This is a genomic window from Cupriavidus sp. H19C3 (genome assembly GCF_049393815.1).
GTDB lineage: Bacteria > Pseudomonadota > Gammaproteobacteria > Burkholderiales > Burkholderiaceae > Cupriavidus.
Map to the genome: position 1 here is coordinate 1,603,845 of NZ_CP184985.1, position 56,162 is coordinate 1,660,006.

The 56,162-nt window shown below is 65.9% G+C and carries 55 protein-coding genes (2 of these 55 cut by a window edge); 26 read left to right on the forward strand and 29 right to left on the reverse strand.

Annotation, left to right across the window (positions count from 1 at the left end; translation table 11 throughout):
• From DFLDMN_RS07290 to DFLDMN_RS07335, 10 genes are all read right to left on the reverse strand, one after another.
• On the reverse strand, positions 1-924 hold the 5' portion of the coding sequence (locus DFLDMN_RS07290; RefSeq protein ID WP_423198349.1) for a high-affinity branched-chain amino acid ABC transporter permease LivM. 324 nt of this gene lie to the left of the window's left edge; only the first 924 of its 1,248 coding nucleotides appear in the window; its start codon is at positions 922-924; the stop codon falls past the left edge of the window.
• A 37-nt stretch (positions 925-961) separates the two neighbouring features.
• The gene (gene livH, locus DFLDMN_RS07295; RefSeq protein WP_423197796.1) at positions 962-1,888 is read right to left on the reverse strand and encodes a high-affinity branched-chain amino acid ABC transporter permease LivH; all 927 of its coding nucleotides are present in this window, start codon (positions 1,886-1,888) and stop codon (positions 962-964) included.
• A gap of 208 nt (positions 1,889-2,096) precedes the next feature.
• Positions 2,097-3,224: a branched-chain amino acid ABC transporter substrate-binding protein gene (locus DFLDMN_RS07300; RefSeq protein WP_423197797.1), complete on the reverse strand. Its 1,128-nt coding sequence runs from the start codon at positions 3,222-3,224 to the stop codon at positions 2,097-2,099.
• Positions 3,225-3,792: 568 nt separating this feature from the next.
• On the reverse strand, positions 3,793-5,094 hold the full coding sequence (gene gltA / locus DFLDMN_RS07305) for a citrate synthase (RefSeq protein WP_423197798.1): 1,302 nt from the start codon (positions 5,092-5,094) through the stop codon (positions 3,793-3,795).
• A gap of 41 nt (positions 5,095-5,135) precedes the next feature.
• Positions 5,136-5,417: a succinate dehydrogenase assembly factor 2 gene (locus tag DFLDMN_RS07310; RefSeq protein WP_423197799.1), complete on the reverse strand. Its 282-nt coding sequence runs from the start codon at positions 5,415-5,417 to the stop codon at positions 5,136-5,138.
• A gap of 190 nt (positions 5,418-5,607) precedes the next feature.
• A complete protein-coding gene (locus DFLDMN_RS07315; protein ID WP_423197800.1) occupies positions 5,608-6,309 on the reverse strand; it encodes a succinate dehydrogenase iron-sulfur subunit in 702 nt (233 codons plus the stop codon).
• Between the two features lie 34 nt (positions 6,310-6,343).
• Complete coding sequence (gene sdhA / locus DFLDMN_RS07320; protein WP_423197801.1) at positions 6,344-8,122, reverse strand: succinate dehydrogenase flavoprotein subunit; 1,779 nt, start codon at positions 8,120-8,122, stop codon at positions 6,344-6,346.
• Positions 8,123-8,125: 3 nt separating this feature from the next.
• Positions 8,126-8,491, reverse strand: coding sequence for a succinate dehydrogenase, hydrophobic membrane anchor protein (sdhD, locus tag DFLDMN_RS07325; RefSeq protein WP_423197802.1), 366 nt, complete (start codon positions 8,489-8,491; stop codon positions 8,126-8,128).
• Between the two features lie 11 nt (positions 8,492-8,502).
• A complete protein-coding gene (gene sdhC, locus DFLDMN_RS07330; protein WP_423198350.1) occupies positions 8,503-8,913 on the reverse strand; it encodes a succinate dehydrogenase, cytochrome b556 subunit in 411 nt (136 codons plus the stop codon).
• 390 nt (positions 8,914-9,303) lie between these two features.
• Positions 9,304-10,146: a GntR family transcriptional regulator gene (locus DFLDMN_RS07335; protein ID WP_423197803.1), complete on the reverse strand. Its 843-nt coding sequence runs from the start codon at positions 10,144-10,146 to the stop codon at positions 9,304-9,306.
• Between the two features lie 433 nt (positions 10,147-10,579).
• Between DFLDMN_RS07335 and DFLDMN_RS07340 the strand changes: the two genes are divergently transcribed.
• The 6 genes from DFLDMN_RS07340 (at position 10,580) to DFLDMN_RS07365 (ending at position 18,018) form a co-directional block, all read left to right on the forward strand.
• Positions 10,580-11,563, forward strand: coding sequence for a malate dehydrogenase (locus tag DFLDMN_RS07340; protein ID WP_423197804.1), 984 nt, complete (start codon positions 10,580-10,582; stop codon positions 11,561-11,563).
• 143 nt (positions 11,564-11,706) lie between these two features.
• Positions 11,707-12,687 (forward strand): HpcH/HpaI aldolase/citrate lyase family protein, encoded by a 981-nt coding sequence (locus tag DFLDMN_RS07345; RefSeq protein WP_423197805.1) that lies wholly within the window; start codon positions 11,707-11,709, stop codon positions 12,685-12,687.
• 217 nt (positions 12,688-12,904) lie between these two features.
• Positions 12,905-13,483, forward strand: a complete 579-nt coding sequence (locus DFLDMN_RS07350) for a hypothetical protein (protein WP_423197806.1) — start codon at positions 12,905-12,907, stop codon at positions 13,481-13,483.
• Positions 13,484-13,648: 165 nt separating this feature from the next.
• Positions 13,649-16,354, forward strand: a complete 2,706-nt coding sequence (gene acnA / locus DFLDMN_RS07355) for an aconitate hydratase AcnA (RefSeq protein WP_423197807.1) — start codon at positions 13,649-13,651, stop codon at positions 16,352-16,354.
• A 201-nt stretch (positions 16,355-16,555) separates the two neighbouring features.
• Positions 16,556-16,690, forward strand: a complete 135-nt coding sequence (locus tag DFLDMN_RS07360) for a hypothetical protein (RefSeq protein ID WP_423197808.1) — start codon at positions 16,556-16,558, stop codon at positions 16,688-16,690.
• 125 nt (positions 16,691-16,815) lie between these two features.
• A complete protein-coding gene (locus tag DFLDMN_RS07365; protein ID WP_423197809.1) occupies positions 16,816-18,018 on the forward strand; it encodes a DUF2863 family protein in 1,203 nt (400 codons plus the stop codon).
• A 70-nt stretch (positions 18,019-18,088) separates the two neighbouring features.
• On the opposite strand, the gene trmB is transcribed toward DFLDMN_RS07365, so the two are convergent.
• Positions 18,089-18,790, reverse strand: a complete 702-nt coding sequence (trmB, locus tag DFLDMN_RS07370; protein ID WP_423197810.1) for a tRNA (guanine(46)-N(7))-methyltransferase TrmB — start codon at positions 18,788-18,790, stop codon at positions 18,089-18,091.
• An 84-nt stretch (positions 18,791-18,874) separates the two neighbouring features.
• On the opposite strand from trmB, the gene DFLDMN_RS07375 reads away from it, so the two are divergent.
• Positions 18,875-20,512, forward strand: coding sequence for an ABC transporter substrate-binding protein (locus DFLDMN_RS07375; RefSeq protein ID WP_423197811.1), 1,638 nt, complete (start codon positions 18,875-18,877; stop codon positions 20,510-20,512).
• Between the two features lie 111 nt (positions 20,513-20,623).
• On the opposite strand, the gene DFLDMN_RS07380 is transcribed toward DFLDMN_RS07375, so the two are convergent.
• On the reverse strand, positions 20,624-21,496 hold the full coding sequence (locus DFLDMN_RS07380) for a spermidine synthase (RefSeq protein ID WP_423197812.1): 873 nt from the start codon (positions 21,494-21,496) through the stop codon (positions 20,624-20,626).
• 32 nt (positions 21,497-21,528) lie between these two features.
• The gene (locus DFLDMN_RS07385) at positions 21,529-22,287 is read right to left on the reverse strand and encodes a tetratricopeptide repeat protein (RefSeq protein ID WP_423197813.1); all 759 of its coding nucleotides are present in this window, start codon (positions 22,285-22,287) and stop codon (positions 21,529-21,531) included.
• A 130-nt stretch (positions 22,288-22,417) separates the two neighbouring features.
• Between DFLDMN_RS07385 and DFLDMN_RS07390 the strand changes: the two genes are divergently transcribed.
• The 3 genes from DFLDMN_RS07390 (at position 22,418) to DFLDMN_RS07400 (ending at position 24,984) form a co-directional block, all read left to right on the forward strand.
• Complete coding sequence (locus DFLDMN_RS07390) at positions 22,418-22,978, forward strand: hypothetical protein (protein WP_423197814.1); 561 nt, start codon at positions 22,418-22,420, stop codon at positions 22,976-22,978.
• A gap of 323 nt (positions 22,979-23,301) precedes the next feature.
• Entirely contained in the window at positions 23,302-23,586 is a 285-nt protein-coding gene (locus tag DFLDMN_RS07395; protein ID WP_423197815.1) for a hypothetical protein, read from the forward strand.
• Positions 23,587-23,703: 117 nt separating this feature from the next.
• Complete coding sequence (locus DFLDMN_RS07400; RefSeq protein WP_423197816.1) at positions 23,704-24,984, forward strand: MFS transporter; 1,281 nt, start codon at positions 23,704-23,706, stop codon at positions 24,982-24,984.
• Here the strand turns inward: DFLDMN_RS07400 and DFLDMN_RS07405 are convergent.
• From DFLDMN_RS07405 to DFLDMN_RS07420, 4 genes are all read right to left on the reverse strand, one after another.
• Complete coding sequence (locus DFLDMN_RS07405; protein ID WP_423197817.1) at positions 24,965-25,276, reverse strand: hypothetical protein; 312 nt, start codon at positions 25,274-25,276, stop codon at positions 24,965-24,967. The two genes, DFLDMN_RS07400 and DFLDMN_RS07405, sit on opposite strands and share 20 nt — an antisense overlap.
• 159 nt (positions 25,277-25,435) lie before the next feature.
• A complete protein-coding gene (locus tag DFLDMN_RS07410) occupies positions 25,436-25,930 on the reverse strand; it encodes a DNA-deoxyinosine glycosylase (protein WP_423198351.1) in 495 nt (164 codons plus the stop codon).
• A gap of 122 nt (positions 25,931-26,052) precedes the next feature.
• Positions 26,053-27,963 (reverse strand): molecular chaperone HtpG, encoded by a 1,911-nt coding sequence (htpG, locus tag DFLDMN_RS07415; RefSeq protein WP_423197818.1) that lies wholly within the window; start codon positions 27,961-27,963, stop codon positions 26,053-26,055.
• Between the two features lie 194 nt (positions 27,964-28,157).
• Positions 28,158-29,699, reverse strand: a complete 1,542-nt coding sequence (locus tag DFLDMN_RS07420; RefSeq protein WP_423197819.1) for a PLP-dependent aminotransferase family protein — start codon at positions 29,697-29,699, stop codon at positions 28,158-28,160.
• Between the two features lie 84 nt (positions 29,700-29,783).
• On the opposite strand from DFLDMN_RS07420, the gene DFLDMN_RS07425 reads away from it, so the two are divergent.
• From DFLDMN_RS07425 to DFLDMN_RS07465, 9 genes are all read left to right on the forward strand, one after another.
• Entirely contained in the window at positions 29,784-30,458 is a 675-nt protein-coding gene (locus DFLDMN_RS07425; protein WP_423197820.1) for a VOC family protein, read from the forward strand.
• Between the two features lie 34 nt (positions 30,459-30,492).
• Positions 30,493-31,209, forward strand: a complete 717-nt coding sequence (locus DFLDMN_RS07430; RefSeq protein ID WP_423197821.1) for an alanyl-tRNA editing protein — start codon at positions 30,493-30,495, stop codon at positions 31,207-31,209.
• Between the two features lie 7 nt (positions 31,210-31,216).
• Positions 31,217-31,855, forward strand: a complete 639-nt coding sequence (locus DFLDMN_RS07435; protein WP_423197822.1) for a LysE family translocator — start codon at positions 31,217-31,219, stop codon at positions 31,853-31,855.
• Positions 31,856-31,949: 94 nt separating this feature from the next.
• The gene (locus DFLDMN_RS07440) at positions 31,950-32,933 is read left to right on the forward strand and encodes a DMT family transporter (RefSeq protein WP_423198352.1); all 984 of its coding nucleotides are present in this window, start codon (positions 31,950-31,952) and stop codon (positions 32,931-32,933) included.
• A gap of 11 nt (positions 32,934-32,944) precedes the next feature.
• Positions 32,945-33,400 carry a RidA family protein gene (locus DFLDMN_RS07445; RefSeq protein ID WP_423197823.1) on the forward strand — a complete coding sequence of 152 codons (456 nt, stop codon included), beginning with the start codon at positions 32,945-32,947 and terminating at the stop codon, positions 33,398-33,400.
• Between the two features lie 72 nt (positions 33,401-33,472).
• Positions 33,473-34,660 (forward strand): PLP-dependent aminotransferase family protein, encoded by a 1,188-nt coding sequence (locus DFLDMN_RS07450; protein ID WP_423197824.1) that lies wholly within the window; start codon positions 33,473-33,475, stop codon positions 34,658-34,660.
• A 30-nt stretch (positions 34,661-34,690) separates the two neighbouring features.
• Positions 34,691-35,335 (forward strand): glutathione S-transferase family protein, encoded by a 645-nt coding sequence (locus DFLDMN_RS07455; RefSeq protein WP_423198353.1) that lies wholly within the window; start codon positions 34,691-34,693, stop codon positions 35,333-35,335.
• A 477-nt stretch (positions 35,336-35,812) separates the two neighbouring features.
• A complete protein-coding gene (locus DFLDMN_RS07460; RefSeq protein WP_423197825.1) occupies positions 35,813-37,489 on the forward strand; it encodes an L-lactate permease in 1,677 nt (558 codons plus the stop codon).
• 440 nt (positions 37,490-37,929) lie between these two features.
• A complete protein-coding gene (locus DFLDMN_RS07465; protein WP_423197826.1) occupies positions 37,930-38,610 on the forward strand; it encodes a DUF1120 domain-containing protein in 681 nt (226 codons plus the stop codon).
• 34 nt (positions 38,611-38,644) lie between these two features.
• Here DFLDMN_RS07465 and DFLDMN_RS07470 read toward each other — a convergent pair whose 3' ends face one another.
• The 5 genes from DFLDMN_RS07470 to DFLDMN_RS07490 form a co-directional block, all read right to left on the reverse strand.
• Positions 38,645-39,175 carry a chromate transporter gene (locus tag DFLDMN_RS07470; protein WP_423197827.1) on the reverse strand — a complete coding sequence of 177 codons (531 nt, stop codon included), beginning with the start codon at positions 39,173-39,175 and terminating at the stop codon, positions 38,645-38,647.
• Positions 39,172-39,801 (reverse strand): chromate transporter, encoded by a 630-nt coding sequence (locus DFLDMN_RS07475; RefSeq protein ID WP_423197828.1) that lies wholly within the window; start codon positions 39,799-39,801, stop codon positions 39,172-39,174. Before DFLDMN_RS07475 ends, DFLDMN_RS07470 begins: the two co-directional genes overlap by 4 nt.
• A gap of 218 nt (positions 39,802-40,019) precedes the next feature.
• Positions 40,020-42,356 carry a DNA topoisomerase IV subunit A gene (gene parC, locus DFLDMN_RS07480; RefSeq protein WP_423197829.1) on the reverse strand — a complete coding sequence of 779 codons (2,337 nt, stop codon included), beginning with the start codon at positions 42,354-42,356 and terminating at the stop codon, positions 40,020-40,022.
• Positions 42,357-42,490: 134 nt separating this feature from the next.
• Positions 42,491-43,324 carry a lytic transglycosylase domain-containing protein gene (locus DFLDMN_RS07485; protein WP_423197830.1) on the reverse strand — a complete coding sequence of 278 codons (834 nt, stop codon included), beginning with the start codon at positions 43,322-43,324 and terminating at the stop codon, positions 42,491-42,493.
• Between the two features lie 38 nt (positions 43,325-43,362).
• The gene (locus DFLDMN_RS07490; protein ID WP_423197831.1) at positions 43,363-45,354 is read right to left on the reverse strand and encodes a DNA topoisomerase IV subunit B; all 1,992 of its coding nucleotides are present in this window, start codon (positions 45,352-45,354) and stop codon (positions 43,363-43,365) included.
• A 272-nt stretch (positions 45,355-45,626) separates the two neighbouring features.
• On the opposite strand from DFLDMN_RS07490, the gene DFLDMN_RS07495 reads away from it, so the two are divergent.
• Positions 45,627-46,838, forward strand: a complete 1,212-nt coding sequence (locus DFLDMN_RS07495; protein WP_423197832.1) for an MFS transporter — start codon at positions 45,627-45,629, stop codon at positions 46,836-46,838.
• Between the two features lie 2 nt (positions 46,839-46,840).
• A complete protein-coding gene (locus DFLDMN_RS07500; RefSeq protein WP_423197833.1) occupies positions 46,841-46,981 on the forward strand; it encodes a hypothetical protein in 141 nt (46 codons plus the stop codon).
• Between the two features lie 43 nt (positions 46,982-47,024).
• Here the strand turns inward: DFLDMN_RS07500 and DFLDMN_RS07505 are convergent, their stop codons facing one another.
• Both DFLDMN_RS07505 and DFLDMN_RS07510 read right to left on the reverse strand, forming a co-directional pair.
• On the reverse strand, positions 47,025-48,953 hold the full coding sequence (locus DFLDMN_RS07505) for an ATP-binding cassette domain-containing protein (protein ID WP_423197834.1): 1,929 nt from the start codon (positions 48,951-48,953) through the stop codon (positions 47,025-47,027).
• Positions 48,954-49,160: 207 nt separating this feature from the next.
• A complete protein-coding gene (locus DFLDMN_RS07510; protein ID WP_423197835.1) occupies positions 49,161-49,520 on the reverse strand; it encodes a hypothetical protein in 360 nt (119 codons plus the stop codon).
• 64 nt (positions 49,521-49,584) lie between these two features.
• Here DFLDMN_RS07510 and DFLDMN_RS07515 point away from each other — a divergent pair, with 64 nt between their 5' ends.
• On the forward strand, positions 49,585-50,505 hold the full coding sequence (locus DFLDMN_RS07515; RefSeq protein WP_423198354.1) for an amino acid ABC transporter substrate-binding protein: 921 nt from the start codon (positions 49,585-49,587) through the stop codon (positions 50,503-50,505).
• A gap of 308 nt (positions 50,506-50,813) precedes the next feature.
• Positions 50,814-51,824 carry an amino acid ABC transporter substrate-binding protein gene (locus tag DFLDMN_RS07520; RefSeq protein WP_423197836.1) on the forward strand — a complete coding sequence of 337 codons (1,011 nt, stop codon included), beginning with the start codon at positions 50,814-50,816 and terminating at the stop codon, positions 51,822-51,824.
• 81 nt (positions 51,825-51,905) lie between these two features.
• On the opposite strand, the gene DFLDMN_RS07525 is transcribed toward DFLDMN_RS07520, so the two are convergent.
• On the reverse strand, positions 51,906-52,445 hold the full coding sequence (locus DFLDMN_RS07525; RefSeq protein ID WP_423197837.1) for a hypothetical protein: 540 nt from the start codon (positions 52,443-52,445) through the stop codon (positions 51,906-51,908).
• A gap of 397 nt (positions 52,446-52,842) precedes the next feature.
• On the opposite strand from DFLDMN_RS07525, the gene DFLDMN_RS07530 reads away from it, so the two are divergent.
• A complete protein-coding gene (locus tag DFLDMN_RS07530) occupies positions 52,843-53,175 on the forward strand; it encodes a DMT family transporter (RefSeq protein WP_423197838.1) in 333 nt (110 codons plus the stop codon).
• Positions 53,176-53,406: 231 nt separating this feature from the next.
• Here DFLDMN_RS07530 and DFLDMN_RS07535 read toward each other — a convergent pair whose 3' ends face one another.
• A complete protein-coding gene (locus DFLDMN_RS07535; RefSeq protein ID WP_423197839.1) occupies positions 53,407-53,682 on the reverse strand; it encodes a hypothetical protein in 276 nt (91 codons plus the stop codon).
• Between the two features lie 34 nt (positions 53,683-53,716).
• Between DFLDMN_RS07535 and DFLDMN_RS07540 the strand changes: the two genes are divergently transcribed.
• Both DFLDMN_RS07540 and DFLDMN_RS07545 read left to right on the forward strand, forming a co-directional pair.
• Positions 53,717-53,977 (forward strand): hypothetical protein, encoded by a 261-nt coding sequence (locus DFLDMN_RS07540; RefSeq protein WP_423197840.1) that lies wholly within the window; start codon positions 53,717-53,719, stop codon positions 53,975-53,977.
• 191 nt (positions 53,978-54,168) lie between these two features.
• Entirely contained in the window at positions 54,169-54,984 is an 816-nt protein-coding gene (locus DFLDMN_RS07545; RefSeq protein ID WP_423197841.1) for a 2OG-Fe(II) oxygenase, read from the forward strand.
• A gap of 217 nt (positions 54,985-55,201) precedes the next feature.
• Here the strand turns inward: DFLDMN_RS07545 and DFLDMN_RS07550 are convergent, their stop codons facing one another.
• The 3 genes in view from DFLDMN_RS07550 to DFLDMN_RS07560 are tightly spaced (each overlapping or abutting the next) and all read right to left on the reverse strand, a layout consistent with a single transcriptional unit that may run on beyond the window.
• Entirely contained in the window at positions 55,202-55,507 is a 306-nt protein-coding gene (locus tag DFLDMN_RS07550; RefSeq protein WP_423197842.1) for a hypothetical protein, read from the reverse strand.
• On the reverse strand, positions 55,504-55,998 hold the full coding sequence (locus tag DFLDMN_RS07555; protein WP_423197843.1) for a hypothetical protein: 495 nt from the start codon (positions 55,996-55,998) through the stop codon (positions 55,504-55,506). The genes DFLDMN_RS07550 and DFLDMN_RS07555 overlap by 4 nt, the downstream gene beginning before the upstream one ends.
• Positions 55,985-56,162, reverse strand: partial view of a hypothetical protein gene (locus DFLDMN_RS07560; RefSeq protein WP_423197844.1) — the 3' portion only. The gene runs 89 nt beyond the window's last position; the window shows 178 of its 267 coding nt (coding positions 90-267); the start codon falls outside the window, past its right edge; the stop codon is at positions 55,985-55,987. The genes DFLDMN_RS07555 and DFLDMN_RS07560 overlap by 14 nt, the downstream gene beginning before the upstream one ends.

Below are 56,162 nucleotides of genomic sequence, written 5' to 3' on the forward strand. Positions count from 1 at the left end.
GCGGGTGGGATTGAGGCCCAGCGAGCGGCACGCGATCTCGTCCTCGCGCAGCGCCTCCCATGCGCGGCCCATCGGCATGCGTACCAGGCGGCTGGTCACGAACAGCGTAAAGCCCACCAGCAGCAGCGCCAGCAGGTACAGGAAGATCACCATGTGCTGGCCGCTGTAGTCGAGACCGATCAGCTCGTGGAACGTCCTGGCGCCCTCGACGCTGGCGCTGCGCGCCATCTCGATGCCGAACACGGTCGGCTTGGGAATACCGGACACCCCGTCGGGGCCGCCGGTCAGGCTGGTCAGGTTGTTCAGCAGCAGGCGAATGATCTCGCCAAAGCCAAGCGTGACGATGGCCAGGTAATCGCCGCGCAGGCGCAGCACCGGAAAGCCGAGCAGGAAGCCGAACGTCGCCGACAGCCCGGCGGCGAGCGGCAGGCATTCCCAGAAGGTCAGGCCGAAGTACTGGTTGAGCAGCGCGTAGGTATAGCCACCCACCGCATAGAAGCCGACGTAGCCCAGGTCGAGCAGGCCGGCGTAGCCCACCACGATATTGAGGCCGAGGCCGAGGATCACGTAGATCAGCGCGAGCGTGGCCACGTCCACCGCGCCGCGCGAGCCGAAGAACGGCCATACCAGCCCGATGGCGAGCAGCACCCACATCACCACGCGCTGCCGGCGCGCGCCAAGCTGCGGCATGGCGGGCAGCTTCACTGCCTGGCCGGCACGGGTGAAGGCGGGGCGGAAGAGCTGGAACAGGAACACCGCGACGACGGCGATCCAGACCGGACGCCAGTGCGGCTCGAGCACGACCTGGTAGCCCTCGAGCCTGAGCTGCAGGCCGAGCACGGGAATGGTCAGGATGGCGGTCATCACCGCGGCGATCACGGCGCCCTTGAGCGTGGCGCCGTACGACGGGGAAGGCCGGTTCATGGAAACGACGGATGGAGCGGATTGCATGGCGGCCTCCTCAAACCTTTTCGACGTCCGGCTTGCCGAGCAGGCCGGTCGGACGGAACAGCAGCACGAGCACCAGCAACCCAAACGCCACCACGTCCTTGTATTCGGCCGGCATGTAGCCCGAGGCAAAGGTTTCGGCCAGCCCCAGCAGCACGCCGCCCAGCATGGCGCCCGGGATGCTGCCGATGCCGCCGAGCACCGCCGCGGTGAACGCCTTGATGCCGGCGATAAAGCCGATAAACGGATTGAGCTTGCCGATGGTCAGGCCGATCAGCACGCCGCCCACGGCGGCAAGCATCGCGCCCAGCACGAACGTGAACGAGATCACGCGGTTGGTATCGATGCCGAGCAGGTTGGCCATGCGCATGTCCTCGGCGCAGGCGCGGCAGGCGCGGCCCATGCGCGAGTGGCCGATAAACAGCGTGAGCGCGATCATCAGCGCCAGCGTGACCAGCACGATCAGCAGGCGCGAATACGGCACCGTGACGGTAAAGTCGCTGCCCATCTGGAATTCGATGGCGCCCGAGATCAGCACCGGCACCGATACGTCGCGCGCGCCCTGCCCGATCTGGACATAGTTCTGCAGGAAGATCGACATGCCGATCGCCGAGATCAGCGGCACCAGGCGCGGTCCGCCGCGCAACGGCCGGTACGCCACGCGCTCGACCGCAAAGCCGTAGAGGCCGGTGACCAGGACCGAGACGATCAGCGCCGCGCCGAGCACCAGTGGCAGCGGATAGCCGGCCTGCGCGCCGATCGCGGTCAACGTGACCAGGCCGACATAGGCGCCGATCATGTAGATCTCGCCATGGGCAAAGTTGATCATGCCGATGATGCCGTAGACCATCGTATAGCCGATGGCGATCAGTGCATAGATCGCGCCCAGCGTCAGGCCATTGACCAGCTGCTGGGTAAATTGTGGGAGGAATTCGTTCATCCTGGGACCTTTTGGATCGGGAGATGCCGATGCCAAGGCACCCCACGGCGCGTGTGGCGCGAGCGGGGTGCGCGTCGTGTGACGGCGGGGGTCGCCGGATCGGCAGGCAGCCGATCCGTGAGCCCCGATCCGTTCTCGCTGATCAGCTCAGGCCGATCAGTTCGCGCCGATCAGTTCGCGCCGATCAGCGCGCCGATCAGCGCGCCGATCAGTTCGCGGCAGTCTTGGTGGCGTCCTTGTGCCACGTGTAGACCACGAACCTGAACGACTTGAGGTCGCCCTTCTCGTCGTACTCGACCTTGCCGATCGGGGTCTGGAACGCGTTCTTGTGCATGTACGCGGCAACCTTGGCCGGATCGGTGCTCCTGGCGCCGGCAATCGCGTCGCCGATGATCTTCACGGCGGCATACGACGGCATCTGGAACGGACCGTTGGCATCGCGCTTCTTGTCGGCAAAGGCTTTCACCAGGCTGGCATTGGCCGGATCGGCGGAGAAGTCAGCCGGCAGCGTGACCAGCATGCCTTCCGAGGCCGGGCCGGCAATCGCGGTCACGTCCTTGTTGCCCACGCCCTCGGGGCCCATGAAGGTCGCCTTGACGCCCTGCTCGCGCGCCTGGCGCAGCAGCAGGCCCATCTCGGGGTGGTAGCCGCCAAAGTAGACAAAGTCCACACCCTGCGACTTGAGCTTGGTGATGACGGCCGAGTAGTCGGAATCGCCGGCGTTGATGCCCTCGAACACCGCCACCGGAATTCTGGCGGCTTCCAGGTCCTTCTTCACCGAGCTGGCGATGCCCTGGCCGTACGACTGCTTGTCGTGCAGGATGGCAACCTTCTTCGGCTTGACGTGGCCGATGATGTACTGCGCGGCGGCGGGGCCCTGCTGGTCGTCGCGGCCAATCGTGCGGAAGATGAACTTGCGCTTCTTGTTCTCGGTGAGCTGCGGCGCGGTAGCCGACGGCGTCACCATCACGATGCCTTCGTTCTCGTAGATATCGGAAGCCGGAATGGTCGAACCCGAGCACACGTGACCGATCACGTAGCGGATGTTCTGGCTGACGATCTTGTTGGCCACGGCCACGGCCTGCTTCGGCTCGCAGGCATCGTCCATCAGCACCGCCTCGAACTTGTTGCCACCGGCGCCGCCCGCCGCGTTGATCTGTTCGATGGCGGTCAGCGCGCCGGCCTTCACCATGTCGCCGTACTGGGCGACCGCGCCGCTCATCGGGCCGGCGATGGCAATCTTGATGGTTTCGGCATTGGCCTGCGTGGCAGCGCAAAGGCCGGCCGTCGCCAGTACAGCGGCGACGGAGATGGACGTGAGACGGGACTTCGTCATCAGGAGCTCCTCGGTTCTGGGTATGTAGGTCATCCGGGCAGCCGGCATGCCTTGCGCATTCGCACGCGCCGCGCATTCGAACCACACACCCGCGAGGAGGGATCAGCGCCCGGAGCGGTAGCCAGGCCTGCGATATGGAGATGGGAAGTGCGGGGCCGGCATGTGCTGGCAGCCCGGAAGGCGGAGCCATCCTGGTGCCATCGTTCGGAAAGACAACGTTGATGCGTTCTCTAATGCGCAAGCGCTTCGCCTGCCCCGCCTGCCGCGCGACAGGACCGGAAGGGTGGCCCGGCTGCCGTCGGCAAAGCAGTCCGGATTATAGGTCGAAGTTGCACCTCGAGGCAGCAATAAACCCTGAACCGGACAAAATTCGCACAATTAATGCTGACAGTTGCAACCCGTCGACGACAGGATCGGGCGCAAAAGCCCGGTTTCACGATACTGGTGCAAGCGATCGAGCAATAAAAAACGCCCCTGAGAACCTCAGGGGCGTCGCAGGGGCGTCGTCGCCCACCGGCCCGGCCATGCACGCGGACGTGCGTGGCCGCGGCGCGAGCGAGCAGCGTGCTCAGCGCTTGGCCATGTCCGGCACTTCGCGGCTTTGCGAGCCGTTGAACAGCTGGCGCGGACGGCCGATCTTGTATTCCGGATCGGTGATCATTTCTTCCCACTGCGAGATCCAGCCCGGCGTACGTGCCAGCGCGAAGATGCAGGTGAACAGCGAGGTCGGAATGCCGAGGGCGCGCTGCACGATACCCGAGTAGAAGTCGACGTTCGGGTACAGCTTGCGGCTCACGAAGTATTCGTCCTCGAGCGCGATCTTCTCGAGCTCCATGGCGAGCTTGAACAGCGGGTCGTTGTGCAGGCCCAGTTCGTTCAGCACTTCGTGGCAGGTCTCGCGCATCAGCTTGGCACGCGGGTCGTAGTTCTTGTACACGCGGTGACCAAAGCCCATCAGGCGCACGCCCGAGTTCTTGTCCTTCACCTGCTTGATGAACTCGTTGATGTTGTCGACGCTGCCGATCTCTTCCAGCATCTTGAGCGCGGCTTCGTTGGCGCCGCCGTGAGCCGGACCCCACAGGCAGGCCACGCCCGCGGCGATGGCGGCAAACGGGTTGGTGCCCGACGAACCGGCCAGGCGCACGGTCGAGGTCGAGGCGTTCTGCTCGTGGTCGGCGTGCAGGATGAAGATGCGGTCGAGCGCACGCTCCAGCACCGGGTTCACGGTGTACGGCGCGCACGGCGTGCCGAACATCATGCGCATGAAGTTGCCCGAGTACGACAGGTCGTTCTGCGGATAGATATACGGCTGGCCGATGTTGTACTTGTACGCCATGGCGACCAGGGTCGGCATCTTGGCGATCAGGCGGATGGCCGAGATCTCGCGCTGCTGCGGATCGTCGATGTCCATCGCGTCGTGGTAGAACGCGCTCATGGCGCCGACCAGGCCCGTCAGCACGGCCATCGGGTGGGCGTCACGGCGGAAGCCGCGCAGGAAGAACTGGAGCTGCTCGTGCACCATGGTGTGGTTCATCACGGTGTTGACGAACTCTTCCTTCTGCTTGGCGTTGGGCAGTTCGCCCTTCAGCAGCAGGTAGCAGGTTTCCAGGTGGTCGCACTTCTGCGCCAGTTGCTCGATGGGGTAGCCGCGATAGAGCAGCTCGCCCTTGTCACCGTCGATGTAGGTGATCTTCGAGTTGCAGGACGCAGTCGACATGAAACCGGGGTCATAGGTGAACTTGCCGGTCTGACCGTACAGTTTGCGAATGTCGATCACGTCCGGGCCAACCGTACCCTTGTAGATCGGCAGCTCAACGCTGGGGGAACCATCGGAAAACGATAGCGTGGCTTTCACATCGGACGGCGTCATGTCGGTTCCTTCTAATGCTGTGAATAATATGTTGACCAAACTCAGACCGAACGCAGCAGGCCCAGGACCTTTTGCATCGGGGGCGTGTCGAGCTCACCGTCAAGTTCCTTGCGCGCAAGGAGGAGGTCCATCAACTCGTTGTCGCTGAGCTCGAACAGCTCGGAGAGTGCGGCCACGTCCTGGTCGGACAGGCTTTCCTCGTAACGGTTGAAGAAACGTTCGACGATGATGTCGTTCTCCAGGAGGCCGCGGCGGGCACGCCAGCGAAGGCGGGCGCGCTTGTGCGGGTCGGCCTGATGGGAGAAAGTGGTGGAAAGACTCATGGTCAGCCTTCAAGCTGCGGTGTGCGCACCCCGGACGATAACCGCCGAGGCTTGCACGCCGCTTACTACTACGCTTACTACCCCTGCCGGGTCCGTTGCGGCCGCCGGCTCGATGCGCGGCGGCATGGCAGGGTCGGGTCGTGGCGAAAAGACAGTGTAGACCGCTTCCGCCACGTCCGCAGGATCGTCGTCAAACCGCGCGGCGAACCATCAACTCCTTGATCTTGCCGATCGCCTTGGTCGGGTTCAGCCCCTTCGGGCAGACGTCGACGCAGTTCATGATGCTGTGGCAACGGAACAGGCGATACGGGTCGTTCAGGTTGTCCAGACGCTCGCCGGTGGCCTGGTCGCGGCTGTCCGCGATAAAGCGGTAAGCCTGCAGCAGACCGGCCGGGCCGACGAACTTGTCCGGATTCCACCAGAACGACGGGCACGACGTCGAGCAGCTCGCGCACAGAATGCACTCGTACAGGCCGTCCAGCTCGTCGCGCTCCTGCGGCGACTGCAGACGCTCCTTCTCGGGCGGCGGCTCGTCGTTGATCAGGAACGGCTTGATCGAGTGGTACTGCTTGAAGAACTGCGTCATGTCGACGATCAGGTCGCGCACCACCGGCAGGCCGGGCAGCGGACGCAGCACGATGCGGTCCGGCAGCTCGCGCAGGTTGGTCAGGCAGGCCAGGCCGTTCTTGCCGTTGATGTTCATCGCGTCCGAGCCGCACACGCCTTCGCGGCACGAACGGCGGAACGAGATGCTCTCGTCCAGCTTCTTCAGCTTGACTAGCGCGTCCAGCAGCATGCGCTCGTGGCCGTCCAGCTCGACCTCGTAGGTCTGCATGCGCGGGGCGGCATCCTTGTCCGGATCGTAGCGGTAGACTTCGAAAATACGCTTCATTTCTGTGGGTCCTGTTTTCTCTACGATACGGTGCTCAGAAGGTACGGGCCTTCGGCGGAACCGATTCCACCGTCAGCGGTTCCATCTTCACCGGCTTGTAGTCGAGGCGGTTGCCTTCGCTGTAGAACAGCGTGTGCTTGAGCCAGTTCTGGTCGTCGCGGTTGGGGAAGTCGCTGTGGGCGTGCGCGCCACGCGATTCCTTGCGGGCCGCGGCCGAGATCATGGTGGCCTTGGCCACTTCCACCAGGTTGGACACTTCGAGGGCTTCCACCAGGGCGGTGTTGAAGACCTTCGACTTGTCCTTCAGGTGAATGTTGTCGGCACGTTCCGCCACTTCCAGGATGCGCTCGACACCTTCGTCCATCAGCTTCTGCGTACGGAACACGCCGGCGTGCGACTGCATGTTGCGGCGGATGTCGTTGGCCACGTCCTGCGTGTACTCGCCCGACGACGACGCCTGCAGCTTGGCCAGGCGCGCCATGGCGCGGTCCGCGGCATCGGCCGGCAGCGGCTTGTGTTCCTTCTGCTTGCTGGCGTTGGCGACGATGTGGTTGCCGGCGGCACGGCCGAACACCACGAGGTCGAGCAGCGAGTTGGTACCCAGGCGGTTGGCGCCGTGCACCGACACGCACGAGCATTCGCCGATCGCGTAGAAACCGTTGATGATCTCGTTGGGGTTGCCGTTCTTCGGCGCCACCACCTGACCATGGAAATTGGTCGGAATACCACCCATCTGGTAGTGGATGGTCGGCACCACGGGAATCGGTTCCTTGATCGCGTCGACGTTGGCGAACTTGAGACCGATCTCGCGGATCGACGGCAGACGCTTCATGATGGTCTCGGCCCCGACGTGGGTCAGGTCGAGCAGCACGTAGTCGCCGTTGGGGCCGCAGCCGCGGCCTTCCTTGATTTCCTGGTCCATCGAGCGGGACACGAAGTCGCGCGGCGCCAGATCCTTCAGCGTCGGCGCGTAGCGTTCCATGAAGCGCTCGCCGTCCTTGTTACGCAGGATACCGCCCTCGCCGCGCACGCCTTCCGTGATCAGCACACCCGCGCCGGCCACGCCGGTCGGGTGGAACTGCCAGAACTCCATGTCTTCGAGCGGAATGCCCGCGCGCGCCGCCATGCCCAGGCCGTCACCGGTATTGATGAAGGCGTTGGTCGATGCGGCGTAGATGCGGCCGGCACCACCGGTGGCGAACAGCGTGGTCTTGGCCTCGAGGATGTAGACCTCGCCGGTTTCCATTTCCAGCGCGGTCACGCCCAGCACGTCGCCGTCCTGATCGCGGATCAGGTCCAGCGCCATCCATTCGACGAAGAAGTGGGTCTTGGCGCGCACGTTGCGCTGGTACAGCGTGTGCAGCAGCGCGTGGCCGGTGCGGTCGGCCGCGGCGCAGGCACGCTGCACGGGCTTCTCGCCGTAGTTGGCCGTGTGACCGCCGAACGGACGCTGATAGATGGTGCCGTCGGCGTTACGGTCGAACGGCATGCCGAAGTGTTCGAGCTCGTAGACGACCTTGGGCGCTTCGCGGCACATGAACTCGATCGCATCCTGGTCGCCGAGCCAGTCGGAACCCTTGATGGTGTCGTAGAAGTGATAGTGCCAGTTGTCCTCGCTCATGTTGCCAAGCGAGGCGCCGATACCGCCCTGCGCCGCCACGGTGTGCGAGCGCGTGGGGAAAACCTTCGACAGCACGGCCACGTTGAGGCCGGCTTCCGCGAGCTGGAGGGATGCGCGCATCCCGGCGCCGCCCGCCCCGACGATGACCACGTCAAATCGACGACGCGGCAATCCAGTCTTGACTGCGACCATTTATTACACCCTCCAGAGAATCTGAGCAGCGTAGCCCGCGCAACCGACGAGCCACAGAATCGTTAGCACTTGCAGCAGAAGGCGCACGGCCATCGGCTTGACGTAGTCCATCCAGATGTCGCGCACGCCAATCCAGGCGTGATACAGCAGCGAGAGGATGGTCAGGAAGGTCAGGATCTTCATCCACTGGTTGGCGAAGAGACCTGCCCAGCCTTCGTAGCTGGGATTGCCGAAGGCGAGAAACGCGATGGCCAGCACCACGGTGAACACCACCATGACGACGGCCGTCACGCGTTGCGCAAGCCAGTCCTTGAGACCGTAGTGCGCGCCGACGACGAGACGCTTGGGACCGATATTGTTATTTGCCACTTGTACTCTCCTCAGAACAGGCCGAAAAGCTTCAGCCCGAAAATCAGGGTAAGCAGCAGGCTGACGACGAGCACGGCGATGGCAGACTTGCCGGAAGCCGGCTTGGACACGCCCACGTGTACATCGAGCAGCAGGAAGCGGATACCCGCGCAGAAATGATGCAGGTAACCCCAGATGAGGGCCAGCACGACCAGCTTGACGAACCCACCGGACATCAGGGCCGAAAACCTGGCGAAACTGATCTCGGAGGTGATGCTCTGCTCAAACAGGTACAGAACGAACGGAAGGAGGAGGAACATCAGCGCACCGCTCACGCGATGCAGGATGGATACCTTGCCGGCCCAGGGCAACCTGTATCGCGCGAGTTGCGCGACATGGATGTTCCGGAACTCCGGCCTGGCTTGTTTGACGGCTTCAGCCATGCGAGACCCCATTTGCGGTAAGAAAAGAACTGCAAAAGAACGAAACTGCCATTGCCCCGGTCGAATCCCGGTCACCGCGTCACGATGACCTGGATTCCCGCGCACCGCACCGGACATACCGGACCTGCCGGACATACCGGACTTAGCGCGCACCGACATGGGTACTGCGGATACCAGCGACATGCGCACCTGCGGTCGCCGGAACATTCATGCGCGGCAGTACTGCATACACAGGAATGCACTGGGGCAAATCCCCATGATTTTAGCGCCTTTGTTGCGCAGCGCACCAATAATTTTCAGCTATCACGCACCAACCCGGCGTGCGCGACAATCGCACGTTACGTGTTTTCGCACCAATACGGAACCGGCAATCCGGGCCGACGGGCCGATTCAACTCAGATCGTTCTGGTAATAATGTCGCGTGGTGACATAAAGCGCCCGCCGCACCTCGACCGGCCGGTCGCCGTAGGTGAAGGACACGCGCTCCACCGACAGCAGCGGCGAGCCGACCGCCACCGACAGCAGCCCGGCCGCGGTCTCGTCGGCCGCGACCGCGCGGATCTTCTCGGTGGCGCGGATCATGCGGGTGCCGAATTCCGCCTCGAAGAGCGCGTACATCGGCCCCTTCCACTCGGTCAGCTTTTCGGCCGTCAGGCCCTTGAAGCTCGCGCCCACCAGCCAGATCTCGTCGAGCACGGTGGCTTCGCCCGAGAACGTCAGCACGCGCCTGATCTGCACCACGCTGTCGCCGGTGCGCAGGTCGAGCAGCCGTGCGATTTCGGCCGGCGCGCGCAGCCGCTTGCATTCGAGCACCCGGCTCGCGCCGTAGTGCGGCTCCCCCTCGTCCGGCACCAGCCGCAGGAAGCGGAACTTGACCACATCCTCGTGATGGGTCGTGACGAAGGTCCCCTTGCCCTGCCGCCGCGCCACCAGGTTGTCGGCGGCCAGCTCGTCGATGGCCTTGCGGACCGTACCCTGGCTGACCTTGAAGCGCGACGCCAGCTCCATCTCGCTCGGGATCATCTCGCCCGGCTTCCATTCGCCGGACTGCAGGCTCTTCATGATGAGGGCCTTGATCTGCTGGTAGAGGGGGCTGAAGGTCGGGGAAGGCGTGGCCGCGGGCGCAGTCGCCGGCGCCGCGGACGATGGCGTGCCGGCACCGGACGGGGCACCGCCAGCGTCCGACGCTCCGTTGGCGGTCGCGGCGGCCAGGGTCGTGGGCAGGGTTGACATAGCCCGGATTTCACCACAAAAGCGAGAAACGCGTCCAGCGAACTATGAAATGTCTTATGTCTTATATAAGACATATCAATTGACAGCATCGTTCGGCGCGACCTACACTCGCGCAGCCCCGCGCCGCCGCAACCGCACGCGCACGTGGACGGAATCGTTTCCGCGCCGATCGCCGGACTATTTCCATCCCCGTGATCGGGTTGGATGCGACGCGCCACATAGCAGTAGTAGACTTACGGCTTGTCGGCGGATGGCCGCCCTGCCCCCTGGCGACACACCGTGGCGACACAGACTGCTCGCGGCAACGCGCTGGCGCGTTGCCGGACGGCTAACCCGGCTTTCCCGGCTCGGCTTGCCCGGCGCTGCTTACCTCAGCGCCCCGGCCGCCGGCTTTGCCGCCTGTTTTCCCTTTTCATCGTTTGGAGACTTTCTCATGGCTAAAGCCCCAATGCGCGTCGCAGTCACCGGCGCCGCTGGCCAGATCGGCTATTCCCTGCTGTTCCGCATCGCCAACGGCGACATGCTCGGCAAAGACCAGCCGGTCATCCTCCAACTGCTCGATCTCCCGCAAGCCCAGGCCGCCGTCAAGGGCGTGGTGATGGAACTGGAAGACTGCGCATTCCCGCTGCTGGCCGGCGTGGTGATCACCGACGATCCCAAGGTGGCATTCAAGGACGCCGACGTCGCCCTGCTGGTGGGTGCCCGTCCGCGTAGCAAGGGCATGGAGCGCAAGGACCTGCTCGAAGCCAACGCGCAGATCTTCACCGTGCAGGGCAAGGCCCTGGACGAAGTGGCCAGCCGCAACGTCAAGGTGCTGGTGGTGGGCAACCCGGCCAACACCAACGCCTACATCGCCATGAAGTCGGCGCCGAACCTGCCGCGCGAGAACTTCACCGCCATGCTGCGCCTGGACCACAACCGTGCCCTGTCGCAGATCGCCGCCAAGACCGGCAAGCCGGTGGCGGCCATCGAGAAGCTGTTCGTCTGGGGCAACCACAGCCCGACCATGTACGCCGACTACCGCTACGCCACCGTGGACGGCCAGAGCGTCAAGGACATGATCAACGACCAGGCCTGGAACAACGACGTGTTCCTGCCGACCGTCGGCAAGCGCGGCGCCGCCATCATCGAGGCGCGCGGCCTGTCGTCGGCAGCCTCGGCCGCCAACGCCGCCATCGACCACGTGCGCGACTGGGTGCTCGGCACCAACGGCAAGTGGGTCACGATGGGCATTCCGTCGAACGGCGACTACGGCATTCCGCAGGACGTGATGTTCGGCTTCCCGGTGACCACCGCCAACGGCAAGTACGAACTGGTCAAGGGCCTCGAGGTCGACGCCTACAGCCGGGAAAAGATCAACATCACGCTCAAGGAACTCGAAGAAGAGCGTGCCGGCGTGCAGCACCTGCTGGGCTGATCGGCAGCTGCCTCCGATGACTGACCGGGGCCCCGCATCGATTCACGAGTTTCACGAATCGGCGCGGGCCCCGGTTTTTTCATGGGCGCGGTTTGTTGCCAGATCGCACTGTTTTTTCCCCCATTCTTCAGACACCGAATAACGTGCATCCATCCGAGGTCTTGTTCCAGGGCGAAGCGATACCGGTCCAGTTGCCGGTATGCGATCACTATGCCGGCAGCGAAAAGCTCATGCGCAAGTCGCTGGCGCTGCAACAGGAGCTGGGTCCCGTGTTCGACATCACGTTCGACTGCGAAGACGGCGCCGCCGTCGGCCAGGAGCGCGAGCACGCGACGCTGTGCGCGCAGTTGATCAACAGTGCCGACAACGTTCATCATCGCGTGGGCGTACGGATCCACGATCCCGCCCATCCGTCGTGGCGCGAGGATATCGACGTGCTGGTCGCGGCCAGCGGCGCCCGGCTCGCCTACGTAGTGGTGCCCAAGGTCACCGACGTGGTCGAGGTGGCCCGCGTGACCGATCATGTCAATCATGTGGCGCGCGCCGCCGGTATTGCCAGGCATATCCCCATTCACGTCCTGATCGAGACCCACGCGGCACTCGAGCAGGTCTTCGACATCGCGGCACTGGTCCAGGTGGAGTGCCTGTCGTTCGGGCTGATGGATTTCGTATCGGCCCACCACGGCGCGATTCCCGGCGATGCCATGCGCTCGCCGCAGCAGTTCGAGCAGCCGCTGATCCGCCGCGCCATGCTTGAGATTGCCGCGGCGTGTCATCGCCACGGCAAGGTGCCGTCGCACAATGTGAGTACCGACGTGCAGGTGCCGCAGCGCGCGGGCGACGACGCCTTGCGCGCGCGCACGGAATTCGGCTACCTGCGCAAATGGAGCATCCACCCGGGTCAGATTGCGCCGATCGTCGCGGCGTTCCGGCCGAGCGATGCGGAGATCGGCGCGGCCAGTCAGATTTTGCTCGCGGCCCACGAAAATAACTGGGCACCGATCCGGCACGATGGCCAACTCCATGACCGCGCGAGCTATCGTTATTACTGGTCGTTGCTGCAGCGCGCGCATGCCACCGGCACGCCGTTGCCGGCCGCGGCGGCGGAGCTTTTCTTTGCATGAGCCGGGCGTGAACACGCTGCCGATGGGCGGTAAGGCACATGGCTTTGACGCATGTGACCCCGATGTGTGCAATTGTGTAACCAATCCATGATGTACTACGCCCGCATGGGCAAATCGTAGAGAATAGCGGCGGCAAGTTGTCGGACAATTCCGCCCCACCGCTAACCGTTCATCGACGCAGCGACCTACTATTTTGATATCCGAAAAGGAAACAGCAATGAAACACCTCGTGCTCGTCGCCTGCCTTGGCGCCATGACCCTGACCGCCGGCACGGCACTGGCTCAGGAACCCGCAAAGAAGCCGGCCGCCACCAAGAAGGCACCGGCCAAGAAGCACGCCGCCAAGAAGGCCACGCCCGTTGCCGAAACGCCCGTGCCGCCGAGCGGCGAAAAGTGGCAATGCGAGCTGGGCCATGCCATGTACATCTCCGGCAACATGCGCCGCGATGAAATCATCACGGTCAACTGGGAAGGCAAGGAATACCGCTTGCCGCGCCAGTCGACGGTGACCGGTGCCGACCGCTATTTCGATGCCCGCAGCGGCCTCGACCTCGTCGTGATCCCGAGCAAGGCGATGCTCTTCAACAAGAACATGGGCCAGCGCCTGGCCGACGAATGCCAGACCGCCGACATGCTGGCCGGCGGATCCGCCCCGACGCAGGCCGGCGCCCTGCGCGCACCGGTGACGACGCCGCTGCTGGCCAGCCCTTCGGCCGCCCCCGCACCCGCGGTGCAGCAGGCGGAAGCGCCGTCGCAGCAGCCGGCTACGGCGGCCCAGATCACGCCCAAGCAGTAAACGTATTCCAGAGGTAACCCCACGCGCGCGGCCTGGCGCCGCGCGTGCGGGGAATGTGCTGTCACGGTGCGTGCCTGGCGACCGGAATCCCTGCGCGCACCGGGGTCTGAAGAACAAGAAGCCCCAGAAGTCGAGTCCCGAGTCATCCTTCATTGGAGTCAGGCAATGCCCCACAATCTCAATAACACGCTGAAGTCATTCAAGATCGGCCGCAACGGCAGCGGCCAGTTCTACTCCCTGCCGCAGCTGGGCAAGGAACTGGGTGTCGCCATCGAGCGACTGCCCGTGTCGATCCGCCTGGTCCTGGAGTCGGTGCTGCGCAACTGCGACGGCAAGAAGGTGACCGAGGAACACGTGCGCCAGCTGGCCAACTGGAAGCCCAACGCCGAACGCGTGGATGAGATTCCGTTCGTGGTGGCACGGGTCGTATTGCAGGATTTCACCGGGGTGCCGCTGCTGGCGGACCTGGCGGCCATGCGCAACGTGGCCGAGAAGATGGGCAAGAACCCCAAGCAGATCGAGCCGCTGGTGCCGGTGGATCTGGTCGTCGACCACTCGGTGCAGATCGACCACTTCCGCGAGAAGAAGGCGCTCGACCTGAACATGCAGCTCGAATTCCAGCGCAACAACGAGCGCTACCAGTTCATGAAGTGGGGCATGCAGGCGTTCGACACGTTCGGCGTGGTGCAGCCCGGCTTCGGCATCGTGCACCAGGTCAATCTCGAATACCTCGCGCGCGGCGTGCACAAGAAGGGTGACGTCTACTATCCGGACACCCTGGTCGGCACCGACTCGCACACCACCATGATCAACGGCATCGGCGTGGTGGGCTGGGGCGTGGGCGGCATCGAGGCGGAGGCCGGCATGCTGGGCCAGCCGGTCTACTTCCTGACCCCGGACGTGGTGGGCGTGGAGCTCAAGGGCCGCCTGCGCGAAGGCGTGACCGCGACCGACCTGGTCCTGACCATTACCGAAATGCTGCGCCGCGAGAAGGTGGTGGGCAAGTTCGTTGAATTCTACGGCGAGGGTACCGCCAACATCGCCGTGCCCGACCGCGCCACCATCGGCAACATGGCGCCCGAATACGGCGCCACCATGGGCTTCTTCCCGGTCGACGAAAAGACCATCGACTACTTCAAGGGCACCGGCCGCACCGACGAGGAAATCGCCGCGTTCGAGGGCTACTTCCGGGCCCAGGAGATGTTCGGCGTGGCCCGCGCCGGCGATATCGACTACAGCGTGAACCTGTCGCTCGACCTCGGCACCGTGGCCCCGTCGCTGGCCGGCCCGAAGCGTCCGCAGGACCGTATCGAGATCGGCCACGTGAAGAGCACCTTCTCGTCGCTGTTCAGCAAGCCGGTGTCGGAGAACGGTTTCAACAAGAAGCCCGACGAGCTGACGCGCGAGTACACCACGTCGGACGGCGTCAAGGTGAAGAACGGCGACGTGCTGATCGCCGCCATTACCTCGTGCACCAACACCTCGAACCCGAGCGTGCTGCTGGCCGCCGGCCTGCTGGCCAAGAAGGCGGTGGAAGCCGGCCTGAACGTGGCCCCGCATATCAAGACCTCGCTCGCCCCGGGCAGCCGCGTGGTGACCGAGTACCTGACCAGGACCGGCCTGCTGCCGTACCTGGAAAAGCTCGGCTTTGGCGTGACGGCCTATGGCTGCACCACCTGCATCGGCAATGCCGGCGACCTGTCGGCGCCGCTCAACGAGGCCATCGTCAAGAACGACCTGGTGGCGGCCGCCGTGCTGTCGGGCAACCGCAACTTCGAGGCCCGCATCCACCCGAACATCCGCGCCAACTTCCTGGCCTCGCCGCCGCTGGTGGTGGCCTACGCCATCGCCGGCACCATGACGCGCGACCTGATGACCGAGCCGGTGGGCAAGGGCAAGGGCGGCAAGGACATCTGGCTGGGCGACATCTGGCCGACCTCGGAGGAAATCCACGCGCTGCTGAAGTTCGCGCTCGACGCCAAGGTCTTCAAGAACAACTACGACAAGGTCAAGGATCCGAGCCCGCTGTGGGCCAGGATCAAGGGCACGACCGGTCAGGTGTACGACTGGCCGACCTCGACCTATATCGCCGAGCCGCCGTTCTTCCAGGACTTCTCGCTCGAGCCCAAGGCCGCCAGCGCCAGCGTGCGCGGCGCGCGCGCCCTGGGCATCTTTGGCGACTCCGTGACCACCGACCACATCTCGCCGGCCGGTTCGATCAAGGACACCTCGCCCGCCGGCAAGTACCTGCTCTCGCACGGCGTGCTCAAGGCGGACTTCAACAGCTACGGCTCGCGCCGCGGCAACCATGAGGTGATGATGCGCGGCACCTTTGCCAACGTGCGCATCAAGAACCTGATGATCCCGCCCAAGGACGACGGCTCGCGCGTGGAAGGCGGCATTACGCTGCACCAGCCGACCGGCGAGGAAATGTCGATCTACGACGCCGCGATGAAGTACGTCACCGAAGGTACGCCGACGGTGGTGTTCGGTGGCGAGGAATACGGCACCGGCTCGTCGCGCGACTGGGCGGCCAAGGGTACCCAGCTGCTCGGCGTGAAGGCCGTGATCGCACGCAGCTTCGAGCGCATCCACCGCTCCAACCTGGTCGGCATGGGCGTGCTGCCGCTGCAGTTCAAGGGCAGCGACAGCGCGCAGTCGCTCGGCATCGTCGGTAACGAGACCTTCGACATCGAAGGTATCGAGGGCGAACTCAAGCCGCAGCAGGACGTGGTGCTTGTGATCCGCCGTGCCAACGGTGACGTGCAGCGCGTGCCGGTGCTGCTGCGCATCGATACGCCGATCGAGGTCGACTACTACAACCACGGCGGCATCCTGCCGTTCGTGCTGCGCCAGCTGCTGGCCGCGTAATCGACACCGGCATCGCGCGGCGCCGCCCTGGCGCCGCGCCGCCCCTCACCGTGCCGCCCGGCGCGGTGAACGGGCGGGCCGGGCACCCGGTCGCGCCCTCCCGCCTCCGTCAGGGATTTCCCCAAGCCGGCACGTAAGTTCCACGCAAGCCCGGACTGCCAGACTGCCTCCTGCCAACCTTACGATTTGCCAGGAGACAACATGGTCAAGATTCTCATCGCTTTTGTCGTCGTCGCGGGCGCCGCGCTCTATCTGCTCACCAAGGGTGGCAGCGACGTCTCCATCGCCGGCGAACAGCACGGTGTCGAAACGCACGCGCCCGCCGAGCAGAAATAGGACGCGCGGCTGACATAGCAGGGTATCGAATGGTGAGGACGGGTGCGGCGCGTGGCACCACCTCATGTTTTTGCCAAGGTAGCGAGTAGAATACCGTTTTACGAAAAAACAGACGGTTTCTACATATGGCAGGTTTTCGTCCCAAGGCTTCCCCCCGACTATCGCCCGATGCCGAGCGGCTCGTGGCCGACGCGCTGGCGCTTGACGCCTCGGGCAGCCGCATGGAGGACGGTTACTGGGAACGCCGTCTTTCGCAGCGCCTCGGCCGTCTGCTGAAGAACGGCAGCCAGACCGCACTCGACGCCGCGCTCGAACACCTGTTCAAGCACAACGCCGATGCCTCCGACGTGCTCGCCGAACAGGCCGAGACGCTGGCCGAATCGGCCACCATCGAGGTCGACGGCACGCGTTACGACGCGCTGCTGGTGGCGGCGCCGATTCTCGCCCACACGCGCTACGCGATTCCTTCCGGGACGCTGAAGCCAGAGCTCGCGCAGACGCTGTCGGTGCATCTCCAGGCACACGTGTTTGCCACCGGCACCAAGGTCGCGCTGTCGCCGTACCTGTACAGCATCGACCAGCTGCCGCGCACGCATAGCGATACCTTTGCGCTGACCCACAAGCTCGCGGCCGCCGCGCTGGCCGGCACGGTACCCAAGGTCGACCTGCGCGACCTGCCCGAGACCGCGCCGATCCTTGCCGATCCGCGTTACCTGCTGGCCGTGGTGGTGGCGCCGCACGAGGGCGCGCTGTTCCGCTGGCAGGAAGACGCCAAGGAACATCACGCCGAGCGCTCGGTCTGCCTCGAGCAGTGGCGCAGCCAGGTCCAGCCCTCGGTGGCGATGATGCTGCCGGGCTGCGAATTCGAGCTGCTGCTACCGGATGCGTTCTTCCTGTCGTGCCGCGAATCGGACAAGAGCATCCGGCCGCTGACCGTGCGCGCCGCCGTCAACTACCTGAGCGGCACGCTCGACATGCCGGCCGGCCAGCTGGCGGCGGTGGTGGCGTCGTTCGGTGAAGAGGTAGTCGAGGAATATCGCGTCGGCTTTACCATCCGCGGCGAGAAGGACGTGATCTATGGCATCGTCTGGCCCGTTTATGGCCGCGAGGCCGGCGAGGTGGATGCCGAGGAAAAGGGCAATCCGCTCGAGCAGATCTGCGAGGAACTGCGCAATGTGGGCGTGGAAGACATCTTCCGCCATGCTGCGCTGTTCGATCCCGAGTACTGCGAGGACTGCGGCACGCCGCTCTATGCGGACCGCTCCGGCGAGATCGTGCATGCGGAGCTGCCCGAGGATGCGCCGACGCAGCAGCCGCTGTTCCACTAAGCCGCCCCTCCCTTCTACCCTCTGTTACCTCTCCCCGCCCGCGGGAGAGGCGCATCCCCACTGGGCGCGGCTATCCGACGCGCTCGGCCCACCGGCTACTGACGCAACGCCATAGCGCATGGCCCGATGCCGCGTACTTGCGCTCGAACGGCGTCATCGCGACTTGCGGCTGCCACGCTTGCGTGGTGGCCGTGCGCCCCACCATCCCTAGCGCGGCGGCAAATTCGTCGATATAGATCTTCCAGTTGCTGCGGCATTCCAGATAGTCGCCGCACGCGGCCAACGCGGGGAACACCGCATGACCATGCCAGCGGCGCCCCAGGTGGCCGATCTTCGGCCATGGATTCGGGTACAGCACGTAATGGCGCGCCACCGGCACGCGCGCGGCCACGAGCAGGCGCCACACATCGACGAGGTCGGCGCGGGCCCAATGGAAGTTGGCGGGCATGGGCTCGTCCTGCCACCAGTCCTTGCCGGCCGCGAGGCGCTTTTCCGACTGATCGACGCCGATCACGAAATGATCGGGGAACGCGGTGGCGAGCCGCAGCGTGCTCTCGCCTACGCCGCAGCCGGCGTCGAGGATCAGCGGCGCGGCGCCCGCGCGCTGCCATGCGTCCAGCGCCGCGTCCATGGCCTGGCGGCTGACGTCGCCCACCGGCTTGCGGAATGAGGCCGCGGGATCGGATGCATCCAGGTGACGCGCCACGCGGGCGGCAAGCTGGTCGTGCATGCCGGTCTGGGCCGAGACAATGGTGCGGGAATTGGCGAACATGGGGCCGGATTCTACCGGCAGTGCACTCGCCACGATGTACATTTGGCGGCACAATGCCAGATCGATGACTTCAGGGAGCCTCCGATGCACACCCGCCACCTGCTCCGTCGCCGTTTCTCGCCCATCGCCTCCAATCCGGTACGTCGCGCACTGCTGCGCGGTGCGGCGGCCCTCGCGCTCGGCACGGTTGCCCTCGGCCTGGTGCCGGCTGGCGCCGCCAGTGCCGCCGACCTGCGCATCGGCCTGGCGGCCGACGTCACGTCGATGGACCCGCAATGGAACAACTCGGGTCCCAACAATGCCATCGCGCTGCATGTGTTCGAGTCGCTGGTGTTCCTGGACAAGAACGCGCGCTATATCCCAGGCCTGGCGCTGTCGTGGAAGCCGCTCAATCCCACCACATGGGAAATCAAGCTGCGCCCGAACGTGAAGTGGCATGACGGCTCCCCGTTCACGAGCGCCGACGTCAAGGCCTCGCTCGAACGGCCCGAAAAGCTCGTCAACAGTCCCGGTACCTTCACCAGCTATACCAAGCCGATCGCGCGCATCGACACGCCCGACGCGCTGACCGTGCGGCTGACCATGAACGTGCCGAACTACGCCAACCTGGCCAACGATCTGAACAGCGTGCCAATCATGCCGAAGGCGGTGGCGGCCACGCTGACGCAGGCCGAGTTCGATGCCGGCAAGCTGATGATCGGCACGGGCCCGTTCAAGTTCGTGCGCTTCGCGCGCGGGCAGGAAATCGTGATGACGCGTAACCCCGACTACTGGGGTCCCAAGCCGGACTGGGATCGCGTGACCTTCCGCATCCTCACCGACAATGGTGCACGCACCGCCGCGCTGCTTTCCGGCGATGTCGATGTGATCGAGAGCGTGCCGGCCGCCGATGTGCCGCGCCTCAAGCAGAACCCCAAGTACCGTATCGAGCAGCAGGTCTCGTGGCGCACCATCTTCTGGCAGATGGACCAGTCGCGCGACAACCCGCCGTTCGTCACCGACAAGGCGGGCAAGCCGCTCGGCAGGAATCCGTTCAAGGATCCGCGGGTACGCACGGCCATCAGCAAGGCGCTGAACCGCGATGCGATCGTGAGCCGCATCATGGAAGGGCTGGCGGTGCCGGCCTCGTCGATCGTCTCGCCGCAGATCTTCGGTCATCCCGGCACCAGGCCGGACGCCTACGATCCGGAGGGCGCCCGGAAGCTGCTGGCCGCGGCCGGTTATCCCGACGGCTTCGGGCTGACGCTGCATGCGACCAACAATCGCTATCTCAACGACCAGGCGGTGGCGCAGGCCACCGCGGCGATGCTGACGCGCATCGGTATCCAGACCAAGGTGGAAACGATGCCCGTGGCGGCGTATTTCTCGCGCGCGCGGCAGGGCGAATTCGCCTTCGAGATGCTGGGCTGGGGCTCGGCCGCGGCCGATGTGGCGTTGCGCTCGATTGTCGGCACGCCCAATCCGCAGACGGGCTATGGCACGTGGAACTGGGGCAAATACAGCAATCCGCAGCTCGACAGGCTGATCGAGAAATCGCTCGGCACCATTACCAGCGATCAGGCCCGCGAGGAGAATGCGCGCGCGGCCGCGAAGTTTGCGCTCGACGACCATGCCATCATCCCTTCGCACAGTCAGCTGGCGATGTGGGCGATGCGCAAGGGCATCAAGTACGAGGCGCGCACGGACGAGTGGTCGCTGGCGCAGTTTTTCCACAAGGAGTGAAACCGGGGCGGCGCCGCAGCGCCGCCCTGACCTGCCTGACTGAGCGCCTGACTGAGCGCCTGACTGGGCGCCTGACGGCGCGCCACCAGGGCGGGAGGATAAGCGCCCGCGTCAGATGACGAGGCGCGCTTCCTGCCGGGCGTTGGCAGCGCGCAGCTTCTTTACCCAATCCTTCGCCGGCAACCCGGTGGCCGCTTCCACCACCGCCGCGCGCGCCTCGAGCGTGTCCCATGACACATCGATACGCGGACCGTTGAAGGCCATGGCGATGATGTTGCCGTCGTGCACTTCCGGAAACACCAGCACGCGATTGTCGAAGGCATCGCAGATGCGCACGATGTTTTTCGGAAAGCTTTCGTGATCGCCGAACAGGTTGATCGTCATCACGCCGGGCGCCTTGAGCACACGTCGGCAGGCGCGGTAGAACGCGGTGGTATCGAGCACCGGGCCACGCGCGGTGGCGTCGTACAGGTCGACCTGCAATGCATCGACGGTCGCCGTGCTGGCGCCATCCATCACATAGTCCCACGCGTCCTGCTCGCGCACCGACAGGCGCGCATCGTCCTCGCGCAGGCCGAACATGCTGCGGCCGGCCACGATGACGGCGGGGTTCAGTTCCACTGCCGTCACGCGCGCGCGGGCGAAATTGCGGTGACAGAACTTGGTCAGCGCGGCCGCGCCCAGGCCCAGCTGCACCACGTGAAAGCCGTCCACCGACGGCGACTGGAACAGCAGCCACGCCATCATCTGCTGTGCGTATTCCAGCTCGATGGCATCGGGCTTGCGCAGGCGCATGGCGCCCTGCACCCACTCGGTGCCGAAATGCAGATAGCGCACGCCATCCATTTCGGAGAACGTCACCGGCGCAAAGCGCGGGGTCATGCGGGTTTCATTGTGGAAGTCGTGGCGTGCCGGGGTACGGCTGCCGCGTGCGGGGCGGCGCGAGGCCACCGCCTCGATCGATTTGCGTTTCAGAAGCGTCATATTGCTGAACAAGGCGCCAAGGGCGCGGGATATCACTGGCCGAGCGCCGCCTGCGCGCGCTGGAGCCATTCGCGATTGTGCTCGCGGGCATGACGCGGCCAGTGGCGCGCGTCGTGAACGATGTCGGCATATAGCGAACGGGCGCGTTCGCGATCGGCCGGGTCCGGCTGGCGCGTCAGCCAGTCGGCAAACAAACAACGCGCTGCGGCGTCGCTAGCGTAAGTCAGTGCTCGCTCGAAAGCGGTGCGCGTACCTTCCGCGCCGGTGGCCGCGAGCGCCTGGGCATAGAGCAGGGTCGGATCCGCCTGCTCGCGTGCCGGCGGGTGGGCGGCATACAGTTTTTCGATGGTGGTACGCGCCGCGGCGTGCTGGCCGTTGGCGACCTGCGCCTGCGCCAGGCCCTGCAGCAGCGCGGGATCGCTGGCGAAGGGGCCGCTCGCCGCGGCCTCGTAGTGCTGAAGCGCCTCGGGCGCCTGCCCGGCGTCGAGCAACGCGGCGCCCAGGCGCATGCGGTGGTCGACGGTCGGCGCGCGGTCGAACGCCTCGCGCGCCTCGCGCACGGCGCGGCCCGGATCGACGATCTGCTTGATGGCGCGGCCGGCGGCGCGTGCCCCGCGCGTCTGCCGCAGGCTCGGCAGATAGATGGCGAAGAAATAGACGATGCTGCCGAGTCCCGGAAAGATGAACAGCAGCAGCAGCCAATACATGTTCTGGTGAGTCCGCACCGCATGCACCGCGAAGAAAATCGCGACGATGACGTGCAGCCCGATGCCGAAATATGGAACTTGCATACCTAACCTGAAATTTCCTGGCCGGAAACGGACCATGGTCGCGATTGTGACAGAATGCGCGGCCCACCCTAAAGTTTTGGCGAAGCATGCCGTCAACCCGGACAGGCACTCCTCAGATTGGACCAGAACAATGTCTAGCCTCTCCGGTATTACGCCCCAGATCCTGACGCCGCGCGACACCATCGCCGCGCAGGCCACCCAGCAGCGGATCGCGGTGGCCGCGGAGGCGAATGCCTCCGCCAACGCCAGCGCCGCGGCGCAAGGCAACCCTGACACCACCACCGCCGCCAACGCCACCAATGGCGGCGCCACCGGCGCCAACCGTTCCGCCGCTGGCGGTTCGGTCGGCAACGGCCGCGACACGGTCAGCGGCCCCGATCTGCGCAGCCTCGGCGCGCAGTCGCAGGACGGCACCCAGGCCACGGACGGCAGCAGCGAATCGGTCGCGGTCAAGACCATCAAGGAGCAGATCGCGCAGATCCAGAAACAGCTGGCGGCGGTCATGCAGCAGATCCAGGCGGTGCAATCGGGCACCATGGACGAGCGCACCAAGGCCAATATGCTGGGCGGCCTGCAGGCCCAGGCGAACACGCTCCAGGGCGCGCTGCAACAGGCCATGGGCAAGCTGGCCGCGGCGATCAAGCAGGAAGGCACCAGCCCCACCGGCAATCTGGTCAACACCACGGCGTAAGTCGCCCTGCGCCGCCGAGCGCCGTCGGGCGCCGTCCGGTTCCGTCACGGAACCGGCATCACGGTAGCCTCAACTCTCGGTGACAAACGGCAACATGCCGATCTGCACGACAGAAAACATCTCCCGCTGGCGATAGAAACAAATTCTTCGCCGCTTGCTTCCGCTTTGCGCCGGGGACTCATATGCTGTCCCTGTCGGCAATCGCACCGCCACGCTGAGGTCGTCGCAATCCGTTGCGACGTTCTCAATGCGATCTCCCTTTCCGTCTTCCAAAGTTTCCGCGCCCCATTACCTTCCTTTCCTTTCCGACAGGAGGACTCGCCATGGGCAACCACGTCCTGAACGCAGAAGTGCTGTGCGATCACGCGACGCCGGAGAAGACATCCGCGTTCCGCATGCATATGGACCTCACCTTCCCGGTAGAAGACCTCGACAAGCTCCACGCCTTGCTGGACGACGATCGCTGGGAAGAATTCTCCGCCTACTTTTCGGCGCTTTATCCGCAGCACAGTCAGTTGATCGAGGCCTGGTGCGCGGGCAGTGCCGCACGTCGCGCCTCGGGGGCCTCGTTCGGACGACGTGACCGACATCGAGCCCTTGCGGCCTGATCACTGACGTTGCGTGACGTCGTCTGTCGCGACCCGACGTGGCCGGCCGTGGCGCATGCGCGCGCCATGACCGGCCGCGTCGTCCAACATACACTTACCCAATCCGTCGTGGTCCAGATGCCCGCCTACGTCACCCTGACCGTGCGCGCCGTCATGGTGACCGTGCTGTTCGAAGCGCTGGCGCCGGTGATGCCGATGATCGCGGACGATCTCGGCGTGACGCCAGCCGGCTTCCAGACGCTGGTCGCGGTCGCGCTGATGACCACCGCATTGGCGCTGCTGGGCGCGCCATGGCTGGTCGACAGTATCCGCCGCCTACGCACTGTCTCGCTGAGCGCGATCCTGGTCTGCCTGCTCGGGCTGGCCAGCACGCAGGCGCGGACCTATGCCGTTTATGCGGCCATCCTGCTGTGCATGTATGTCATCAACGCCCTCGGCTCGGCAGCCAACCGTGCGCTGTTGCGCGACTGTGTGCGGCACGGCGAGTACCGCCGCTTGTTCGCCTATAGCCAGGCGGCACTGGAAGCCGCCAGCATCGTCGCACCGCTGTTGGCCGCAATGATGGCGGCGGCATGGGGCTGGCGCGTGATGTTCGCGGTGCTGTGTCTGCCCCTGCTGGCGCTGCCGCCCTTGCTGAGGCACAGCCTGCGCGGGACAGTGGTGGCTGGACCTGTCCCGGCGCCCGGTCTGCCAACCATAACCCCGCCGACGAAAGCCCTGCCGGCACCAACGCTGCCGGCACCAACCCTGTCGGCGCGACAACTGGCGCAATGCCTGCGGGCAGTGCGGCATCCGTTGCTGCTGCTATGCGCCACGCAGGCCGGATTCAGCGCGCTGCTGGTGGCTGCCCCGTTCCTGCTGACGAGCCGGGGCGGCCTGTCGGTCATCACGGTCGGCATGGTGCTGGCGCTGCAGGCTGGTGTCGGTGTGCTGGGCTTTATCTGCATCGGCGCGCTTGCGCATCGCGTGGCCGAGCACCGCCTGATCTGGTGCGGACTGCTAGTGCAGGCGCTTGCGGCATTGGCGCTCTGGCTGCTTGCCAGCCTCGACCATTTGGCGTTACCACCGCTCATTGCCGCGCCACCGTCCGCCGCGGCGCTCTCCGCCGCATTGCTGTTCGCTTCACTGGCGATGGCGCAGCTTGGCTTCTGCCTGGTGGTGCCGGTCGCCAACGCGTGGGCCATGGACGTCGACACGGGATACCGTTCCGCGGTGGCCGGCACCATGCTCGGTTTGCAGGCGCTGGCGGGCGGGCTTGCCGCGTGCCTGGCAGGGCTGCGCTACGATGGTTCGGCAATGTCAGTGGCAGTCGTCTGCACGAGCGCGGTCATCGCGTCGATGGTGACATCGATCCTGGCGTTGCGGCAGATGCCGCGACTCAGCCAACCACCCGCTTGAAGGTCCACGCCGGCGTATGCAGCCGCAGCGTCGCCGGGTCGCCACACCGCTCCCGCAGGAACGCCAGCACCGAATCGAGCCGGCGCCAGCGGCGCATCTGGCCGCGCACGGTGCTCAGGCCATAGCACCGCCCGGCAATCGTCAGCATGACCACCCAATGGCGGTCCGGCTCATGACAAACGTCGATGTCGTACTCGCACATCAGCAGCGCCGTCAGCCGATGCAGCTCGGCCAGCGTAATCAGCGTGCCGGATGGCGAGGCGACGATGGAAGGAGGCGGCCCGGTCAGCATCGCGAACCTCCGGCGCAAGGCCGTAGATGGGATGCGCCCAACGATCCAACAATCGACTGCGACGGTCTTTGATGTAGATCAGTTTGCGATTGAAGCGGCAGGGATTGCTATGACGCGGATGCGGTTGCGGATGCGGTTGCGGTTGAGACCGCGCCCCGCTCAAGCCAGCCACTCGCGCAATTGCTGCCACGCCTGCAGCTTGTCGGCATAGCGCAGGGTATAGGCCGGACTGCTCGACGGCAGCCGGATGATGCGATGGCGATCCCCGTGCTCGGTCAGCGCCTTGAGACCGATGCGCTCCGCGGTGCCGCCATTGAACGCGATCGCCTCCAGCTTCGGCAGCGAGGCAATCAGTCCCGGCAGATCGTTACCGGCGTGGTCGCGGATATTGCTGTCGAGGCTGCCGTGCCGCGTGGCCTCGGCCACCACGTCCCATAAGCCGATACGGTGCGCAAGCAAGGTCTGCAGGCGCGTGGCGTACGCCATGCCGACCAGGTCCCGGCCGATGAGGTCGCCCACCAGACGCCAGAACTGGTTCTGCTTGTGCGCGTAATACTGGCTCTGCGCGAGCGACGCCTCTCCCGGCAGGCTGCCGAGGATCAGCACGCGGGTGTCGGCGTCAGTGACGGGAGGAAAGCAGCGCTTGAGCGTCATGCAGGCTGTGCGCATGCCCGTTGCCAGGCGCGCCCCCGCCCGCACCTGCGGCGATGAGAGCGGGGGAGCGCCTTGGCAGCCGGTATCCGCAACGTCGGTCCGTCAGTCCGTCAGTCCGTCAATCAGGCCAGCAGCCGGTTGACGCGCTGCACGTACGCGGCCGGATCGTCGAGCATGCCGCCTTCAGCCAGCAGGGCCTGGTCGAACAGCACGCGCACGCGATCGTTGAACGCATCGCCTTCGGGCACGTCGCGCAGCTTCCTGACCAGCGCATGATCCGGGTTCAGTTCCAGGATCGGCTGCGCTTCCGGGGCCTTCTGGCCGGCCTGTTTGAGCAGGCGTTGCAGATAGCCACTCATGTCGCCGTCGTCCGACACCAGGCACGACGCCGATTCGGTCAGGCGCAGCGTCACGCGTACGTCCTTGGCCTTGCCTTCGAGCACGGTCCTGGCACGTTCGACCACGTCCTTCCATTCGGTTTCGGCCTTTTCCTGCTCGGCCTTTTCCGCCTCGTCGGCCAGGTTGCCGAGGTCGAGGTCGCCGCGCGCCACGGACACGAGTTCCTTGCCGTCGAATTCGCGCAGGAACGAGAGCATCCATTCGTCGACGCGCTCGGTCAGCAGCAGGACCTCGATCCCCTTCTTGCGGAACACTTCCAGATGCGGACTCGACTTGGCCGCGGCCCACGTATCGGCGGTCACGTAGTAGATCTTGTCCTGCCCTTCCTTCATGCGGCCCACGTACGCCGCGAGCGAGACGGTCTGCTCGGCGGTGTCCTGGTGCGTCGAGGCAAAGCGCAGCAGCCTGGCGATGCGCTCGGCATTGGCATGGTCCTCGCCCGTGCCTTCCTTGAGCACCTGGCCGAACTGTTCCCAGAACGTCGCGTACTTGGCGCGTTCGGCTTCGTCCTCGCTGTCGGCCAGCGCCTCCAGCATCGACAGCACGCGCTTGGTGCAGCCTTCGCGGATGGCCTTGACGTCGCGGCTCTCCTGCAGCAGTTCGCGCGAGACGTTGAGCGGCAGGTCGGCGGAGTCGACCACGCCCTTGACGAAGCGCAGGTATGCCGGCAGCAGCTGGTCCGCATCGTCCATGATGAAGACGCGCTTGACGTACAGCTTGAGCCCGGCCTTGTGGTTGCGATCCCACAGGTCGAACGGCGCGCGGGCCGGGATATACAGCAGCTGCGTGTATTCGCTGCGGCCTTCCACGCGGTTGTGCGTCCACGTCAGCGGCGCCTGGTTGTCATGCGCGATGTGCTGGTAGAACGCCTCGTACTGCTCGTCGGTGATATCGCCCTTGGCGCGCGTCCACAGCGCGCTGGCCTGGTTCACGCTTTCCCACTCGCCGGTGGCCTTGTGCTGGCTGGCTTCCGCGTCCCACTCTTCCTTGGGCATGCGGATCGGCAGCGAGATATGGTCCGAGTACTTCTGGATGATGTGGCGCAGGCGGTAAGACGAGAGGAAGTCGTCCTCGCCTTCGCGCAGGTGCAGCGTGATGGCGGTGCCGCGCTCGGCGCGGTTGATCTCGTCCACCGTGAATTCGCCGTCGCCGGTGCTTTCCCAGCGCACCGCCTCGGCGGCGGACAGTCCGGCGCGGCGGGTCTCGACCGTGACCTTGTCGGCCACGATAAACGCCGAATAGAAGCCCACGCCAAACTGGCCGATCAGCGCAGCGTCCTTCTGCTGGTCGCCCGACAGCTGCTGGAAGAATTCGCGGGTACCCGAGCGGGCGATGGTGCCGAGGTTGCGGATGGCCTCGTCGCGGCTCATGCCGATGCCGTTGTCGGTGATCTTCAGCGTGCGCGCGGCGGCGTCGGCCTCGATGCGGATTGCCAGGTCGGCGTCGTTCTCGAGCAGGGCCGGATTGGCAATTGCCTCGAAGCGCAGCTTGTCGGTGGCGTCGGAAGCATTCGATACCAGCTCGCGCAGGAAGATTTCCTTGTTGCTGTACAGCGAGTGGATCATCAGGTGCAGCAGCTGCTTCACTTCCGCCTGGAAGCTCATCGTCTCGTGTGGCGCGTGCGGGGCGGTCATGGTTCTCCTCTTGAAAACGAAAACGGACGGAATTCGGAAAGTGCCCCCGCCATGCACATGCGGCGGGGGGTCGATGTGCGGTGAAATAAGGCCGCCGGGGCCGCTTTTCAAGGCCCGCCGCGCAAACCCGGCACCGCGTCGGGCCGGGCTGCCCCGGGGATGACCCCGGGGCGCCCCGCCATGCGGGCGCCGGGTCAGGTGCGGCGCTCCAACTGGTCGGCCAGGAAGCGCAGCATGCCGGGATCGCTACTGCTGGCGGCGTTGAAGCGCATCCAGCCGGACGGCAGCTGCGACGGCGAGAACAGGCTGCCCGGTGCGAACAGGTAACCCTTTTCCAGGCCGGCGGCGGCGATGGCGTTGGTATCGCGCCCGGTATCGGCCCACAGATACATGCCCGCCGACTGGCCCGGGAACAGGCGCAGGCCCAGGTCCTCCAGCGCGCGGCGGGTTTCTTCGCGGGCCCGGTCCAGCCGGTTGCGCACGCGCTCCACGTGCTTGCGGTAGTGACCTTCGGTCAGCACCTTGTACAGCACCCGCTCGTTGATTTCCGGGGTGGCCATGCCGGTCAGCAGCTTGCTGTCGGTCAGCGTCACGGCAAGGTCCGGGCTGGCGGCGATAAAGCCGACGCGCAGGTTGGCGGCCAGCGTCTTGGAAAAACTGCCGAGGTAGACCACCCGCCGCAACTGGTCGAGGCTGGCCAGCCGCGTGGCGGCATGCCCGGGCGGGCACAGGTCGCAATAGATATCGTCCTCGACGATCAGGAAGTCGTACTGCTCGGCCAGTTGCAGCAGACGGAATGCCCGCGCGGCGGACAGCGAGGTGCCGGTGGGGTTGTGCAGCACCGAATTCACCACGAACAACCTGGGGCGATGGGCCTGCACGATACGCTCCAGCGCTTCCAGGTCCGGCCCGTCGGCCGTGTACGGCACGCCGATGACCTGCGCGCCCTGCGCGGCAAAGCGCGCGAACATGACGAACCAGGCCGGATCTCCTACCAGCACCGTGTCCCCCGGCTGCAGGAACTGGCGCGCGATCAGGTCGAAGGCCTGCGTGATGCCCGACGTCATGACGATCTGCTCGGGCGTGACACCGATTTCCAGTTCTTCCAGCCGCGTCCGCAGTTGCTGGCGCAACGGCAGGAAGCCCTGCGGCGTGCCGCTGGCGAGGAAATGGTTGCCGGGCTGGCGGCCGAGCCCGCGCAGCGCGCTGCCCAGCAGTTCGCCATCGAGCCAGTCGTTGGGCAGGAAGCCCCAGCCCGGCGACTTGTGCGGCTCGGCCGAGTGGAACATGCTGCGCAGCAGCCAGGTCACGTCGATCGAGCGGCTGCCCTGCCCGGCCGGCGTGGCGGCAATCGAGGCCGGCGCCGGCTGGCCGGCGCGCTCGCGCACGTAAAAGCCCGAGCCGCGCCGCGATTCGAGATAGCCGAGCGCGACCAGCCGCTCGTAGGCTTCCACGACCGTAAAACGCGAAATGCCCTTTTCCTGGGCGAGTTGCCGGATCGACGGCATGCGCATGCCGGCGCGGAACACGCGCTCGTCGATGCGCAGGCGCGCCCATTCGGTGAGCTGCTCGACCAGCGTCATCTGGGCCGATGGCACCGGGTCCGGCAGCCGCTCGGTGCTGCCTTGCGGCAGCACCAGCCGCAGTGCGCGCGCGCCGCCCGCCTGCGCGCCGTCCCCCTCCCTACCGTTACCGCCCGCTTTGCCACTATCCTTGCGGTCCTGGCTGCCTTCCATGTGGTGCTCCCGCAACTGTACAGAATACGATCCGCAGAACTGTACCGGTACTGTACCGACAACCTTGACTACCATCAACCCACGATGAAACTTGCCCTGGACCACCTCGTGATCGCCGCGCCGGACCTCGATACCGGCGCCGAATTCGTTGCCGCCACGCTTGGGGTCGCACCGTCCGGCGGTGGCGCGCATGCGCGCATGGGCAGCCACAACCGCGTGCTGGGCCTGTTCGGCGGCACCTATCTGGAAGTCATCGCCATCGATCCGGCCGGCACCCCGGCGCGGCCGCGCTGGTTCGGGCTCGACAGCGATGTGGTCCAGCAACGCCTGCGCGACGGTCCGTTCCTGCTGCACTGGGCCGCGCGCGTCGAGCGGCCGGCCGATCTGTCGCGCTGGCAGGCCCAGTATCCGGACCGCCTCGCGCCGGCCATTCCGATGTCGCGCGGCGACCTGCACTGGCGCCTGACCGTGCCCGACGACGGCAGCCTGCCGGCCTGGCGCGGCGAGGCGGCCACGGCCGGCGACGGCCTCTTTCCCACCCTGATCCAGTGGGACGTGCCCAACCACCCCGGCGTCAGCCTGCCGCGCCAGGACCTGGCGCTGCGTCGGCTGCATGGCAGTCATCCGCACGCGGAACTGCTGCGTCAGGGCCTGGCATGGCTCGGCGCGGAACACCTCATCGCGCTGGAACAAACCGATGGCGTGCCGCTGCTGTGGGCCGAGATCGAAACCCCCGACGGCGTCAAGACGCTGCGGTAGACCTAACACCAGACCAGAGAACAGGAGCCCCCCGATGTCCGCCACCACCTACAAGCGCTTCGACGACGACGCCTATCTCGACCATTGCGAGGCGACCGTCGTGGCGGTCGGCGAGGCCGGCATCGAGCTCGACCAGACCGTCTGCTACGCACGCAGCGGCGGCCAGGCCGGCGACACGGGCACGCTGACGCTGGCTGACGGCCGGGCCATCGCCCTGGTCGATACGGTGTATGCCGACGACCGTACGCGCATCCTTCATGTACCGGCGCCGGACGCCGCCCTGCCGGCGGTGGGCGACCAGGTGACGGTCGCCATCGACTGGGCGCGCCGCCACCGGCTGATGCGCCTGCATACCTGCCTGCACCTGCTGGGCTCGCTGATTCCGGTGCCGGTCACCGGCTGCGGCATCTCGCCGGACTCGGCGCGCATCGACTTCGACCTGCCCGAAGCGACGCTCGACAAGGCCGACCTGACCACGCGCCTCAATGCGCTGATCAACGCCGATACCGAGATCCGTATCGACCGCATCACGCCCGAAGCGCTGGCCGCGCAGCCGGACCTGGTGCGCACCATCGGCGCGGCACCGCCGGCAGGCACGGCGACCATCCGCATCATCGAGATCCCGGGCGTCGACCGCCAGCCGTGCGGTGGCACCCATGTGGCCAACACGCGCGAGATCGGCGCGATCGTGGTCACCAAGATCGAGAAGAAGAGCCGCACCAACCGGCGCGTGGTCGTCAATTTCGCCTGAGCCCGAGATGGATAACAGCTGGCTTGCCGGCCTGCCCGCCGAGCAGTTTCTCGCGCTGGTCACCCTGATGCTGTTCGGCACCTTTACGCCGGGTCCCAACACGACCATCGCCGCCGTCACCGGTGCCAACTTCGGCCTGCGCGCCACGCTGCCGCATAGCGTGGGCGTGTCGATCGGCTTTGCCAGCATCGTCGCGCTATGTGCGGCCGGCGTGGGTGCGCTCGTCCTGGCCAGCCCGTGGCTGGCGGCGCTGATCCATATTGCCGGCGTGCTCTACCTGCTGTGGCTGGCGATACGGATTGCACGCAGCACGGCCCTGACCGACAAGCAGGTGCTCCGGCCGATGACGGTCTGGCAATCGGTGGTGCTGCAATACGCCAATATCAAGGCGTGGATGCTCGCGCTCGCGGTAGCGGCCTCGTACATGGCGGGCGCGGCCGCGCCCGTGCAACGCGCGGCACTCGTAAGCGTGGTGTTCGCGACCTTCGGCTTTGTGAGCAACGGCTTCTACGGCATGCTCGGCGCCTCGCTGCGGCAGTGGCTGTCGCATGGCCGCCGCGTGCTGTGGTTCAACCGGGGCATGGGGCTCGCACTGGGCCTGACGGCGCTGTGGATCGCGCTGGGCGCGCGGCCCGGCGGGCACTGAGGAGACCGCGACCATGGCACACGATACCCACCCGACCCGGCCCGCGCCTCCCGGCGACCCTGCCGCTCCTGCCGCGGGCACCGGTCCGGTCCAGATGGCAAGCGCGGCACCCGTGGCGACCGGTGGCGGCATGCTGCTCGGCCTGATCGGCGTGGCGATCTTCAGCCAGACCCTGCCGTTCACGCGCATGGCCGTGGCGGAACTCGATGCGCTTTTCGTGGCGCTCGGCCGCGCGGTGATCGCCGCCGTCCTGGCGCTCGCGCTGCTGTCCCTGCGGGGCGCCCTCGTCCCGGCGCGACGCCCGCATGGCCGCCAATGGCTGCGTCTCACCGTGACCGCGCTGGGCGTGGTGGCGGGCTTTCCGGTGTTCTCGTCGCTGGCCATGCGTGAAGTGCCGGCGGGCCATGGTGCCATCGTCATCGGCCTGCTGCCGCTCGCCACCGCGGTGTTTGCGGCGTGGTTCGGCCACGAGCGCCCGTCCGTCGCCTTCTGGCTGTCGGCACTGGCCGGCAGTGCGCTGGTGGTCGGCTTTGCGCTGTGGCAAGGCGCGGGCGGGCTGCAGCATGCGGACTGGTATCTGTTTGCGGCGGTGGTACTCGGCGCACTGGGCTATGCGGAGGGCGGCAAGCTGTCGCGCGAGCTCGGCGGCCTGGAAACGATCAGCTGGGCGCTGGTGGTGTCGCTGCCGGTGCTCGTTCCGGTGGTGGCGTGGATGGCGCTGGGGCAGGCCGCCGCGATTGCCGCCGCCTCGCCACGCGCATGGCTCGGCATGGCCTACGTTTCCGTCTTCTCGATGTTCGTCGGGTTCCTGTTCTGGTATGCCGGACTGGCAAAAGGCGGCGTGGCGCGCGTGGGACAGATACAATTGCTGCAACCGTTCCTTACGCTGGCGGGCGGAGCCCTGATCCTGGCCGAGCCGCTCGATGCCGCGACCGTCGCTTTCGCCGTGGCCGTGATCGCCGTGGTGGCGCTTGGCCGGCGTGCCGCCGTAGGTGGCACCCCGGGCGCCACCGGCAACCTTGCCAAGGCCGGCAAGGCCGCGCCCGCCAATCCGATTGTTCCAGGACCCCTTCATTGACAGGAGAATGCATGTCCGTCTACGACACCCTCGCCCGCCTCGGCGTTGAACTGCCCACCGCCGGTGCGCCGGCCGCCGCCTATGTCATGGCCGCGCAGACCGGCAACACGGTCTTCCTCTCGGGCCATATCGCCAGGAAAGACGGCAAGCCCTGGGTCGGCAAGCTCGGCAAGGACGTCGACACCGAAACCGGCAAGGCCGCCGCGCGTGCGATCGCCGTCGACCTGCTGGCCACGCTGCACGCCCACCTGGGCGACCTGAACCGCGTCACGCGCATCGTCAAGGTCATGAGCCTGGTCAACTCCACGCTTGAATTTACCGAACAGCATCTGGTGACCAACGGCTGCTCGGAGTTCCTGGTGGAAGTCTTCGGCGACAAGGGCAAGCATGCCCGCAGCGCGTTCGGTGTCGCGCAGATTCCGCTCGGCGCCTGCGTTGAAATCGAAATGACGGTCGAAGTGAAGTAACGATCGAAGTAACGATCGAGCGAAGCAACAAGTCGTCCCCCACGATTCCCCCAAGACAAGCAGAGACACATCATGAAATGGGCCATCTCCCGCCGGGCACAGCAACTCACGAGCTCGGCCATCCGCGAAATCCTGAAGGTCACCGAGCGTCCGGAAGTCATCTCGTTCGCCGGCGGCCTGCCCTCGCCGGCCTCGTTTCCGGTAGCGGCAATGGAAGCGGCGGTGGCCCGCGTATTCGCCGATAACCCGCAGGCCGCGCTGCAGTACGCCTCCACCGAGGGCTATCTGCCGCTGCGGGAATTCGTGGCCAGGCGCTATCACGTAGGCGTGGAGCGTGTGCTGATCACGACCGGCTCGCAACAGGCGCTCGACCTGATCGCGAAGGTGATGATCGATCCGGGCAGCCCGGTGCTGGTGGAGACGCCGAGTTACCTGGGCGCGCTACAGGCGTTCTCGCTGTTCGAGCCGGAGTTCGTCTCGGTGCCGAGCGACGAGCGCGGCCTGCTGCCGGACGCGCTGACGCCGGAGCTGACCGCCGGCGCGCGCTTCCTGTACGCGCTGCCCAACTTCCAGAACCCCACTGGCCGCCGCCTGCCGCTGGACCGCCGCGAGGCACTGGTGGCGCGCGCCAAGGCGCTGGGCCTGCTGCTGGTGGAGGACGATCCGTACGGCGAGCTCAGCTATACGGGCGACCAGCTGCCCACGCTGCTGTCGATGAACCCGGACGGCGTGATCTACATGGGCTCGTTCTCGAAGATCCTGGCGCCCGGGCTGCGCCTGGGGTTTGTCATCGCGCCGCCGGAGCTGCATTTCAAGCTTTGCCAGGCCAAGCAGGCGTCCGACCTGCATACACCGAGCTTTACGCAGCGCCTGGCCTACGAGACCGTGCGCGACGGCCTGCTGGAGCGCCATATCCCGACCATCCGCGCGCTCTATGGCAAGCAATGCGAGGTGATGCTCGACGCGCTGTCGCGCCATATGCCGCAAGGCGTGACCTGGAACCGTCCGGAAGGCGGCATGTTCATCTGGGTGGAACTGCCCGAGGGGCTCGACAGCATGACGCTGCTCGAGGAAGCCGTGCGCCGCAACGTGGCGTATGTGCCGGGCGCGCCGTTCTATGCCGGCGCGCCGCGCAAGAACACGCTGCGCCTGGCCTTTGTCACGGTGCCGCCGGAACGCATCGAGCAGGGTGTGGCGATCCTCGGCGACCTGTTCCGCACGGCCATTGCGCAAGCGGCCCCGCACGCACGGGCGGCCTGAGCGATGGAAGAGCACGAGCAGGGCCACGGCATGCTGCGCATCTGGGGACGGCTGTCGTCCATCAATGTGCAGAAGGTGGTGTGGTGCGCGCGTGAACTGCACCTCGACCACGAACGCATCGATATCGGCAATACCCGGGGAGAGCTCGACACCGAGGCTTACGTCCGGCTCAACCCGAATCGCATGATTCCCGTGATCGAGGATTTCCGCGGCACCGACGTGGGCGGCGATCCGTTCGTGCTGTGGGAGTCGAACGCGATCGTGCGCTACCTGTGCGCCCGCTATGGCGAGGGCACGCTGTGGCCGTCGGACGTAAAGGCGCGCGCGTCCGCCGACCGCTGGATGGACTGGCAGACCACCGCATTCAGCCCTGCCATGGTCGGCGCGTTCCTCAACACGGTGCGTGCGCCGGCCGATGCCCGCGATGCCGCCGCCGTCGCGGCCTCGTGCGCGCGCACCGAGCCGCTCGCGGCGATGCTCGATGCCGCGTTGCAGGACAAGCCGTTTATCGGCGGCGACCGCTTTACCATGGCCGACATCCCGCTGGCCTGCGCCGCCCATCGCTGGATGGGCATACCCGTTGCCCACGAGCCACGCCCACATCTGGAAAGATGGCTGGCCGCCATGCGGGCCCGACCCGCGGCGAGTGGCATTCTGGAACTCCCCTTGCGGTAACCGGAACGGTGGCGGCGGCGCCCTGGTGCGCCGTCGTCGCCCGGTTGAAGCGCATGCCCGCAACCGGCGCCGGCCCCCTTCTCCGCCCGCCGCCGCCCCTTGGCTCTCTTTCGGCCCTCTTTCGGCCCTCTTTCGGGCCCTCTTTCGGGCCTTCTTTCCGTCTTTGCCTCCGGCGCCCCTGTCGCCTTTCGCCTCCGCTCGGCCGCGTGGCGCCGATACGACCCGGACCATTTCGAACGGGCGTATGAGGAGTACCCTCCCGTTTGGTCTCCGACGCGAGCCGCGCTGCCCCCCGCACAAACCCTGACGTTGAATCCCGTTCACGGACTCCATGACGGGATTTAAGGCAGCGCGTCATAGGCCGGTCCTTAAAATCCGATTTTTGCCAGAGACTGAAGCGGCGGTCGCCGCACGTGGCAAAAAGGCAGGCGAGGCACACAGAGGCAAGCCTGCCGTCAACCAGAGGAGGATTCAATCGTGTGGAGTCAAGTCTATGACCCGCTAGGCAATATGGCGCTGTCCACCATTGCCGCGGGGATACCGGTGGCGGTGCTGCTCGCGGCACTGGCGTTTTTCCATCTGCAGGCGCACTTCGCCGCCGGTATCGCGCTGCTGGTGGGTATCGTGGTGGCCGCGGCGGTCTTCGGCATGCCCGCCGAGATGGCCGGCAAGGCAGCCGGGTTGGGTATTGTGTCGGGCCTGTTCCCGATCGGATGGATCGTCCTCAACATCATCTTCCTGCACCGGCTGACCACCTTGAACGGGTCATTCAAGGTGTTGCAGAACTCGATCTCCGGGATTACCGAAGACCGGCGCCTGCAGCTGCTGCTGGTCGCATTCAGCTTTGGCGCGTTCTTCGAGGGCGCGGCGGGCTTCGGCACGCCGGTGGCGGTGACCGGTGCCATCCTGATCGGGCTCGGGTTCTCGCCGCTGGCCGCCTCGGGCCTCGCGCTGATCGCCAACACCGCGCCGGTGGCATTCGGTGCGCTGGGTGCGCCGATCATCGGCCTCTCGTCCGTGACCGGGCTCGACCAGGTGCAACTGTCCGCGATGATCGGCCGCCAGTTGCCGTTCTTCTCGGTGCTGGTGCCGTTCTGGCTGATCTGGGCGTTCGCGGGCTTCCGCGGCATGATCGCGATCTGGCCGGCCATCCTGGTGGCGGGCGTGAGCTTCGCAGTGCCGCAGTTCCTGGTGTCGAACTTCCACGGGCCGTGGCTGGTGGACGTGATTTCGGCGCTGATCTCGATGGGCTGCCTGACGGCATTCCTGAAGATCTGGCATCCGAAGGAAGTGTGGACCTCGACCAAGATCCTCGGCCGTCATGACGACTCCAAGGTCGACCATCCGGAAGCGCTGGAAGCCGACGCGCGCGCCAGCGCCGCCGCGGCCGGCATCTCGGTGGCCAAGGCCTGGGTGCCCTGGATCATCCTGACGGTGTTCGTCTTCGTGTGGGGCATCCCCGAGTTCAAGAAATTCATGGATGCGCTGTGGCAGTGGAAGTACCCGATCCCGGGTCTGGACAAGGCCATCCTGAAGGGTCCGCCGGTGGTGCCGAAGGAGATTGCGGAAGGCGCCGTGTTCACCTTCAACGTGCTGTCGATGGCCGGTACCGGCATCCTGGTCTCGGCCATCGTCGGCGGGCTCGTGATGGGCTACTCGATACCGCGCATGATCAAGGAGTACTGGGAGACCATCAAGCTCGTGCGCTATTCGCTGCTGACCATCTGCGCGATGTTCGGCATCGGCTATCTCACGCGCTACTCGGGGCTCGATGCCACGCTCGGCCTGGCGTTTGCGCAGACCGGCGTGCTGTACCCGCTGTTCGGCACCATGCTGGGCTGGCTCGGGGTGGCGCTGACGGGTTCCGATACGGCCTCCAATGTGCTGTTTGGCGGCCTGCAGAAGACCACCGCGGAACAGCTCGGCCTGTCGCCGATCCTGATGGCGGCCGCCAACAGTTCGGGCGGCGTGATGGGCAAGATGATCGACGCGCAATCGATCGTGGTGGCCTCGACCGCCACCAAGTGGTACGGGCACGAGGGCGACATCCTGCGCTACGTGTTCTTCCACTCGATCGCGCTGGCGATCCTGGTGGGCTTGTTTGTGACACTGCAGGCGTACGTGCCGCCGTTCACGCACATGGTGATTCACTGACGTTCCAGCGCGGCATGCCTCCACCCTGGAGGGATGCCGCGGCGTTGGATCTTCGCCGCCGTCCAGGCCTGTGCCCGGACGGCATTTTTGTTTTTGCGCACGTCACGTTCGTTTTAAGCGATTGGTGATTCATTGCGCGGTGATCTTGCGACAAAAATGGAACACTTTTGCTCCAGCACTGTTCCAACGCGCACGCTCTCCGACACTTTCCGACGCTTTCCGACGCTTTCCGACGCTTTCCGACGCTTTCCGACGCTTTCCGACGCTTTCCCACCGCTTACGGAGCGTGCCGCCGCAATATCATGAAAACACTCATTTTCGCTGTCTTACGGCATGCCGCCGCAGTCAAACCGGATGCCCCCGCTGGCACCGCGACTCGCACCACTCCGCGCCCACCCACTCGCACAAGCCCGCACACAAGTCCCCACCCACACTCTCGCATGCACGCTCTCACCCACGCTTGCCGTGCCGCCCTCGCCTGCCTGGTCGGCGCGCTGGCGGGCATGGCCCATGCCGCCGAACCGGTGGGCCTCTCGGTGCGCGGTGTCATCCGTCCGGCATCGTGCGACGTGATCCTGTCGGACGGCGCGGTGGCCGACTTCGGCGTCATCTCCACGCATTTGCTCCGCGCGACCGAGGTTACGGTGCTGCCGCCACAGGTCGTCACGCTGACCATCACGTGCGATTCGCCCGCGAAGATCGGCGTGACCACCATCGACAACCGGGCCGGCACGGTCAACGCGGCGGCCAGCGCCAAGCTGCTCGCCACGGCGGGATATACGTTCGGCGTCGGTAGCGTCGGCGGGCGCAAGGTGGGCGCCTACACACTGATGACGGGAACCAGCGAAGGCATGCGGGCCACCGCGGACGGCAACGACGTGTCCTCGATCTACTCGCAGGATGGGGGCGCCGTCTGGTTTGCCGCGCAGCAGGGGCCGGCGCAGCCCGGTGTGCGCCTGCATAGCTGGAGCCCGTTAGGCACCACCGTGCCGGGCGCGTACAAGCTGATCCACCAGCCAATCAAGGTAAGCCTGGCGCTGGCCAGCATTGTCGATCTGCCGGCGCTGACCGACGATGTGGTCATCGACGGCCTGGCCACCATCACGTTGCGCTATCTGTAGCGTGGCTGGGGCCACGCTGTCCGGCCTGGCGGGTTCAGACCAGCCCGAGCAGGCCGGCACCCGCGCCCAGCGCCACCAGCGCCAGCGGATGCACGCGCGTCTTCAGCATCAGCCCGATCGTCACCAGCGTCACGGCGATCGCGGTCCAGCTGCGGTCCACGCTGGCCGCGAGCAGCCAGCCGGTGGACAGCAGCAATCCGATCGTCAGTGCCGACAGGCCGCGCTTGATGAGGCCGGGCCAGCGCGCATGCGGCGAGCGGCCCGAGAAGTACTCAAAGCCGAGCGCGATCAGGCTCGACGGGCCGACCATGCCCGTCATGGCCGCGAAAGTGCCCTGCGGCCCCGCCACCTGCCAGCCAAACAGCGCGACGAACAACACGTTGGGACCCGGCGAGGCCTGCGAGATGGCATAGAGTGCAGCGAACTGCTGGTCGGTCATCCATCCATTGGCCTCGACCAGATAGCGATGCATGTCCGGAATGGTGGTGGCGCCGCCACCGATCGACAGCAGCGACAGCATGCCGAAGTGACCCAGCAGGCTACGCAGGATTTCGGGCGTACTCATGCATCCTCCTTCGTATCGCTGGCGGCGGGGGCCACCTTGGCATGGTCACTGGTGTTCACCTTGCCGGCGCGATGCTCGAGATAGAGCGCCAGGGGCACCAGCACCGCCATCACCGGCACCAGCGGCAGATGCAGCAGGCCGATGGTGACAAACGCCGCCACGCCGACCAGGACGGCACGCACGGATCGCGGCTGGCTTTGCGCGAGCTTGAAGCCGGTGGCGAGGATCAGGCCCGCCGACACCGCCGTCATGCCGGTCAGCATGCGCCGCACCGCCTCCACGTTCTGGTAATGCTGGTAGATCACCATGACCGTGAGCACCACCACCATCGGCACCAGCACCAGGCCGGCAAACGCCGCCAGCGCACCGCGCAGGCCGGCAAAACGCAGACCGAGCATCAGGCAGACATTGATGACATTGGGCCCCGGCAGGACCTGGCCCAGGCTCAGCACCTCGACAAAGTCGCGATCGTCGAGCCAGCGGTTGCGCTCGACCACCGCACGGCGCACGAACGGCAACACGCCGCCAAAGCCGGATAGCCCCATGCGGGCAAATTCAAGGAACAGGGTGCGGGCGTTGGGCGGCGGAGCGACGGCTTCTGGTTCGGCGGGCGCGATGCTGGACATGGCTCGGGTGTCTCGTTGTCGGTGTGGGCGGGCCACTCTTGCTCGGAGGGCTCAGGATAGGGCTGGAGAGGTCGGGCGGTTATAACGTACGGACCTTTCTGCGGGCTTGTAGAGATTGCATGAAAGCGGTCGCAAAAAAAACCCCGCACGGACAGCTATGCGGGGCATTGTTGCTTTTTCGGGCGATATGCCCGCCGGTTGGCGCAACCGGTTACGACTTATGCAGCCGGTGCCGGCCGTACCGCCTCGATGCGGACGTCCTTGAGCTTGGCCTCCACCGCGCGACCCTTGCGGGCACGCTTGCCGACGAATGGCAGCAGCGTCTTGCCCGCCAGCGTCTGGGGCGGCACCTTGCCGCCGCGCTGGCCCGTGGCGGTAACCACCAGGCCGGGCGCGCCCACGGCGAGCGCCTGCACCAGGGTCTCCTTCGGTTCCAGCTCCATCAGCATCACACCGCGGCCGCCGGCCGACAGCACCTTGATCTCGTCGAACGCCACCAGCAGCAGGCGCCCCTGTTCGGACAGGCAGGCCGCGTGTGTGGACTCCGCGCCGATCGCTTCGGGCTTGAGCAGCGCGTCGCCCTCGTCGAGCGTGACGAATGCCTTGCCGCCCTTCTGGCGGCTGGTCATATCGCCGACCTTGGTCACAAACCCGTTGCCGCCAGCCGAGGCCATCAGCATGCGCTGCTCGGCATTGCCGGCAAACGTGTGCGCGATCTGCGTGCCCGGCGCCAGCTCGATCAGCGTGGTCAGCGGCACGCCGTCGCCACGGCCGCCCGGCAGCCCGTTGACCGGCACCGTATAGACGCGACCATTGGTACCGAAGGCGAGCAGCACGTCGACGGTGCGGCATTCGAAGGTGGCGTAGAGCGCGTCGCCGGCCTTGAAGGTGAACTGCTGCGGATCGTGGCCATGGCCCTGGCGCGTACGCACCCAGCCCTTGCCCGACACCACCACGGTCACCGGCTCGTCGATGACGCGCACCTCGGCCGCCGCACGACGCTCTTCCTGAATCAGCGTGCGACGCGGGTCCTTGTCTTCCGGGCTGTATTGCCTGGCGTCCTGCTCGATTTCCTTGATGATGCGACGGCGCATCATGGTTTCGGACTTGAGCAGCACGTCGAGCTCGGCCTGCTCCTCGCGCAGCTTTTTCAGTTCCTGCTCGATGCGAATGGCTTCCAGGCGAGCCAGCTGGCGCAGGCGGATCTCGAGGATGTCCTCGGCCTGGCGATCGGACAGCTGGAAGCGCTCGATCAGCGCCGGCTTGGGCTCGTCGCTTTCGCGGATGATGCGGATGACCTCATCGATATGGATCAGGACCAGCATGCGGCCTTCGAGGATATGGATGCGATCCTCGACCTTGCCCAGCTGGAAGCGCGTGCGCCGCGTGACCGTCTCGAAGCGGAACGCAATCCATTCGCGCAGGATCTCGGCAATGCCTTTCTGGCGCGGCCGGCCGTCGTTACCGATCATCACGAGGTTGATCGGCGCGCCCGATTCCAGGCTGGTATGCGCGAGCAGCGTCTGGATGAATTCCTGCTGATCGGTGTTCTTGCTCTTGGGTTCGAACACCAGGCGCACCGGCGCATCCTTGCCCGACTCGTCGCGCACGGCGTCGAGCACCGCGAGCATGGTCGTCTTGAGTTGCGTCTGTTCGGCCGTCAGCGCCTTCTTGCCCGCGCGCACCTTCGGGTTGGTGATTTCCTCGATTTCCTCGAGCACCTTCTGCGCCGACGTGTTGGGCGGCAGCTCGGTCACCACCACCTGCCACTGGCCCCGCGCCATTTCCTCGATGGTCCAGCGCGCGCGCACCTTGAGGCTGCCGCGCCCGCTCTCGTAGATCTGCGCGATATCGGCCGCCGGCGAGATGATCTGGCCACCGCCGGGATAGTCGGGACCGGGCATCAGCGCCAGCAGTTCCGCCAGCGACAGGTTGGGATTGCGGATCAACGCCACGGTCGCCGCGGCAACTTCGCGCAGGTTATGCGGCGGGATCTCGGTGGCCATGCCCACGGCAATCCCGGAAGCGCCATTGAGCAGCACCATCGGCAGCCGCGCGGGCAGCAGTTTCGGTTCTTCCTCGGAGCCGTCGTAGTTAGGCAGGAAATCCACCGTGCCCTGGTCGATCTCGTCGAGCAGCAGCCGCGAAATCGGCGTAAGACGGGCTTCGGTGTACCGCATCGCGGCCGCGCCATCGCCGTCGCGCGAGCCGAAGTTGCCCTGGCCGTCGATCAGCGGATAGCGCAGCGAGAAATCCTGCGCCAGGCGCACCAGTGCGTCGTACGCCGACTGATCGCCGTGCGGGTGGTACTTGCCGAGCACCTCGCCCACCACGCGCGCGGACTTGACGGGCTTGGCATCGGCGCGCAGCCCCATCTGCTGCATCGCGAACAGGATACGGCGCTGCACGGGCTTCTGGCCATCGGCCACCTCGGGCAGGGCACGGCCCTTGACCACGCTGACGGCGTAGTCGAGGTAGGCCCGTTCCGCATACAGCGCCAGCGTCAGCGAATCGGCCGGCTCTTCGGGTTGATACGTAATGTCTTGTTGGTCCATGGTTGGCTGGCGGGCGGCACGCGGCCGCCGCCGGTCGGATGTTCCGGTCAGCGAGCGATTCTAAATGACTCGCGCGACCCGATGGGCAGATTGGGACGAATTGGAGGACGACACCGCTGGCAGCGCGGTGATGGCTAGGGCAGGTTGCGGCGGCCGCCGATCACCATCCTAACGCGCGCCGGCTCTGCGCTGCCGCGCCCGGTGCGGACCACGGGCATGGCGTCGGGTTGGTACAGACGATAGAACGCAAGCACGGTGCTGACATACTGCCGGGTCTCGGGGAAAGGCGGAATCTGGTTGTTGTAGCGCTGCACCGCGCCCTCGCCGGCGTTATAGGCCGCGAGCACCAGTTCCAGGTTATTGGGAAACAGCTCCATCAGCCAGCGCAGGTAGCGCACGCCGGCGGAAATATTGAGGCGCGGATCGGCCAGCTTCTGCTCGATGGTGCGCCGCCTGTCGGCGTTGACGCCAAAACGCACGCCGGTATCAGGGATCACCTGCATCAGGCCAATGGCCCCCTTGGGCGACACCGCGCCGGGATTGAAGCCCGACTCCACCGCCATCACGGCCTTGACCAGCGCCGGGTCGACGTTCTGTGCCCGCGCGATCTGCCGGATCATCGGTTCCACCGCGGCGAGGTTCGGATGATTGAGCGCATAGCGGTAAAGGCGCTGGCTGTCGGCATCGGCGCCGGCCGGTCTGCGTACGCCCGCTACGCGCGGCAGGCTGGCGCTGTCGAGCGTGCCGCCGTCCTTCATGAACAGCTTGTAGCGCTCGTCGAGCTTTTCGTCGGCGAAGTGCGCCACGCCGTCCTCGTCCACGTAGCCGTAGAGCTCGGCATGCGCGGCGGGCACCACGCCCAGCATCGCGCCGAACGGGGCGCCGAACATCGCCGCGGCAAACAGCCATGCGGCCGCCCGGGTACGCCCCGGCCGGTTGGATTCGCTGGTCTGGTTCACCGTTTGCATTGCCGTCGGTCCGGCCGTCGATCCCGCGCGGGGGACGGTCAGATATCCGCCTCCACTTCGTTGCCCTTCTCTTCCAGCCACGTGCGGCGCTGCGAGGCCTCGCCCTTGCCCATCAGCATGTTCATCATGGACACCGTGCGCGGCAGGTCGTATTCGCCCAGCTGCACCGGCAGCAGGCGTCGCGTATCGGGATTCATGGTGGTTTCCCACAGCTGCTCCGCGCTCATCTCGCCCAGGCCCTTGAAGCGCGAGATCTGCCACGCGCCTTCCTTGACGCCATCCTTCATCAGCTTGTCCTGGATGGCTTCGAGCTCGCCTTCGTCGAGCGCGTACAGCTTCTGCGCAGGCTTCTTGCCGCGCGCGGGTGCATCCACGCGGAACAGCGGCGGCCGCGCCACGTAGACGTTGCCGTTGTCGATCAGCTTGGGGAAATGGCGGAAGAACAGCGTCAGCAGCAGCACCTGAATATGCGCGCCGTCCACGTCCGCGTCCGACAGGATGCAGATCTTGCCGTAGCGCAGGTTCGACAGGTCGGGCTCGTCGGTGGCGCTATGCGGATCCACGCCGATCGCCACCGCGATGTCGTGCACCTCGTTGTTGGCAAACAGGCGGTCGCGCTCGGTTTCCCACGTGTTGAGCACCTTGCCGCGCAGCGGCAGAATGGCCTGGAACTCCTTGTCGCGGCCCATCTTGGCCGAGCCGCCGGCGGAGTCGCCCTCGACCAGGAAGATCTCGTTGCGCGCGACGTCGGTCGATTCGCAATCGGTCAGCTTGCCAGGCAGCACGGCCACGCCCGAACCTTTTTTCTTCTCGACCTTCTGCGCCGCGCGCGTGCGCGCCTGGGCCTGACGGATCACCAGTTCGGCCAGCTTCTTGCCGTAGTCCACATGATGGTTGAGCCAGAGCTCCAGGGCCGGACGGCTGAACGTCGCCACCAGGCGCACCGCGTCGCGGCTGTTCAGGCGCTCCTTGATCTGCCCCTGGAACTGCGGGTCGAGCACCTTGGCCGAGAGCACGAACGAGGCGCGCGCAAACACGTCCTCGCTCATCAGCTTGACGCCCTTGGGCTGCAGCGCGTGCATCTCGATAAAGCTCTTCACCGCCTGGAACAACCCTTCGCGCAGGCCGGATTCATGCGTCCCGCCCGCCGGGGTGGGAATCAGGTTGACATAGGATTCGCGCACCGGCGCGCCTTCCTCGGTCCATGCCACCACCCATGAGGCGCCCTCGCCGTCGGCAAAGCCTTCCTCGCCCGGATTGCTGTCCGGATCGGCGAAATGCTCGCCCTCGAACATCGGGATCACCAGTTCCGCGCCGCTGCCTTGCGCGAGCGCTTCCACGAGGTAGCCCTTGAGGCCCTGTTCGTACTGCCAGGTCTGCGCTTCGCCGGTCTTCTCGATCAGCAGCGTGACCTTGACGCCGGGCAGCAGCACAGCCTTGCTGCGCAACAGGCGCTGCAGCTCGGCTTGCGGAATGGTGGCCGAGTCGAAGTACCTGGCGTCGGGCCATACCTGCACGCGTGTGCCGTTCTTCTTTTCGCCGCGCTCCAGCTTGCGGCTGGCCAGCGGACGCGTCACGTCGCCGTGCTCGAAGGTCAGCGTCGAGTGGGTGCCATCGCGCCAGACCGAGACGTCGAGCCGCGTGGCCAGCGCATTGGTCACCGACACGCCCACGCCGTGCAGGCCGCCCGAGAAGGCATAGGCGCCGCCCTTGCCCTTGTCGAACTTGCCGCCCGCATGCAGGCGCGTGAACACGATCTCGACCACCGGCACGCCTTCCTCCGGGTGGATGCCGACCGGAATGCCGCGGCCGTCGTCTTCCACGCTGACGCTGCCGTCGCGATGCAGGGTGACCACGATCTCGGTGCCGTGGCCGCCGAGCGCTTCGTCGGACGCGTTGTCGATGACCTCCTGCACGATATGCAGGGGGTTGTCGGTACGGGTGTACATGCCGGGCCGTTGCTTGACCGGCTCCAGGCCCTTGAGGACCCGGATGGAAGATTCGCTGTACTGACTGGTTTTGCTCGCCATGGCGTCGCTACGGGAATCGCTTGAAGTGAGTGTTCTGGCCGTCGCTTCGGCCGGGATGCGCAGCATTGTAATAGATGGCCGCAGCGTCAATCGGTTCGGCAACGCCCCGAGCCGGCGTCACTTCCGCGCGCCGTCCCGCCGGAAAGGGGCTGCCAACGCCCCACTTTCACGCAAAAGCACGGCGCGGGTTACACTCGCCCGACTCTCCATGCCTTGGCAGGGCATGCCAGAACAATAGAAGACATTGCGAGACAATCCAGCGAGCCCTCCCTATGCCAGAACGAAAACTCTCCCTTACCACGGTCCTCGTGTGCGGCGGCCTGCTCGTCACGCTGTCCATGGGCATCCGTCATGGTTTTGGCCTGTTCAACCTGCCCATTACCCAGGCCCACGGCTGGAACCGCGAGACCTTCGCCTTTGCGCTGGCGCTGCAAAACCTGATGTGGGGCGCCAGCCAGCCCATCGCCGGCGCGCTGGCCGACAAGTTCGGCGCGCTGCGCATCATGCTGGTCGGGGTGGTGCTGTACGTGGCGGGGCTGGTGGTGATGGCGCTGGCCTCGAGCGGCACGGCATTTGCCTCCGGCGCCGGCGTGATGATCGGCATCGCCCAGGCCGGCACCACCTATAGCGTGGTCTACGGCGTGATCGGACGCGTGGCCGTGGCCGAGAAGCGCGTGTGGGCCATGGGCATCGCGGCGGCGGCGGGCTCGTTCGGGCAGTTCCTGATGATCCCGGTCGAGCAGACCCTGATCTCGACCACGGGCTGGCAGAACGCGCTGTTCGTGATGGCGGTGATGGCCTGCTTCATGCTGCCGCTGGCCTTCGCGCTGCGCGAGCCGGCCATGGCGCCGGCTACGGGCGGGCATCAGCAGACCATCGGCGAGGCCACGCGCGAAGCCTTTGGCAACCGCAATTTCCAGCTGCTCACGCTCGGTTATTTCGTGTGCGGCTTCCAGGTGGTCTTTATCGGCGTGCACCTGGCGCCGTATCTCAAGGATCGCGGACTGGTCGATCCCAAGATCGCGACCGTGGCGCTGGCGCTGATCGGACTGTTCAACGTGTTCGGCACCTATACCGCCGGCACGCTGGGCCAGCGCGTGCCAAAGCGTTACCTGCTGTCGTTCATCTACCTCGCACGCTCGTTCGTGATTGCCGGATACCTGCTGCTACCGCTGACGGCGGCCAGCACCTGGGTCTTCGCCGCGCTGATGGGCCTGCTGTGGCTCTCGACGGTGCCGCTGACCAACGGCATCATCGCCCAGGTGTTTGGCGTAAAGTACCTGTCGATGCTGTCCGGGGTGGTGTTCTTCTCGCACCAGATCGGCAGTTTTCTGGGGGCCTGGCTCGGTGGCTACCTGTTCGACCGGACCGGCAGCTACAGCATGGTATGGCTGATCGCCATCGCCCTCGGCGTGATGGCCGCGCTGGTCAACCTGCCGATTCGCGAACAGGCGCTGGCGCACCCGCAACCCGTGACGGTGTAAGCATGACGACAACAGGGGAACGCTGGCTCAAGGGTCTCGGCGTCGCCGCGCTGGCGGCGGTGCTGACGCTCGGCTTTCTGGCCTACCTGCGGCCGGCGTTCGTGGTGGACCTCAGCAACATGGTGCTGGCCTGGTGCGGGTGACCCGCGCTACCGGCCCCTACCAGCCCCTACCGGCCGCCGCCGGCTACTGCGCGTCGCCCTTGGTCTTCGCTTCCAGCACTTCCCAGCGTTCCAGCGCTTCCAGCAGTTCCATCTCGATCTCGTCGTGCCGCGTGGCCAGCTGCGCCGCGCGCGGCGGATCGGAAGCGTACAGCGAACCATCCGCGAGCTGTGCCGCAATGGTCTTCTGTTCGCCTTCCAGCGCGGCAATGCGCTCCGGCAGCCCATCGAGCTCGCGCTGCTCCTTGTAGGACAGCTTGACCGTGCGATTGGCGCCGCGGGACTCGCGCGTGGCCTGTGCCCTGGGCGCTTCCGCCGGCTTCTGCCCGCTCTGGCGCGCGGCCTGCAGCGCGGCGGCGCGTTCGCTCTGGGCCTGCCAGTCCGAATAGCCGCCCACGGATTCGCGCCACATGCCGTCGCCCTCCGCCGCGATGGTGGACGTCACCACGTTGTCGAGAAACGCGCGATCGTGCGATACGAGGAATACCGTGCCGCTGTAGTCCTGTAGCAGTTCTTCGAGCAGTTCTAGGGTCTCGATATCGAGGTCGTTGGTCGGTTCGTCGAGCACCAGCACATTGGCCGGCCGCGCGAACAGACGCGCCAGCAGCAGGCGGTTGCGCTCGCCGCCCGAGAGCGAGCGCACCGGCGAGCGCGCGCGTTCCGGCGCGAACAGGAAGTCGCCCAGGTAGCTCATGACGTGTTTGCGCTGGCCGTTGACCTCGACCCAGTCGCTGCCGGGGCTGATGGTATCGGCCAGCGACTTGTCCAGGTCGAGCTGGGTACGCATCTGGTCGAAGTACGCCACCTGCAGGTTGCTGCCGTTGCGCACGGTGCCACTATCGGGCGGCAGTTCGCCCAGGATCAGCCGTAGCAGCGTGGTCTTGCCCGCGCCGTTGGGGCCGATCAGGCCGACCTTGTCGCCGCGCATGATGGTGCCCGTGAAGTCGCGGACGATGGTCTTGTCGCCATACGACTTGCTGACGCCGGTCAGTTCCGCGACGATCTTGCCCGAGCGCTCGGCCTGCGAAACTTCGAGCTTGACGTTGCCCTGGGTCTCGCGCCGGGCCGCGCGTTCGGCACGCATGTCGACGAGCCGCTGCACGCGCGCCACGCTACGCGTCCGGCGCGCTTCCACGCCTTTGCGAATCCAGACTTCCTCCTGCGCCAGCAGCTTGTCGAACTTGGCCTGCTCCACCGCCTCGGCCGCCAGCTGCTCGGCCTTGCGCGCCTGGTAGGCGGCAAAATTGCCCGGAAACGACACCAGCCGGCCGCGATCGAGCTCGACGATGCGCGTTGCCACGCGGTCGAGAAAGGCACGGTCGTGGGTAATCAGCAGCACGCTGCCGCGAAAGCCCAGCAGCAGATCTTCGAGCCAGCGGATCGCCGCCACGTCGAGGTGGTTGGTCGGCTCGTCGAGCAGCAGGATATCGGGTTCGGCAACCAGGCCCTGGGCCAGCGCGACGCGCTTCTGCAAGCCGCCGGACAGCGCCTCGACACGGGCCTGCGGATCGAGCCCGAGGCGTGCCAGCGTGGTTTCCACACGCGTGCGCAACTGCCAGGCGCCGGCCGCATCGAGTTCGGACTGCAGGCGATGCAACTCGGCCAGCGTGGCCTCGTCGTGGTGTTCGGCCAGCCGCGCCGCCACGGCTTCATAACGCGCCAGCAGGTCGTGGGCGGCGCCCATGCCCTGGGATACCGCGTCGAACACGGTCAGGCCGGGCTCGAATTGCGGCTCTTGCGGCACATATGCCGACGTCACGCCGCTCTGGCGCGCGATCAGCCCGTCGTCGGGCGCAGCCAGTCCTGCCACGATCTTGAGCAGCGAGGACTTGCCGGTACCGTTGCGGCCGATCAGGCCGACGCGTTCGCCGGCTTCGAGCGAAAAATCGGTATGGTCGAGCAGCGCAACGTGCCCGAAGGCAAGCTGGGCATCGGAAATGGAAAACAGGGCCATGGAATCTGGATCGTGCGAACGGCGTGGCCGCGATTGTAGACGAGCCGGCGCGATGGCACGCCCGGACGGGCGCCAAAAAAAGAAACGGCCCGTGCGATGACGGGCCTAAGAGTCTCTCCTCGGTGCCCTGCTCGCAAGGCACGACTGAAGGATAACGGGGCCGCCGCGCGCAAATAAGTCGGATAACTCCGTAAGGGAAAGCCCCCGTCAACCTGCTCCGCCCGCGACCGTTGCATGCCCGGCACGGCGTGCCTTGCGGCGGTTGTGCCACCGCGCCACGCGTGAAACAATCCAGGCCACCGCGGCAACTGCGCGCCGTTCCGGCAGGTCCGGCAATGCCGGCATTGCCGGTAACACCGGCAACACCGGTAACACCGACGGCCCGGCAGTGCCGCAGTCCAGGCAGCAGCCTTCGGCACAACGCGCAGCAAATAATAAAAGCAGCACGACAACGCAGCAATCGAAGCAGCAGCATTCGAAGCAGCAACAGAGCCGGATCGATCCGGCCGTTGGGGTGGCCAGCGCCACGGGTTGTTCCAGAACTTCTTTCGGACGGGTGTCAATCATGATCCTTTCGGGCCTGCCGCGCCGCGCCTTCGTGCGCGCGCGCCTTGCGCTTTCCGCGCTGTCTTTGCTTTCCGCGTCTCGCTTGCTTTCCGGGTGTGCCGGCTTTGCCCTGTCATGCGCGCTGGCCGTGCTTGCCGTGCCGTCGGCACAGGCCGCGCCGCCGGGCAATTCGGTCGTGCAGCGGATCCAGGTCACTGGCGCGGTCCGCCTCGCGCATCGCGAAAGCTCGGTGCCGTTCTCGTTTGTCGCCGACGGCAAGCCGATGGGCTATGCCGTGGACCTGTGCCTGCGCGTGGTCGACGCGTTGCGCACCACGCTGCGCATGCCGCAGTTGCGGGTGGAGTATGTGCCGGTCAGTCCCGCCAACCGCATCGCTGCCATCGTCGACGGCAAGGCCGATCTCGAATGCGGCTCCACCACCAACAACCGCGAGCGACGCGATCAGGTCGCCTTTACCATTCCGCACTACATTGCCGGCAGCCGCATGATCGTCAAGGCCGACTCGGGCATCCGCAAATGGAGCGACCTGCGCGGCAAGACCGTGGTGTCCACCACCGGCACCACGCCGCTGGTGCAGGTGCGCAAGATGAACGACTCCGGTGCGATGGGCTGGCGCGTGGTGGAAGCCAAGGACCATGCCGAGGCCTTCGCGATGGTCGAGTCGGGACGCGCCGACGCCTTCGTGATGGACGACGTGCTGCTCTACGGCCTGCGCGCCAATGCCAGGAATCCCGCGGCCTATAGCGTCACCGGCGATCTGCTGACGATCGAGCCCTACGCGATCATGCTGTCGAAGCACGATGCCGAATTCAAGAAACTGGTCGACCGCGCGATGATCGCGTCCATCTACGACCAGGAAACGCAGAAGCTCTATCGCAAGTGGTTCCTGTCGCCGATACCGCCCAACGGCATCACGCTCGACATTCCCATGAGCTATCTGCTGCGCGACTCGTTCAAGTTCCCGAGCGACAAGGTCGCGGACTGAGGTGCCGGGCGCCGCGCCGTCGCGCCGCCATCCGGCGATGGCAGCGGGGCATCAGGCATCGGCGCGCAAGCATGCGGGCCGGCGGCGTGACAGTCGCAAGACAGTTGTGCGGTGGCGCGGCGCCATGGAACAATCGCGCCGGATGCCACCCGCGCAAGCCCTTGCGGCAGCACCACACAGCAGGGTAGCCAGACGCCGCGCCCATACCGAAGTTCGTGGTGTCGCGGTGCGGCGAGAGCCGGAACCGATCCGGCCAGGCAGGCGGCACGACTCTCCAGACGGGCAACTTCCAGTGGAATGGGATCATCATGGCCCGTCGGTATCTGTCGTGCGCGCCGGACTGCGCCACGCGCGGCTGCATTTGCATCGCCCTCCTCGTCACCGTCCTTGTCTGTCCCAACCTCGCCGCGGGCGTGTCGTTGCCGGGGACGCCGCCAACCGGCCTGTCAGGCCTGCCGCCCGGCATGCCACCGCCGGCAACTGCCTCGGCCGCCTCGGCCGCGCCGGTGCTGCAACGTATCCAGCAGACCGGCGTGATGCGCATCGCCTACCGCGAAAGTTCGATCCCTTTCTCGTATCTCGCCCATGGGCGCCCGGTGGGGTATGCGATTGACCTTTGCCTGCGGGTGGTCGAGGCGGTGCGCATCGCGCTCAAGCAGCCGCAACTGCGGGTGGACTGGTTGCCGGTGAATTCGGTTACCCGTATTCCCGCCATCGTGGAAGGCCGCGCCGATCTCGAATGCGGGTCGACCACCAATACCAGCGAACGGCGCCGGCAGGTGGCGTTCACCGTCCCGCACTTCATCGCCAGCATCCGCATGCTCGTGCGTGCCGATTCGCCGATCCGCAACTGGTCGGACCTGGTCGGCAGGACCGTGGTATCGAGCAAGGGCACCACGCCGCTCCGGTATATCCATGACATGAACGCCGGCGAGGTGTTGCGGCTCAAAGTCATGGAGGGCAAGGACCATGCGGAGAGCTTCGCGCTGCTCGAGTCGGGCCAGGCCGAGGCGTTCGTGATGGATGACGTGCTGCTCTACGGCGCGCGTGCGGGGGCCGCCGCGCCCGGCGCGTATCGCATTGCCGGCGATGCGCTGACGGTCGAGCCGTACGCGATCATGCTGGCGCCGGACGATGCCGAGTTCAAGAAGATCGTGGACAAGGCGCTGATCGGGGCGATCTACGAAGGCGAGACACAGAGGCTGTACCGCAAATGGTTTCTTTCGCCCATTGCCCCCAATGGCGTGGTTCTCGATATCCCGATGAACTATCTGCTGCGGGACTCCTTCAAGTTTCCCAGCGACAAGGTGGCCGACTAGGCAACCGCCGGCGTTGCCACGCGCGACGCGGCCGCCGGCATCGGCTCGGGCTGGCCGGATTGGCCTGCTTGGCCGGATTGGCTAGAGCAGCAGGAACGAGATGTCGGCGGTAGTGAGTTGCGCCAGCGCTGTGCCCTTGCGGCGCTGGAACAGCACGTGTTCCAGCACGCGGTCCCGGTGGGCGGCGAAGGTGGCGAGGTCGAAGTGCAGCGCGCCCGTGGCATAGTGCTCGGCCAGCAGCTTGTAGACGCGGTGCCGCACCAGCAGCATCTCGTTATCGGCCTGGAGGCGGGCTACTTCGGCCTGGCTCTCCTCCTCCAGCTGACGCATGCCAACCACCACGCGCGCATGCATGCCGCGATAGCGATCCACTTCCGCATGCGCCTTGCGCAATTCCTCGCGCAGGTTGCGCATCTCCTGCATCTGCTTGAGGTTCTGCTGGACGCCGCGCTGGATGCGGTTGGCTTCCTCGAGCGCGTGATCGGCTGCCGCGATGGTGTTCTGCCAGACGCCCTCGCTGCCGTTGCCGCCGACCTCGGCATGGTCGGCCTCGTCGCCATGGCCAGTGCCAGCCGGGCGCGACGCTGGCCAGCGTATGGCACCCCCGAATGTCTTCTGCATTGCTGCTCCCCTGGATTTCTGCATTCCCGTCCGAGTTGGCCGTTGCCGATCCATCGTGCCACCCGGCACCGGATGATGGCCGAGCCGCCGGTATCGATGTGCGTACCGGCATGGTCAAAGCCATTGCGCGACTCGCGGCCTCTTGTCGATCACACGGGCCGCTCCCACCCTGCATTCAAGACCCTTCCGAAGGGGGGCACAACCACCGCAAGGGAGGGTAGGTTTCCGCGCCGGAAAGCCTTGTGTGGCGCGCGATTGAGGCGATTTTCCCCAGCTCTGGCGAGGACTGCCTCAGGGCGGCCCGCATAATAGCGTCTTTGCGACCGATCTGGCAGTCAAAGCGGCTTATCGAGCGCTTGGCAACCGGTCCCGCCTTGTCATTGCACCGTTTTCACCCATGCACCACGGATATCTCCTGCTCGCGCTGGCCATCGTGGCCGAGGTTATTGCCACCAGCAGCCTCAAGGCCGCCGAGAATTTCACGCGCTTCTGGCCCAGTGTGCTGGTGGTGACGGGGTATGTGGCCGCGTTCTGGCTGCTGATGCAGGTCATGAAGACCGTGCCGGTAGGGGTGGCCTATGCCATCTGGTGCGGGGCAGGCATCGTGCTGGTGACGCTGATCGCGGCGGTGCTCTACCGCCAGGTGCCGGATCTCGCGGCCTGGGTCGGAATCGGGCTGATCATTGCGGGAGTGGCGGTGATCCAGCTGTTTTCGCGGTTGACGCACTGAGGAGCCGCAGGCTGCGGTCGCGTCGGCGCATTGTTGCGCCGCGCATTGTTGGCCGCCCGTTCGTGGCCCGGGTGTTCGTTGCCGGCGATAAGTCGCCGGGGATGAGTGGCCGGGGATGAGTGGCCGGGGATGAGCGGCCCGGGATGAGCGGCCCGGGATGAGTGGTCCGGGATGAGCGGCCGGGGCCCGGTCGCTGGTCGCGGCACCCGGCACCTGCGCAAGCGCGCGCGTTCAACCGCGAGGCGGCAGCGCTCGCAATAGCCGGTTGACCTGCGCGACGGTGTCGCACTCGTCGGCACCGCGCTGACGCCGGCGGTCGATGATGTCCAGAATAACGCGGATCTGCCCGTTTTTTTCGTCGCAGCCCGGCTTGCCGGGATCGTTGCAGACCACCTCGATCTCGCTGCGCAGGCTTTCCTGCACGATGTCGAGCATGGCGGTGCAGCCCGATGTGTCGGCCAGGCCCGGATCGGGCAAAGCCGCCACGGCTTGCGCGGCGAGCAGCACGGATAGCGCTGGCAGGCAACGTTGGAGCGTCCTCATGAGGTACATAGACAGCCGGGAAGAATTCGGTAGACAACAGGCACGCCAGGACGCGTGCACCCGACATCATAGCTGGTCGCTGCGTCACTACCGTGAACCGGTCCGTGCGGCAACGCACGTTGCGATGGATGCGGGAAACAAACTGCGGGACAAGCCGGAAGAAAACGACACCCGCCACGAGCTCGATGGTCCCGCCGACAGGAATCAGGACCTCATGAAAATCAGCTACTTGCGATTTCATGGCGGGGATATTGCGTAATGAGAGGGGGATTCGAACCCCCGAGATGTGCCGTAGATACTGGCTTCCCGGGGTGATGCTGCGATAACGTGCCGATTCCGCGCCGACGTCGCTATGCTGCAAATCACACATAAATAGCGCTCAGCACGCCATGCGTGTAAGCGGTGTATGATCCCGCGCGAAGTCTGGCGCAAGAAAATGAATGAGGAGATATGGATAAAGACACACTTACGCGGCTCGTAATTGCCAAGCTCCGCGATCAGGAAATGAGCATTCGCGAGCAGTGGGCTAACCCGGTTGGAACGCGGACGCGGCACTTCATCGTGGACAACTTACTTCCCGAAGATGTCGCCGCGCAGATCTACGATGCATTCCCAAAGGACGCGGACGGCTTCTACAACCGCGAATCGTTCCGCGAGAAGAAGCGCACATCCGCAAATCTTGATCAATACGCACCGATCTTGGCGGACATCACCTACGCTTTTCAGGATCCGCAGACTGTTGCTGTGGTATCCGACATCGTTGGGTTCACGCAGATCGAGCCCGACCCTAGCCTGTACGCAGGCGGCCTGTCGATGATGTTTAGGGGCGATTTTCTGAATCCCCACATCGACAACAGCCACGACGGCAAGCGCGATCGCTACCGGCGCCTTAATCTGCTCTACTACGTGTCGCCGGACTGGAAACTTGAGAACGGTGGAAACTTCGAGCTATGGGATGACGACTGCAAGGTGCAGAAGACGCTCGTCTGCAAGTTCAACCGTCTGGTAGTAATGGAGACAAACAAACTATCATGGCATTCTGTCAGCCCGGTACAAATCGACGCTCCGCGCTGCTGCGTGTCTAACTACTTCTTCTCGAAGGTCTCACCTGACGAAAGCGAGTATTTCCACGTGACATCGTTCACCGGGCGCCCGGATGAGGTGGGAAAGCGCGCCATCGGCGTAGTGGACAATGCTCTACGCAATACAGTCTCGAAGGTGCTGAAGTATGGGCGCGGCAAGGACCAGGCGAATACCAAAGGCTAGGCACCTTCGTGCACAATAATGCCCCGCTTCGGTGGGGTTTTTTCATTTCCCCTTGGGCTTCCATCCGCAACGCGTCTCGCCTGTCTCGTTGTGGTCAACGATCTGTTTTGCAGTGGAGTCAGTCAGCACATCCGCCTTGCTCGGCAGAATCGGCCGGACCCACTGGCACCCCGTGTCGATGAGCCGCGTTCGCGTGACAATCTGCGGCTCGGGCGTTTCAGTCGCGGGTCCAGCGGCGCAACCGCTCATCAAGAGCAGCGCGGTCAAGACCAGCAGTATCGGCTTCCACATTGGTTCTCTCCTGTGCGGCAGCAGCGCCGGCGCGCGCGGCCTCAGCATTGGCTTCGGCTTCGGACTTCTCGATCTGCGCGACCTTGGCGCCGGCCTCTGCGACCTGCTGCCCGGCCTGTGCCTCTGTGGTCTGGGCCTGCTTGTGGCGCGCCCACCCGGTCAGTAGCGCGAGGATCGCGATACCCGCGCCGGCGAAGACCGGCCACAGCTTGGCAATGAGGGCGGCGATCATTTGATGACCTCCAGTCGCGCGAGCGTATGGTTGCCGGGCCATGTCTCGGGGCGCGGCTTGCCGGGGCGCCAGGTGCGCAGGTAGAGGCCCCAGGCACCGTCCGGATCATCGAGCGCTGGCAGGCGCTTGGGGTCGGTGAACAGCAGCAGCCGGGCCGCGCCGGCGGCGAGCACGTCATCCGTTTCCATCGCGCGCCAGATGCTCTCCGGCAGGAATTGCACGCCCCGGGCAGCACAGAGCCGGTCGAGCCAGAAGCGAGATGCGTCGTGTAGGTAGACGCCCCATACCCCGCCGCGCGTCTGCCGCGTGCCAAGCTCGAACTGCGGATACCCGCGTGCTGGCCCGTTGCCGAGCTGCTTGCGGTGGATCAGGCCGGATTCCTGCAGGCAGATGGCGATGACCATGCACCGTGCCTGCGGCGTGTCCATGGGCGCCGGCAGGATCGCGAGCGCGTCGGACAGCGGGCCGTTGTTGAACTCACGCGTCAGCATCCCCGCCCTCCTTCTCCTTCTTCCGCACCGCGGTGTACCGCAGCGCAAGGAACGTCAGGCCGAACATGGTGTAGGCGATCCACTGCTGTACGTTCTGCGGTATCACCGCTTTCAGTTCTGGCGGCATCGCGCCCCACGCCTGCACCAGCAGTGGCCCGAGGCCC

Bases quoted from the DNA above. Each gene is read 5' to 3' on its own strand.
- livH (WP_423197796.1), bottom strand. From the start codon at position 1,888: ATGAACGAATTCCTCCCACAATTTACCCAGCAGCTGGTCAATGGCCTG.
- DFLDMN_RS07300 (WP_423197797.1), bottom strand. From the start codon at position 3,224: ATGACGAAGTCCCGTCTCACGTCCATCTCCGTCGCCGCTGTACTGGCG.
- gltA (WP_423197798.1), bottom strand. From the start codon at position 5,094: ATGACGCCGTCCGATGTGAAAGCCACGCTATCGTTTTCCGATGGTTCC.
- DFLDMN_RS07310 (WP_423197799.1), bottom strand. From the start codon at position 5,417: ATGAGTCTTTCCACCACTTTCTCCCATCAGGCCGACCCGCACAAGCGC.
- DFLDMN_RS07315 (WP_423197800.1), bottom strand. From the start codon at position 6,309: ATGAAGCGTATTTTCGAAGTCTACCGCTACGATCCGGACAAGGATGCC.
- sdhA (WP_423197801.1), bottom strand. From the start codon at position 8,122: ATGGTCGCAGTCAAGACTGGATTGCCGCGTCGTCGATTTGACGTGGTC.
- sdhC (WP_423198350.1), bottom strand. From the start codon at position 8,913: ATGGCTGAAGCCGTCAAACAAGCCAGGCCGGAGTTCCGGAACATCCAT.
- DFLDMN_RS07335 (WP_423197803.1), bottom strand. From the start codon at position 10,146: ATGTCAACCCTGCCCACGACCCTGGCCGCCGCGACCGCCAACGGAGCG.
- DFLDMN_RS07340 (WP_423197804.1), top strand. From the start codon at position 10,580: ATGGCTAAAGCCCCAATGCGCGTCGCAGTCACCGGCGCCGCTGGCCAG.
- DFLDMN_RS07350 (WP_423197806.1), top strand. From the start codon at position 12,905: ATGAAACACCTCGTGCTCGTCGCCTGCCTTGGCGCCATGACCCTGACC.
- acnA (WP_423197807.1), top strand. From the start codon at position 13,649: ATGCCCCACAATCTCAATAACACGCTGAAGTCATTCAAGATCGGCCGC.
- DFLDMN_RS07360 (WP_423197808.1), top strand. From the start codon at position 16,556: ATGGTCAAGATTCTCATCGCTTTTGTCGTCGTCGCGGGCGCCGCGCTC.
- DFLDMN_RS07365 (WP_423197809.1), top strand. From the start codon at position 16,816: ATGGCAGGTTTTCGTCCCAAGGCTTCCCCCCGACTATCGCCCGATGCC.
- trmB (WP_423197810.1), bottom strand. From the start codon at position 18,790: ATGTTCGCCAATTCCCGCACCATTGTCTCGGCCCAGACCGGCATGCAC.
- DFLDMN_RS07375 (WP_423197811.1), top strand. From the start codon at position 18,875: ATGCACACCCGCCACCTGCTCCGTCGCCGTTTCTCGCCCATCGCCTCC.
- DFLDMN_RS07380 (WP_423197812.1), bottom strand. From the start codon at position 21,496: ATGACGCTTCTGAAACGCAAATCGATCGAGGCGGTGGCCTCGCGCCGC.
- DFLDMN_RS07385 (WP_423197813.1), bottom strand. From the start codon at position 22,287: ATGCAAGTTCCATATTTCGGCATCGGGCTGCACGTCATCGTCGCGATT.
- DFLDMN_RS07390 (WP_423197814.1), top strand. From the start codon at position 22,418: ATGTCTAGCCTCTCCGGTATTACGCCCCAGATCCTGACGCCGCGCGAC.
- DFLDMN_RS07395 (WP_423197815.1), top strand. From the start codon at position 23,302: ATGGGCAACCACGTCCTGAACGCAGAAGTGCTGTGCGATCACGCGACG.
- DFLDMN_RS07400 (WP_423197816.1), top strand. From the start codon at position 23,704: ATGCCCGCCTACGTCACCCTGACCGTGCGCGCCGTCATGGTGACCGTG.
- DFLDMN_RS07405 (WP_423197817.1), bottom strand. From the start codon at position 25,276: ATGCTGACCGGGCCGCCTCCTTCCATCGTCGCCTCGCCATCCGGCACG.
- DFLDMN_RS07410 (WP_423198351.1), bottom strand. From the start codon at position 25,930: ATGACGCTCAAGCGCTGCTTTCCTCCCGTCACTGACGCCGACACCCGC.
- htpG (WP_423197818.1), bottom strand. From the start codon at position 27,963: ATGACCGCCCCGCACGCGCCACACGAGACGATGAGCTTCCAGGCGGAA.
- DFLDMN_RS07420 (WP_423197819.1), bottom strand. From the start codon at position 29,699: ATGGAAGGCAGCCAGGACCGCAAGGATAGTGGCAAAGCGGGCGGTAAC.
- DFLDMN_RS07425 (WP_423197820.1), top strand. From the start codon at position 29,784: ATGAAACTTGCCCTGGACCACCTCGTGATCGCCGCGCCGGACCTCGAT.
- DFLDMN_RS07430 (WP_423197821.1), top strand. From the start codon at position 30,493: ATGTCCGCCACCACCTACAAGCGCTTCGACGACGACGCCTATCTCGAC.
- DFLDMN_RS07435 (WP_423197822.1), top strand. From the start codon at position 31,217: ATGGATAACAGCTGGCTTGCCGGCCTGCCCGCCGAGCAGTTTCTCGCG.
- DFLDMN_RS07440 (WP_423198352.1), top strand. From the start codon at position 31,950: ATGGCAAGCGCGGCACCCGTGGCGACCGGTGGCGGCATGCTGCTCGGC.
- DFLDMN_RS07445 (WP_423197823.1), top strand. From the start codon at position 32,945: ATGTCCGTCTACGACACCCTCGCCCGCCTCGGCGTTGAACTGCCCACC.
- DFLDMN_RS07450 (WP_423197824.1), top strand. From the start codon at position 33,473: ATGAAATGGGCCATCTCCCGCCGGGCACAGCAACTCACGAGCTCGGCC.
- DFLDMN_RS07455 (WP_423198353.1), top strand. From the start codon at position 34,691: ATGCTGCGCATCTGGGGACGGCTGTCGTCCATCAATGTGCAGAAGGTG.
- DFLDMN_RS07465 (WP_423197826.1), top strand. From the start codon at position 37,930: ATGCACGCTCTCACCCACGCTTGCCGTGCCGCCCTCGCCTGCCTGGTC.
- DFLDMN_RS07470 (WP_423197827.1), bottom strand. From the start codon at position 39,175: ATGAGTACGCCCGAAATCCTGCGTAGCCTGCTGGGTCACTTCGGCATG.
- DFLDMN_RS07475 (WP_423197828.1), bottom strand. From the start codon at position 39,801: ATGTCCAGCATCGCGCCCGCCGAACCAGAAGCCGTCGCTCCGCCGCCC.
- parC (WP_423197829.1), bottom strand. From the start codon at position 42,356: ATGGACCAACAAGACATTACGTATCAACCCGAAGAGCCGGCCGATTCG.
- DFLDMN_RS07485 (WP_423197830.1), bottom strand. From the start codon at position 43,324: ATGCAAACGGTGAACCAGACCAGCGAATCCAACCGGCCGGGGCGTACC.
- DFLDMN_RS07490 (WP_423197831.1), bottom strand. From the start codon at position 45,354: ATGGCGAGCAAAACCAGTCAGTACAGCGAATCTTCCATCCGGGTCCTC.
- DFLDMN_RS07495 (WP_423197832.1), top strand. From the start codon at position 45,627: ATGCCAGAACGAAAACTCTCCCTTACCACGGTCCTCGTGTGCGGCGGC.
- DFLDMN_RS07500 (WP_423197833.1), top strand. From the start codon at position 46,841: ATGACGACAACAGGGGAACGCTGGCTCAAGGGTCTCGGCGTCGCCGCG.
- DFLDMN_RS07505 (WP_423197834.1), bottom strand. From the start codon at position 48,953: ATGGCCCTGTTTTCCATTTCCGATGCCCAGCTTGCCTTCGGGCACGTT.
- DFLDMN_RS07510 (WP_423197835.1), bottom strand. From the start codon at position 49,520: ATGATTGACACCCGTCCGAAAGAAGTTCTGGAACAACCCGTGGCGCTG.
- DFLDMN_RS07520 (WP_423197836.1), top strand. From the start codon at position 50,814: ATGGCCCGTCGGTATCTGTCGTGCGCGCCGGACTGCGCCACGCGCGGC.
- DFLDMN_RS07525 (WP_423197837.1), bottom strand. From the start codon at position 52,445: ATGCAGAAGACATTCGGGGGTGCCATACGCTGGCCAGCGTCGCGCCCG.
- DFLDMN_RS07530 (WP_423197838.1), top strand. From the start codon at position 52,843: ATGCACCACGGATATCTCCTGCTCGCGCTGGCCATCGTGGCCGAGGTT.
- DFLDMN_RS07540 (WP_423197840.1), top strand. From the start codon at position 53,717: ATGAGGTACATAGACAGCCGGGAAGAATTCGGTAGACAACAGGCACGC.
- DFLDMN_RS07545 (WP_423197841.1), top strand. From the start codon at position 54,169: ATGGATAAAGACACACTTACGCGGCTCGTAATTGCCAAGCTCCGCGAT.
- DFLDMN_RS07550 (WP_423197842.1), bottom strand. From the start codon at position 55,507: ATGATCGCCGCCCTCATTGCCAAGCTGTGGCCGGTCTTCGCCGGCGCG.
- DFLDMN_RS07555 (WP_423197843.1), bottom strand. From the start codon at position 55,998: ATGCTGACGCGTGAGTTCAACAACGGCCCGCTGTCCGACGCGCTCGCG.